Here is a 46,127-nt window from a genome sequence, read left to right as displayed (position 1 = left end):
GCGGAACGGGAACAGACAACGGAACTGGAGGAAACCCAGGAGGCGGAACGGGAACAGACAACGGAACTGGAGGAAACCCAGGAGGCGGAACGGGGACAGATAACGGAACCGGAGGAAATCCAGGAGGCGAAACGGGAACAGATAACGGTAAAGTTATTGAAAGTACAACGAATCAAGTTATACATCAAAAAACAGAAAAAATAACAGATATTACTTCTAGTGTATTAATAAAAGAAGCAGTAGATACAGTCGAAAGTTATCAAGGTTTAATGAGCCTTTACGAAATGTATTATGGGATTGATTTAAGAACGAAAGATGTAGGTCCTAAGTTAGAAGAAGGAAGTTTAGATGCAATTGCGACGGATCAATCTTTGTACTACGTATTAAATAAACAAAGCTTAATTGATTTAATTTCAAATCTTGTTTCATCAAGTATTACTACAGAAATAAAACAAGATATGTCAGGTTTAAAACAAAAAATAAACTCTTATCAACAATCTATTACTAGTGCGGATCAAAATTCTATGCTACTAGCGGAGAAATTAAATGGAACGACGCAACAAGCAACTAGTATGAATGAAAATTTAGGAGAGTATTTAAAAGGTTTAGCGAAATGGCGTGAGAATAGCTTAAAGCTAGTTGAAGAGCAGCAAGTATTAACAACAAATCATGCTGGTGAGCAAACAGCTATTTTATCGTTAGATTCTGGTATTAAATCATTAATGATGCAAAGTCAGTCATTGGTCGAAAGTTCGAAGCATAGTTTAGCAACTTCAGACGATGTATATAAAACATTTGATCAAATTAATGGACAAGCAAAAGAAATTCAAGACAGCGGAACGACAATTGTTTCAAAAGCTGATTTATTATTAAATGACTTTACGAAGAAAATGGAAGATGATAAATCATTCTCCAAAAACTTTACGAAAATTTTAGCCAATAGCCGTATTGGAGATCGTCAAAATGAGATGCTATATGACTTTTTAGCTAGTCCAGTTCAAAAGCAAAATGATGGAGTAATTGTAGCAGGAAATGCTTTTACACCATACTTAATTGTATTAACTTGTTTCATTGTTGCATTATTTACAGCATACGCAATTGCGAATCAAGAAAAGAAAAGAATGCAATCAGATCATTTTGAAGAGAAATTCTCATTAATTGATATGAATGTACCAACTACAGTAGTAGCTTTCGGTATATCAATTGTGGAAGGGATTAGTATAGGTATCATTTCTGGGCGTCTTTTAAAGTTTGGTCAGGATCAAAGTTTACTATGGATTGCGTTCATCACATTTATTATGATGGCGTTTGTATTAGTCTCAACCTACTTATTACGACAAATAAAAATGGTAGGAATGTTTATACTATTAGTATTTTTAAGCATGTACCTGTTTTTAACTGAGGCAGTTGGAAGTAAAGTAGATCAAATGTCGTCTGTCGGAAAGATACGTCAATTCTCACCGCTTCAGTATATAGAAAGTTTTCTAAATGATTTTATTAGTGGTAAAGATACTGGGAAAGTTATTTTTGTCGTATTGTTTGTAATTGCCATTATTGGATTGGTTAGTAATCTATTTGTATGGCATAAGAAATGGGAGGAAAAAGAAGTAAATGATCAAACAATGGAGCATAGTGGCTAAGTTATCATTTCTCTCTATCCTTTTACTGTTTGTCGCGCTACCGATAAGGAGCGCGGCTGACAGTTATCTTGGTGATGATGGGAAGATTAAGTTTAAAGTGGATCGACTTGAAGAAAGCGACCAAGAAAAAAATAAAAAGGAACATAAGGAAACAGAATTAGATAAAGCATCGATTGAGTTATTTAACAAAGATATAGAAGAAGAAATTGAGAAAAAGAAAAAGAAAGAACAAAAAGATATGGAAGCTTTGCGAGATTCTCTTTTTACAAAACCAAAAGAGAATAATAGTGTTAAAGATACGAAAAATAGTTTGTTTAGCAGTGAATACATTGTCAGAAAAAGTGCAGATGAAGTAGCGAGTAATGAAACAATGAATGAAGAGCCAATTAGTATAACAATAATATTATTATTTGGCGGCGGCATTCTACTTATTTGCATCGGTATTTATACGGTTCTTCGTAAAAGTTGGAGGTAAAGCGATGGCAATACAAACACATATCAATGTGACAGTAGATTTTAGTAAATGGAATGGAAATACATATGATTTGCGTATTCCGAATCATCAATCTATTAAATATTTATTAAAAAACTTATTAGATACGCTAAAGATTGATAATCATGAAGGTTCACATTTTGTAATTAAAGTGAAAAATAAGTCAATTGTTTTAACAGATAATGATCGTTTAATTGATCACCAAATAACAGATGGAGATATTTTGCAAGTTTTATAAAGAATATTTTTTACTTTTAGTTATTTGAAAATAAGTTATTACGGGTTATAAAGAAAAGGAGAAGAGGATAAACATGACGGAAAAAATAATTCAAATTGATGCAATGAACTATCAATTTCAAATAGAAAAAGAAAATTGGAAATTGGAGATGACCAAATCTCAAACACGTATAAAAGACTTCCGTCAATTCGATATAATTACGGGCGAATCATCTGAATTTGTACCATTAACAATAGAAGAAACGGATGATATGTTTACGTTTCTATATCAAGTAGATAAAAAATTACATAAGTGGGACGATCTTAGCCGTTTTGGAAGAAATGAGAAATTAAGACTACTTCGGAATGTTGCGCAGTTTCGTAAATATTTAAATAAACGAATCACGTTCTTTTTACATCCAGACAATATAGTTTTTAATGCTAATTTAATACCAAGTATTATACATAGAGGAATTCGAGATATTGTTCCGCCAACCCCGTTATTAGAAGAGCAATTTTTAACACAATATAAGTGTCTAATTATTGCTTTATTCTCCCAAAAACATAACTTTGATGATTTGTATGCTGGGTTACTAAAAGATGCAAAAGAAACAACATTTGAACAGACCGTTGCTCAAATGGAAAGCTTAGATGCATTACTGCAGTTTCTTGATGACAGCTTTGAGAAGGAACAAACAAAAACAGAAAAAAATATGCAGTTAGTACCTAAAAAAAGCTACAAATCATTTAAATACTTAGCTTTTTCCTTCATAGGGGCGACAGTTATTTTAGCTGCTCCTTTAATATATTTCACTTTTATAAAATTTCCTTATCAAAATAAATTGTTAGAAGCAAATGCAAGTTTCATAGCAACTGATTATGACAAAGTCATTACGCAATTGAATGAAGAGGAGTTTGAATCATTACCGATTGCATCTAAATATGAGTTAGCATTTGCATACATTACAGCTGAAAAACTAGGTGAAGCTCAAAAGAAATCGATTATGAAAAATATTAGTTTGAAAAGTGATGAAAAGTATTTGCTGTATTGGATGTATAATGGAAAAGGTAATTTTGATAAATCATTAGATTTAGCTAAGACACTTGATGATCCTCAGCTTATTATGTACGGCCTTGTTAAACAAATTGAATCACTGAAAAATAATCCGGATTTATCAGGGGAAGAACGTGATCAAAAGTTAAAAACATATGAGCAACAATTAGATGAATATAAAAAGAAATATGGCAATTCATCAAACGATAAAAATTTGTCGGACACAGAGAAAAAAGAGTAAGCACTTGATGAGACAGTTGAAAAGGAGCAGTGAACACGGATGGAGCAACTATTAGTATTGACTTATGGAGACAAGATATATAAGTGCACATTACATCCAAATGAGCAATCAATAGTGTCGATTGGAAAAGAGTGGACAAATGATATTACGAATCCAAGTTTAGAACAAGAAGTAGAGTTAAAGTGGAATAATGAAGTAAATGCTTGGATGGTACAGGATCAATTAATAGAATTCAATAAGGAAATTGAGATTGGGAAAACAAGAGATGTGAGCTTGAAAATCTTTATATCTATTGTTGGCACAACTAAAGTGTTTGATATTGGAACGAAACATTCTCTTACAGTGAGTCAAAACGATTACGATGATATTTCTATTACCGGGACTAGTGTAGATTTAATGCTATCTCGCGAAACGTTGTACGATTCTTTTAAAGTGAACGTGTATGGCGGGGATGTATTTCATAATTATACGAAGTTAAAAGATAGCGTTATGTTGGAATCAGGAGACGTATTATATTTTGATGGTATTTTATTGGAGATTGGTAGTGAAGACATTCAAGTACTTTCTTCAGAAGATAAAGTGAAATCTGCGTTACCTATTTTAGTAGAATCAGAAACGAATTATCAAAGTGGTTATCCAGACTATCATCGTTCACCACGTATTATTTACCGTGAACCAGAAGAGAAAATGACAATTGCAAAGCCTTCAAGTATGCCATCAAAACCAACGGAGCATTTAGCAAGAATCATTGCACCTTCACTTGTCATGATTGTCGTAACTGTATTACTTGCTATTTTCATGAAATATGGAATGTTTATTATCGCATCGATTGCGATGACATTAGTAACAATCATTGTTTCTGTCACATCGTATATTAAAAATTTGAAGCAATATAAAGTCGACATTGTTGAACGAGATAAAAGCTATAGAGAGTATATAAAACAAAAAACGAAAGATTTACATGCAGAAAGTGAAAAACAGCGTCACGCATTACATTATCACAATCCAAATGTAGAAGTAATACGTAATATGGCAGTTCAAGTAAATCCTAGAATTTATGAAAAAACAATGTTACATCATGATTTCTTAACATTTAGCGTTGGAACAGGACAAGCTAATACGAGTTTTGAAATTCAATTTAATGAAGAAGAATTTAGTCAAACGAAAGATGAATTAATCGATATAGCACGTGAACTAAGACAGCGTTATCTATCATTGGAAGATGTACCAGTTGTAACAGATTTAATGAATGGACCAGTCGGTTATATTGGCCAACGCTCTTTAGTGTTAGAGCAATTACAATTATTAGTTGCACAAACGGCTTTATTCCATAGTTATTATGACTTGCAGTTTATTACTATTTTTCCGGAAGAAGAAAAAGAAAAATGGGATTGGATGCGCTGGTTACCTCATGGAAGTGTTCGCGATATAAATGTACGTGGATTTGTATACCATGATCGTAGCCGTGATCAAGTGTTAAATAGTTTGTATCAAATATTGAAAGAACGAAAATTAAAACTAGATGAAAAAAGTTCTACTAATGAAAAAATGTACTTTGCACCGCACTATGTCGTTCTCATTACAGATGAAAAACTAATATTAGACCATGTTGTTATGGAATTCTTTAATGATGATCCGAGTCAATTAGGTGTATCACTTGTATTTGTACAAGATGTTATGCAAAGTTTACCGGAGCATGTGAAAACGGTAATAGATATAAGAGATGCAAAACAAGGGAACATCATCTTAGAGCAAGGAGAGCTTGTTAACCGTCAATTTAAACTAAATCACGTACCGAAAGGGTTTAATTTAGAAGATATTTCACGGGCATTAGCACCATTAAATCATTTGCAAAACTTAAAAAATAGTATTCCAGAAAGCGTAACATTTTTAGAAATGTACGGCGTTGAAAAAGTAAAAGAACTGAATATCACAAGTCGTTGGGAGAAAAATGCAGCGCATAAATCTTTAGCTGTACCACTTGGATTACGTGGTAAAGAAGATATCGTAAACTTAAATTTACACGAAAAAGCACACGGACCACACGGATTAATAGCAGGTACAACAGGTTCAGGTAAATCGGAAATTATACAATCGTACATTTTATCTCTAGCAGTTAATTTCCATCCGTACGAAGTAGCCTTTTTACTAATTGACTATAAAGGCGGCGGTATGGCGAATTTATTCAAAAACTTACCGCATTTATTAGGAACAATTACGAACTTAGATGGAGCACAAAGTATGAGAGCGCTCGCATCAATTAAAGCTGAGTTACAAAAAAGACAACGATTATTTGGGGAAAATGATGTAAACCATATTAATCAGTATCAAAAACTGTATAAAGAAGGCTTAGTAAGTGAACCGATGCCACATCTATTTTTAATTAGTGATGAATTCGCGGAACTGAAGTCAGAACAACCAGAGTTTATGAAAGAGTTAGTTTCAACAGCGCGTATCGGTCGTTCGCTCGGAATCCATTTAATATTAGCTACGCAAAAACCGAGTGGTGTTGTAGATGATCAAATTTGGAGTAACTCGAAATTCAAACTAGCATTAAAAGTTCAAAATACGTCAGATAGTAATGAAATTTTAAAAACACCGGATGCTGCTGAAATTACATTACCAGGACGTGCTTACTTACAAGTTGGGAATAATGAAATTTATGAACTATTCCAATCAGCTTGGAGCGGAGCAGACTATGTAGAAAATAAAGAGGATAAAGAACATTTAGATGCAACAATCTATGCAATAAATGATCTAGGACAATATGAAATATTAAGTGAAGACTTAAGTGGACTTGGTAGCAGTAAAGAAGTAATAAGCGTACCATCTGAACTGGATGCTGTTATTGACTACATTCACGATTACGCAGAAATAAATGAAATTGAAGCATTAGCAAGACCGTGGTTACCACCACTTCCAGAAAGCGTATATTTACAAGACTTACATGCTATTCAGTTCAAAGAAGCATGGACGAAAGAAAAGAAACCATTACAAGCAACAATTGGTCTACTAGATCAGCCTGAATTACAATCACAAACACCATTAACACTAGATATTAGTAAAGACGGACACGTAGCGGTCTTCTCAAGTCCAGGCTACGGAAAATCAACATTCTTACAATCAGTCATTATGGATGTAGCTCGTCAGCATAGTCCGGAGCATTTGCATGTGTATTTAGTGGACCTTGGAACAAATGGTCTTCTACCTTTAAAAGGATTACCTCATGTAGCGGATACGATTACGATTGACGAATCTGAAAAATGTTTAAAGTTTGTTGAAAGATTAACTCAGGAAATGAAAAATCGTAAACGATTATTAAGTGAATATGACGTTGCAAATATTGAAATGTATGAAAAGGCAAGTGGGAAAGAAATACCACATATTATTATTGCAATCGACAATTATGATGCAGTAAAAGAAGCGAAGTTCTATGAAAGCTTTGAAATGCTAATTATGCAAATTGTCCGAGATGGTGCAAGTTTAGGAATTCATACCTTAATTAGTGCAGGGCGACAAAATGCACTTAGAATTCAATTGTACAATAATATTAAAATCCAAACTTGCCTATATATGATTGATCAAAGTGAAGTAGCTAGTATTGTAGGGAGATCTGATATAAAAGTGGAAGAAACAGCAGGAAGAGCGTTAATAAAACTAGAATCTCCCACATTATTCCAGGTTGCATTACCTACGAAAGCAGAAGATGAATTACAGCAAATTCAATTATTACAACAAGAAGCAAATGATATGGACCGAGAATGGGATGGAGAACGTCCGAAGGCAATTCCAATGATGCCAGAAATTATTGATATTGCTACTTATCGTAAAAATAAAGACGTTACAAAAGCTCTACAAGCAGCAAGAATTCCAATGGGGCTTGATTTTGCAAACGTAGAAGTTGTAGCTCATGATATTGCAGTGAATGATCATTTAATGATTTATAGTGTAGATGATAGTATGAGAAAACAAATTGTATCTAGCATCCTATCTCAATTGAATAAAGATTATTTTGAAAGTGTGACGTTGGTGGATACAGCAGAGTATAGTTTCGTTCAATATAAAGACGATGTGACGCACTACATTGTAGACGAAAATGAAATCAATATGCATGCGAAGTATTGGATGGAAGTAATTCGCGAACGAGCTCTTGAATTAGCGCAAGCAAGACAAGAAGGTAGAGAAATTCCTGCATTCACAAAACAACTCATTATCATGACAAATGTTGAAGAGTTTAGTAAATTTGTTTATTTAGAAATGGAGGATGCAGCGACTTTAATTGATTTATCTCGTACAGTAGGTATTTACTTTGTATTAGCAGGTCACCACGACTACATGGACCGAAATCGTGAAGCTCTACCTATGAAAATGAGAAGTAAGCTAACAGCAGCAATTATCGCAATGCCATTAAATGATCAAAGTATCTTCAACATAAAATATATAAGCAACGAAGCGCCATTAGGTAAAGATGAAGTGTATTACTATCAAAAAGGGAACATAATGAAACTAAAAATGCCTAGAGTAACTAACGAGGTGACAGTATGAAATTAAAGAAGAAAGCTAAGGTGATGATAGTCGTGTCAATAGTGGCAAGTTTATTAAGTGGATGTGGTTTTGGGGAGACGAAGATAGAGTATGAGAGATTAGTAAAGGCGTTGGATGAAGGGGACATGAAGACTGTTATGTCTGCGAGTGATGATGGGTATGCGTATGTGAAAGAAGAGGTTAGCGATAGTACTTATGAAGAAAAAGAAGACGGTGAACATAGTAGGATAATATATCAAACAACTCATGGAGTATATAATGTGAAAGATAAAGATTTATATGGGGAAACAACTCAAAAGGTTGCTACTGATATAAAAAATGACAAAAACGTTGGTGACAATCAAAATTACAAAAAAGAAACTGTTTATAGTACAATTTTAAAAAATGAAAAATCCCGTTTAATACCCCAGAATCAAGGCATAGATATTTCATATGTAAAATTAATATTTGGAGGGTTAAACGGACTGAGTAAATTGAAGCCAAGTGAGGATAAAAAAAGATTTAGTGAACCGAGCATAATAAGCTATAATTTAACGGAATTACAGTTTAAAAGCATAATTAATGATAAGTTAAATTTAAAATATGATAAATTTGATTCTGCAGTATTAATGATTGAATTTAATACACCTAATGATGCAAAAGAAAATAATATGAGAATAATGGAAATTACTATTTCGGTAAATTATGAAGAAAAACAAGAGAATAAAATTATAAAGCGAAATCAAGAAATTTCGACATATTATCATGCTAGGGAAGAAAATAATCAAAATTCCAAAAAAGAATATATAGATTATGAAAAGGAGTATATAAATCAGCAATAATTTATATTAGGAGGAGTTTAATGTGGGGAGAGAAATGAAAAATGAAGAGGACTTTAAAATAGATAGCGATGTAGGTAAGCTGAGGTTAGCTGGTAGAGATATTTATCAATATAATGGGAAAGAGAAAATATATAGTAATTCAAATGAAAAGACAAATCAGAGGGAATTAGAGAAAAATTTTAATGCTGAGCTTATAGCTGATGATGATAACCATCCAACATCAGGGTTTGGAGCATATGCCTTACGAAGTAAAGATACGGATGAGATTTTCATAGTATACGTTGGAACTCAACCGAATCAGGTAGGCGATTTAGCAACCGATGGAGCAATTGGGCTACATAATTTAACTAATTCACCTATATTGGGGTCATTAGCGGAATTTCAGTATAGTCAAGCAGAAAAATTTTATGAAAAAGTCAAGGCGAAGAATAAAGGAAAGAAGATAACTTTACTAGGGCACTCCTTAGGTGGCGGAGCAGCGAATACAGTTGCATTAAGACATCAAGAAGATAATATAAACGTATTAGCTTTAAATCCTGCGCCTGTTTTAAATAAAGATGTGGTTAAGTACGGATACGGGACCAATATGAAAAATTGCCGCAGTCTTATAAATGAATATGATCCTTTGTATGGCGCCATTAAGGCCGCAGATTTTGTAATACCTGGACAGGTTTATAAAATGGAAAATGGGGAAGGGCATTCTTTTTTATATGATCCAAAATTTTATTCTAGGAATGGGAATGTAGCAATAGATAAATTGAAAAAGGTTAGCGAAACAGGATTTGATTGGAAATTTGGTTTTTTAGAAATATCAGAATCTGCTGGGGACCTATATAAAGGAATCACTGGAAAAAAAACATTAAGTACAACAGAAGAAGTTGTAGTGGATTTAGTGGTAAATGGAACCCCAGTCAGTGCAATTCTAGTTGCAATAACAGTAGTGGGAGATACTAGTGCTCTAGCAACAAAAATAGCAAGTATAGGTGTAGAAACAGGAAAAAAAGCTTTGAAATTTAGTAAGGAAGTTATACAAGAAGTTAGAAATCAGGTGAATGCGGCTGTGGATTGGATAGAGAATAAATTAGCAAAATGTAAGGAAAAGGTACTTGAAGTGTTAGAATCAGTATTTAACGCAGCTGTAGATTTTTTAGTAGGATGCATCATTCTTTATTTATCCCGTGATGAAATTATAGCAATTGCAAAAGAAGTAGCATCTTCTCTTGTTCAAGATATTTTAGATGTATTTAAAGGTGACTTTGAAATTGATACAAATATTGCTTCAATTGCTGGAGATTATGTAAGAAGCCATCGCCAATCATTATTAAACTATTTTATGAATGATGGTAGTAGAGGATTAAATCGTTCATTATTGGTAGAGATTTCCAGAGATGTGAACGAACTTTCAAATGATTTAAAAGAGTTAAGTCAAGATGTAACAGATGCGGTAATTTCTATGATAGCAAAAGATGAAGAGTTAGCTTCGGTTTCCTATTATTGATAAATGTTAAGGAAGGGGGTATGAGGATGGATTTACATATGATAATGTCGAGGGTTCATAGTACATTTCCGGACAGTGGTGGGCGAGATCAAATTATTAACGTTGTTATGCAACTTGAAAAAGCAGCTGTATCTTTGACAGGAGATATTAGAAGATTAGAAAGTAGTATTGATAATAGTTTGCAAGGTAAAACACGTGATGCTTTTATTGATCGTATCCGCCAATTAGAAAAAAGGCGACAAAAAATAGAAGAGAAAATTATCGTATTAAAAGGATCGGTGAATTAATATGAAAGATTATATGGAGAAAGTTTTGCCTTTAGGAAGTGTAGTGAGGTTGAGTACTGAGGAAGAAAAAGATGTAGAGTATGTAATTACTACAAGAGGAATACTTCTCGATGAAGACACTTTCTATGATTATGGTGGGGTATTACACCCAGTAGGATTGACGGCAGAGACATATAAATTATTCAATGACTTTGATATTTTAGAAGTAAAATTTGAAGGATATAAAAATTCTATTGAAGGAAAATTTGCTCATAATTTTAAAATATGGCGAAATGAATTTGTAAAAACGATAAAGAACAAGGCTGAAAATAATAAGTAACAATTATTAATAAAACAAGGGCTATAATATATTTAGAAATAAATAGACTTTCCTCTTCCAACATGGAAAGAGGAAAGTCTATTTTTGATTGAATAAGAATCTAAATATCTAGTATTACGTGGGAACAACATGAAAAAGAACGTCAAGAATTTATAGCGAATAGAAAAAGAATAAAATAAAAGTTGAAATAACATTTGTAAATAATAGTCATAGACTGTTTTTTATGGTGGAAATCTATTTGTGAAGAAATAAATCATTTTATCCTATACGATGAAAATGGGGATCTTTCGGTATTTTTATAGTTAGGAAAAAGTTATTCTAAAAGGAGTAAGTTGGGTGAATCATAGACGCAAGAAAAAGAAACCGAAACAAATAAGAAAAGAAGCTGTTCAGATAAAACCGATGGTAGAAGAAAAACCACTAAAGAAGAGTAGCAAAAAGTTAGTTGATATTCTTCTAGGTATTCTTCTTTTCCCAATTTTTATATGGGCTGTCTTGGAAGGTTCTACAACACAAGTAAGCAAAGGGAAGACTTTCCTTATTATCGTTTTCTTTATCTTATTGCAATAGGGTTATCTATGATAGGAAACAAATAAGGGGGAGTTCAGATGTTTAAGAAGAAGGAGAAAAAAAACATTTACGTTAGACTGGTAAACACACAAGGGGAAATCATTCGAGAGTTTAATTGTACAGAAAAAGACTTGCGAAAAGTAAAAGAAAATGGTGCTGAAATTCGTTTGGTTGGAGACAACTCATATGAGATGGTAGCAACCGATGAACAACTAGAACAACTAGCAAGAGCTGAAGCAGAAATCGAAGCGGAAATTAAGGCATGGGAAGATGCTTTAAATGAGAGTTTGGATGAACGCGAAGAAAGAGAAGCGAGACAGAAAGAATTGAAAGAAAAGAATAAATGGAGTACAAAGAAGAAAGTAATCGTATTTGGACTGATATTTTTTGTATTTATTGGATTACCTATTATCGAAGGGTATCAAAATAGTAAATTAGTTGAAGAAGGTACATCATTACATGCAGAAATTGTAGGTAGGCATGTAGAGAAGGAATTCATGTTTACACACCCCACATTAGTAGTTGAGGTAGATGGTAAAAAGCATAATGTATGGGTAAGTGAAGAGACATATAACGGAGCAGAGTGGTTAGGTAGACTAAAAGTCATCAAAACAAAAGATGGTAAAGTTGAGAAAGACCCTAGATATGAGGGGAAAGACTTAATTACGAGTTATTAAGCAGTATGTTTTTAGTATTCGCTTCTCTCAAATTAAATAACATTATTATTTGCAAAAATCGAATCCATTAAAATAAAAATCAAATTTTAAATAACTGTAATAACCTCCTAGCATATTGTCGATGGGAGGTGATCAACTTTCTGAAGATACAATTGTTATAACAGTAACGTTTTTACTAAGTGAGTGCAATTTCAGAGAAACAAAAATAGAGTATGAGGGATATGCTTAAGTGAAAGAGAGAAGAATATTTAGAGCTTTTGAGGAGAAAGAAGGCTATTTGTACTATCAAAAGCATTTGGATTATGTACGGTAATTAATGTAGTGATGATATACATAAAAGATTATCTAAATTTAGTTACACAAAGATGAATGTACTTAAAAAATTAGGAATGTAATGGGATTTTAGTGCCTGGAAATTATTTAAACTGTATAGAAGGTGAAAAACTGAATGTGGAACATAAAAGAAGAAGATTTAGATGGATTTCGAGTAACATGTAGCAGCCGTTTAAGTCCTGAGGGTACTTTAGGTTTTATGATAGGAACAATAGTGTACGTTTCAGTTATGATGTTTTTTCTTATTGGTACTTTAGTAACCTTTGGTTGGGATTACTATACTACTTTATTCGAAAAAACAATTGTTAAAATTGAACTTGTGCTATATAGCTTACAAATAATTTTTTTAATTCTATATTCATTTCCAAAAGCTCGATTTAAATTTCAAAAATTACAAACCATTGTCGTGTTATTATATGCATTTCAATTAGGTACAATATTATTCACAGCTCTGATTCTTCCTGGAATGTCTGATTATACAATCGACGGAATTACATTAGTATATGTAGGCTTCTTATTTATAGGAGCAGTGATTGTTCATATTGTGACAACGATTGATACGTTTAAACAGGCAAGTGAAGGTACATTTAGTATGAATGAAAGATCAGCTTCCTTTTTTAGTAAAACAAAAGGAACTATGATGAAAGTAACTTCAATATACGCATTAATCCTACTTATTTTGATTTATTTTCATAATGATTATGCGATTGATACTTTTATTGGATATGTAATAGGTACTGTTTTACTGTACACAGTAGCCATAGGTGCAGCAGAGTTCCAATTATTAGCCTATTGTAGATTTAAATTTCCATCATTTTATATTTCGTGGGAGGAGCATGAAAGGGAACGTCAGGAATTCTTAAAGCGTTATAAAGAGAGGGAGGAAAAGGAAGCGAAAGAAATAAAATAAGTTTTGGTTTCTGAAAATTCGAATAGAATATATAAGCAATTGAGGATTGTATATAAATCAATGCTATTAAAAATTAAAGCATCTTCAATATAATCTGTACGAGTAAGTAAATATCAGTAAGTAAAGGTGAGATGTATTACTTTCCAAAAAGGAACATAATGAACTTAAAAATGCCTAGAGAAATCAACGGGGTGTCAGTATGAAGTTAAAGAAGAAAGCCAAGATGATGATAGTTCTGTCAATAATAGCAAATTTATTAAGTGGATGTGGTTTTGGGGAGACGAAGATAGAGTATGAGAGATTAGTAAAGGCATTGGATGAAGGTGATATGAAGACGGTTATGTCTGCGAGTGATGATGGATATGCATATGTGAAAGAAGAGACTAGCGACAGTACTTATGAAGAAAAAGAAGATGGTGAACATAGCAGGATAATATATCAAACAACCCATGGAGTATATAATGTGAAAGAAGACGACTTATATGGGAAAACAACTCAAAAGGTTGTTACTGATATAAAAAATGATAAAAACGTTGGTAGTAATCAAAATTACAAAAAAGAAACGGTCTATAGTACAAATTTAAAAAATGAAAAATCCCGTTCAGTAGCCCAGGATCAAGCTATGAATGTTTCATATGTAAAATTAATGTTTAGAGGATTAAATGAACTTAGTAAATTGAAACCGAGTGAAGATACAAAAAGATCTAGTGAACCGAGCATAATAAGCTATGATTTAACTGAATTACAGTTTAAAAACATCATGAATGATAAGTTAAATTTAAAATATGATAAATTTGATTCTGCAATATTGATGATTGAATTTAATACGCCTAATGATACAAAAGAAAATCAAATGAGAATAACACAAATAACAATATCGGTAAATTATGAAGAAAAAAAAGAAGATAAGCTTATAAAACGCAATCAAGAGATTTCAACATATTATCATACCAGGGAAGATAATAATCAAAGTTCCAAAAAAGAATATGTAAATTATGAAAAAGAGTATATAAATCAAAAATAATATATTTTAATTGAATTTTGAGAACGATAAATGTTGTGAAGATATGAGTAAAGGGGTAGTGAAAAATAGTTACTGTGATAACAGTTATGTTTTACTGAGCACGTATAGTTTTGGTAAATCAAAATAGAGTATGAGAGTCTAATAAAGGCATTGGATGAAGGTGACAAGAAGACGGTTATACTTAATTGAAAGAAGAATATTTGGAACTTTTGAGGAAAAAAGACACTACTTGAACCATCAAAAAGCATTCTGATTAGATGATTATGGTAATTAATATGGTAATGATATACCTAAAAGATTATCTGAATTTAGTTGTACAAAAATCTATGTACTTAAAAATATTAAGAATGGAATAGAATTTTAGTGGATGAAAATTATTTAAACTGTATAGAAGGTGAAATGTCAGGGTGTGGAAAATAAAAGAAGAAGATTTAGATAAATTTCGAATAACATGTCAAGGCCGTTTAAGTCCTGAGGGTGCTACGGGATTTATGCTTGGAACAATATTTTATATTTCAATATTTATGTTTATTATTTTTGTAGGGGATTTGAATTACTACAACAATTTTTTTGATAGAACAATTGTTAAAACTGAGATTGTGTTATTTAGTATTCAAATTATATTTTTAATTATATATCTATTTCCGAAAGCGTGTTTTAAATTTCAAAAGTTACAAACGCTAATCGTATTACTATATGCGTTTCAACTTGGAACGATATTATTTGTAGTTTCGATTGTTTCTGAAATGGCTGACAATTCAATTGGTAGGATGTTTACCGGGCTACTAGTTGCAGGAGCAGTTATTATCCATATTGTAGCAACGCTAGATACATTTAAACAAGCAAGTGAAGGTGCATTTAGTGGTGATGAAAGATCCACCTCGTTTTTTAGTAAGACAAAAGGAGCTATGATAAAGGGGGCTATAATATATATATTAATACTACTTATTTTAATGTATTTTCAAAATGATTATTCAATTGATTTTTTTGTTATGTATGGAGTAGGAACTGTTTTAATGTATGCGGTTGCAATCGGATCGGCAGAATTCCAACTATTGGCGTACTGTAGATTCAAATTCAAGTCATTTCATATGACGTGGGAAGAGAATGAGAGAATGCGTGGGAGAATTCGAAAGCGAAATAAGAAATTCAAAACGAAAAATAAATAATATATTAATAGAATTTTAGTGCGCGCAAAATAATTGAAACATATAGAAGGTGAAGAGCCAGGATGTGGAATATAAAAGAAGAAGATTTAGATAAGTTTAGGATGACATGTAATGATCGTTTAAGTCCTGAGGGTGCTACAGGATTTATGTTTGGAGGAATACTTTATAGTTCAATAGCCGTTTTTTCTATTATTGTATCAGGTGGTTGGGAGTACTGTATGGTTCTCCTTAATATAGGAATCGTTAAGCTAGAAGTGTTGTTATATGCTCTGCAAGTAATTTTTTTCATTCTATATTTATTTCCAAAAGCTCAATTTAAATTTCAAAAGCTACAAACACTTGTTGTATTATTATACGCACTTCAAATGGCTACTATATTACTTACAGTTTTAGTTGTTTCTGAAATAGCTAATAATTCAATGGATCGTATTACATTGAATTATGTATGTTTGCTATATTTAGGAGCAGTAATTTTTCATATTGTAACAACAATAGATACATTTAAATTGGCAAGTGAAGGTGCATTTAGTATGGATGAAAGATCCGCTTCCTTTTTTAGTAAAGCAAAAGGAACTATGATGAAAGTTGCTTCAATATACGCATTAATCCTTCTTATTTTGATTTATTTTCATAATGATTATGCGTTTGATACTTTTATTGGATATGTAATAGGTACTGTTTTAATGTATACGATAGCCATAGGTGCAGCTGAATTTCAGCTATTAGCATATTGCAAGTTTAAATTTCCGTCATTTAATAAAACGTGGGAGCAACATAAAAGAGAGACTCCAAGATATCAAAAGAAAAATAAAAAAAGTAAATCGAAACGTAGGGCATAAAGAAATTACGTATTGTAAGTTTTGATGATAAAAAAGTAATAACTTACAGGAGAGTATTTGAACTATCAAAAGCATTCGGATTATGTACGGCAATTAATGTAGTGATGATATACATAAAAGATTATCTAAATTTAGTTATACAAAAGATGAAGATACTTAAAAAAGTTACGAATGTAATGGGATTTTAGTGAATGAAAATTATTTAAACTGCATAGAAGGTGAAAAACTGAATGTGGAACATAAAAGAAGAAGATTTAGATCAATTTAGGATTACATGTAGAAATCGTTTAAGTCCTGAAGGTGCGACGGGATTTATGATGGGAACAATCATTTTTGTTTCATTATTGATGTTTTTTATTTTCGTAGCACTAGTTACAGATGGTTGGGATTACTATTCAACTTTTTTCGACAAAATAATTGTTAGCATTGAATTAGTTTTATATAGTTTACAAATAATTTTTTTAATACTATATCTATTTCCGAAAGCTCGTTTTAAATTTCAAAAGTTACAAACGCTCGTTGTAATATTATATGCATTTCAATTAGGTACAATAACATTTACAGCGTTAGTTCTTCCTGGAATGACTGACTATTCAATTGATCGAATGACTTTAATTTGTGTAGGGTTATTATTTATAGGAGCCGTTATCGTTCATATTGTGACAACAATTGATACGTTTAAGCAAGCAAGTGAAGGTGCGTTTAGTATGGATGAGAGGTCTGCTTCTTTCTTTAGTAAAACAAAAGGAAAGATGATGAAGTGGGCTACACTATACGCAGTAACTATTCTTATTTTGATATATTTTCATAACGATTATGGGTTTGATGATTTATTTATGTATGTAGTAGGGACCTTTTTAATGTATACGATAGCAATCGGTGCAGCTGAATTTCAGCTATTAGCATATTGCAGATTTAAATTTCCATCATTTAATAAAACGTGGGAGCAACATAAAAGAGAGACTCCAAGATATCGAAAGAAAAATAAAAAAGGTAAATCGAAACGTAAGGCATAAAAAAGTGAGTATTGTAAGTTTTGATGATAGAAAAGTAATAATTTACAGGAGAGTATTTGAACTACAAAAAGAAAATTTACTAATGTAAGGTGATTAAAGTGATTAGAAGATAATCTGATCGAAAATATAGAGAGAGTAGTGTGATGATGAAATGAACAAAAAAAGGGTTTTTAAAATGATTAGTATCATAATAACAATCAGCCTACTACAAGCATGTAGTTTTTTTGAAGAAAAGATAGAGTATGAGCCATTTGTTAAGGCATTGGATGAAGGTGATATGAAGACGGTTATGTCTGCGAGTGATGATGGGTATGCTTTTGTGGAACAAAGAGGTATTTACAGTACGTTTGAGCAAAAAGAAGATGGAGAGCACAGTAAGACAATTCGTCAAACTACGGAAGGTGTATATAATACAAAAGATAAAAGTTTATATGGAGAGGCGATACAAACAGTTGCGACTGATATAGAAAAAGACAAGGGAAAAAGGACAAATGAGAATTATAAAAAAGAAACTATTTATAGTACTCATGTTAAGTATGAAAATGGACAGGTGAAAAGTTCGGATTCAAATCTAGATGTTTCATACGTAAACTTAATTGTAGATCGTTTAAAAGGGATAGGGAAACTAAAGATGAAGCCCGGGGATGATATAAAAAAGTTTGATCAGCCTAATTCAGTAGGATATCGACTAACTGAATCCGAATTCCAAAGTATTATTAATGATAAGTTAAAAATTAACTATGATGAATATGATGGATCAACAATTTCACTTAGTTTTGACTCTGCAAAAAATCCAAAACAGATATTACAATTAAGTATTGATATAGATTATAAGAAAAAGAATGGGGATGGAAAATTAGTAGAAAATATGTTCCAAATTATAACTTATTTTAATAGGAAACAGGATAATAACAAAGATGCGAAACAGGAATATATTGATTTTAAAGCACAGTATAATAAGACGCAGTAATATTTAGAAGGGCATTTGCACGTAAAGATAATAGCGACATAGGTGTGATAAATGTTTCATAAATATAGTGGAAAGAATTTGAGGGTAAACGCCCCAATTGCTGGAGTAGATGCAACAATTGGGGCGTTTATCTGTCTAAAATTAGCTTGAATACATGACATGTTTTAGTTAGTAGGGGCACGGCTTTACAAGTAGTTTCTCCATCTTCATAATAACGGTGTGAGTTATTTTGTAATTTGCTTGTATTACTAAGTTACGACTATTTCCTCTTATAGAGTTACTTCTTATTATCGATACATCGTCCACATCCCAATGTCTTTAAATCCTAGTCGTTTATAAATTCGTCCAGCAGCTGGATTGTTATAAAATAAACAAAGTGTTCGGCCTTCTTTCGTAAAGTCTTGAATCATTTTTTGTAATATGAGTGAAGCGTAGCCATTTCCACGATAATTCGGGTGTGTACATACACCAACTACCATAGCGGATAATGAATTTTCAGCGGAAGTAGAGGTGGATGCGATGATCACGCCGTCTTTTTCAATATAGTATGTGCGTCCTGTATTCGTTTCGATAGCCTGCCTTAATATTTTCTCTGATTCATTAGTAGTCGGAAATTCAGCAATGTCACTTCGTAATTTCATAATTCGTTCTATATCATCGAGTGACGCAAGTTTAATCGTTTCATGAATAGGCGTGTCAGGTAAGTTGTTGTCATTTAGACATTCACAAAAATACATTTCATTTTTGACGCCTAATTGTAGACTTGGAGCAGTTTCAAACTTTTCTACAATAGTTGACTTACCAGAGAGTTTAAGTGGCTTATATGCGGAAAGAAGTGCCTCAAAATCAGTGGTAACAAAGTCTTCTTTACTATATGGTATAAATGAATCGTGGAATCGGAGTAAAATTGATTTTAATGTTCCATTCTCTTTAAATACTCCCCATAGTTCTTGAAAATCTGTGTCATAACCGAAAGCTTCAATATCTCCAATAATAAACAAGTTAAGGGCTGCTTCTTCTTTTAGGTAAGCGAATACTTGTTCATGATCTTTCTTTGTTAATTTTCGCATCATAACGAATCGACCTCTTTTTTATTTTTCTAAATATTACAACTTAAGTTTTTTGAAATCAATATTAAATTTTATGTTTAGTTCACAAACTTTCGGAAAAACTAGGAAAGATATGACAAAGGAGGTTATGAACGGTGGATCATCCAATTCAAGGGTTAATGAAAGCAGCAATGGAAAATTTAAAAGAAATGGTTGATGTAAATACGATTGTTGGAGAGCCTGTTCAAACGGCTGACGGTGGTGTGGTGTTAACGGTTTCTAAAGTAGCGTTCGGTTTTGGAGCAGGAGGTTCTGATTTCCAAACGAATGATGGACAAAGAGCGAACGGTAACGCTGCATTTGGTGGCGGTAGCGCGGGTGGTGTTTCTATTACACCAGTAGCATTTCTTGTGGTGAATAAAGATGGAGTAAATATTCTTCATCTACAAAATGCGACACATTTAGCAGAAAAAATGATTGAATTAGCTCCACAAACAATTGATAAAATTCAATCGATGTTCCAAAAAGAAGAAAAGAAAGAGGGAAAACATCATCCTCAAAACCCTGATGAAATCCTTTAAAAACGCCTGCTTATGAGCAGGCGTTTTTTCTTGTAATCACTATGTAATAAAACACATGAAATTGTAAATAGTTTTTGAAGTTTTTTCTATGTTTCTAAAATTTTTCATGTTAAAATATGCTATAGAATTGAAACATATAAAACGAAGGTGGCTAGGTGCTTTGTCTGGAGGATCTGACCAAGTAAAGAATATGATATATATTAATGGTAATCGTCGAGGTCATTGTTTTATTACATCAGGAATTACGTTTAAAGAGTTTGCGAGTAACATCCCTTCACCGCTTCATCAAGTGTTGCTTTTGAAGCACAACTTTGAATGGACGGATTTTCATTATCATACTTTATTTGAATATGTTGAGGAAGAAAATATACATAAGTTAATTCAAGCAGAGATTGATGAATTTGATGAATTTTGTTGGGTAGATTTTGATGATGCAAGCGATTTAGATGAATTAGAGCCGAAAGAAATTGCAGAATTATTATATTTGGCTCACAAAAAAGAACCACTTGCAAGAACATTCTTTCCGCTGTTGAAAAATCGATTTGTTTATTTTTCACATGATGACGGATGGTACAACAAAGTGTATTATCGTAGAATTGCTGATTTTGTAGGAATGTTAAGTAAAGTCATTCCGTATAAACTCGGTGCTTTCGGTAAGAAACGTTTTTCTTTCTTCCAAAAATCAAAAATTTTCCCAGCGATTTCAAAAGAATTGATTATGGGACTTATTCCACTAATGGAAGATGGTCTTTACATAGATCTAGCAGGGAAAATTGAGTCAAGAAGAGGTCTTGAAATTCCGGTATATGTAGTTGGTTCGTATGAAAGTACGGATGAGGTGTTAGATAATATCGATGAATTGAAAGAGGAAGCAACAGAAACAGGTTGGCTCATTTTTGATAAGAAAGAACAAGAGTGGCAATGGGTTGTTGACTAAGAAAACTTGGCGTATGAAGTCAAGTTTTCTTGTCATTTGAAAGGAGTACAAATGAAGAAATATTATACAATTGTGGGTATTATAAGTATTATTCTCGTGGCAATATTACTTATAACTTGTCCGAAAGAATCAGATTTTAAAGTGTATGTAGAGGATAAGTATGCGTTGAATTGTAATGAGAGTAGTTTTGAATGCACGCAAAATGTAGATGGTAAAAAAGAAAAACTACAATTTGAAAGTACAGATGCACGAAATGGTGTATTCTTTATGACTGTAAAGCAAACATTTAAAACAGAAGCTGGTGTTTCAAAAGAATATAGCGGAGTAGGAATGTTTGGTACATTTCTTTTTGTTTCAGAGAAGACTTTCTAGTAATAGAAGGTCTTTTTTTTATGCTTATGTTCATATAGATGAAGTAAGACAAGCATAGGAGGGATAGCGATGAAGAACACATGTATCGTTTGCGGTGGTGAGGAGTTTTTTTCCTCAACGTTATATGCACGTACGAAACAAGATTGGGCATATGCACCAAACATGTATCGATTTGAAAAAGTATTTATTGAGCATCGAGATGAAGAAAATTATCCAGTGTTTCAAGAAATTACAGCGAAACATTGTTGTGGATGCGGTCATATTATGTTGTATCATGAATGAACACACCAAGTATAACTTGGTGTGTTTTTTTAAAACGCTGACAGAGCAAGCGGATAAAGTAAAGTAAATAAAACAGAAAAACTACCAAAACCAATTGCTGTATATCCAAGTGTTCTTGCTCCGAAATTGACAGCTAATAGGCCAACTAAAATTGCTAGGGAGCCGAGCGTAACGGGATAAAAAGCAATGGAGAATAACGAAAGAAATAAAGCGACATAGCCTACCATTGCGCCGGTATTTGTACCTTCTATCTCATTTGCAATTTCTTTACGCTTATGTCTAATTGGAATGCCAGCTGGTGATATTTCAGCAGCATACTCTTCGTTTTTTTCACCACTTTTAAAATGATGATTTCTCTTTCTTCGCATGTACATCCCTCTCTTTCAATTGGGTGTATCTATAGTATCTTTCAAAATGAGAAGAGCATGAGTATGAGTTAAACCCAAGTAAAGCAAAAATTGGAGAATACGCATTCCATCGTTAACATATCCATCTCCTATTGAAGATAAAGTGTGGGATTTTTTTCACTAGGACTGATTATCAGCCAGCAACAATTGGATTTTTATGAGCAGTTCTCTCCCATTAACTGATCCGCATCCATTGAATTTTGAGGAAGGTGTCTTACTGCAAGCGGGATAAAACAGGAATTTTGGAAAATGATGTAGAATGAAATGAATGATAATACGTGAAGGTAGGGGAATGTATGACGAAATTTAATTGGCACGAGTCAGCGGAGAAGAAATGGGATAGTAGCGCAGAGTTTTGGAATCAAAATAGTCAGGAAATGTGGGACAGTGGTAGCAGAAGTACAATTATTCCGTTTTTTGAACAATACGTGAAGAAAGAAGCACAAGTGCTCGATGTTGGTTGTGGTGATGGCTACGGTACATATAAATTAAGTCGCGCAGGCTATAAAGCAGTGGGAGTAGATTTATCGGAAGTGATGATTCAAAAAGGTAAGGAACGCGGAGAAGGACCAAATTTATCTTTTATAAAAGGAGATCTTTCTGCATTACCATTTGAAAATGAGCAATTTGAATCAATTATGGCAATTAATTCTTTAGAATGGACGGAAGAGCCATTACGAGCGTTAAATGAAATAAAGCGTGTGTTAAAGAAAGATGGATATGCATGTATTGCAATTTTAGGACCGACAGCAAAGCCACGAGAGAATAGTTATCCTCGCTTGTACGGAAAAGACGTTGTTTGTAATACAATGATGCCTTGGGAATTTGAACAGTTAGCGAAAGAACAAGGTTTTAAAGTTGTAGATGGCATCGGCGTATATAAGCGCGGAGTAAATGAGAAGATGTTAGGTCAACTACCTACAGAGTTGCAACAATCGTTAACATTCTTATGGGTATTTATGTTAAAAAACGTATAAAGAAATGAAAGAATTTTTAGGAGGTAAATAAGTGCAGAAAATACAAAAAACTGATACAATATCATCAGAACCAATTAAAGGGGGACTAGGGTATATGACAACTACTACAACAGTGAAATCCGATATTGAAATCGCACAAGAAGCGAGTATGAAGAAAATTCAAGAAATTGCAGCTGATTTAAATATTTTAGAAGATGAATTAGAGCCATACGGGCATTATAAAGGTAAGTTATCTCTTGATATTTTTAAGCGCTTACAAGATGAGAAAGACGGTAAAGTTGTTTTAGTAACAGCAATTAACCCAACTCCAGCTGGAGAAGGTAAATCAACAGTAACAGTTGGTTTAGGTCAAGCTTTTAACAAAATTGGTAAGAAAACAGTAATTGCACTTCGTGAACCATCTCTTGGACCGACGATGGGATTAAAAGGTGGAGCAGCAGGTGGCGGTTTTTCACAAGTCGTACCAATGGAAGACATTAACCTTCACTTTACTGGAGATATCCATGCGATCACAACTGCCAATAACGCATTAGCAGCGTTTATTGATAATCATATCCAACAAGGAAACACACTTGGAATTGATACGCGTAAAATCGTTTGGAAACGCTGCGTTGACTTAAATGATCGTGCCCTTCGTAACGTAGTAATTGGTCTTGGTGGACCTGTACAAGGTGTACCACGTGAAGACGGTTTTGACATTACAGTAGCATCTGAAATTATGGCCGTGTTCTGCCTTGCAACAGATATTCAAGACTTAAAAGCACGTTTATCTCGCATCGTAGTTGCCTATAACTTTGCAAATCAACCTGTAACGGTTAAAGATTTAGGTGTAGAAGGTGCGTTAACACTATTATTAAAAGACGCATTAAAGCCGAACTTAGTACAAACGTTAGAAAATACACCAGCTATCATTCATGGCGGACCATTTGCGAATATCGCTCACGGTTGTAACAGTGTTATCGCTACAACAATGGCAGCAAAATTAGGTGATTATGTTATTACAGAAGCTGGATTCGGTGCTGATTTAGGCGCTGAGAAGTTTTTAGATATTAAAGCTCGTGCAGCTGGCATTAAACCAGAAGCAGTTGTTATTGTTGCGACGATTCGTGCGCTTAAAATGCATGGCGGCGTTGCAAAAGATCAATTAAAAGAAGAAAATGTAGATGCATTAGCAAAAGGTATGGAAAACTTACAGAAGCATGTTGAAACAATTCAAAGCTTCGGTGTGCCTTTCGTAATTGCAATTAATAAATTCATTACAGATACAGATGCAGAAGTTACATACTTACAAGAGTGGTGTAATGAGCGTGGCTATGCAGTATCCTTAACAGAAGTTTGGGAGAAAGGTGGCCAAGGCGGAGTTGACCTTGCTGAAAAAGTACTAAAAGAAATCGAAAAAGGTGAAAACAACTACGCACCACTTTATGAATTAGAATTACCATTAGAAGAAAAAATTCGTACAATTGCTCAAAAAGTATATGGCGCAAAAGATATTGAATTTGCTCCGAAAGCACGTAAGCAATTAGCTCAATATGAAGGAGAAGGTTGGAGTAACCTACCAGTTTGTATGGCGAAAACACAATACTCTCTTTCTGACGATGCAACAAAATTAGGTCGTCCATCTGACTTTATCGTTACAATTCGTGAGTTAAAACCATCTATCGGTGCAGGCTTTATCGTTGCGTTAACAGGTACAATGTTAACAATGCCAGGTCTTCCAAAACAACCAGCAGCACTTCAAATGGATGTAAATGAAGATGGAAAAGCAGTAGGTTTATTCTAAAAGGTTGTAATTCATCTCGTTTATCTGTAAACTATATATACATCAAGTGGCGCCTTTCCATCGAAAGGCGCCTGTTTTTTGGAGGAAATTATGTTTGATCCAACTGCTTTTGACAATTTAAAAGTAATCGTAGAAGGTGCTGTGTATGATTTTGATCTACATGGAGATATTCTTGTAACAGATCGAAAAGATATGATGGATCTTGCTTCATTAAGTCGTATATATCATATCTCATTTCAATTAACAGAACCGTTTGAACCATTAGTAGAAGCAACATTTTCATTATCTGTGGATGCAAAGAACTTGTCTGGTGAAATACTAGAAGTGCCTCAATTTACACCAGGTTGTGAAATGAAGCTAGCATTTTCATTCCCGTTAGAACAACCAGAAGTAAAATGCGAAGAAATTGAAACATTAATGCGTTCTATATGGGGAAAAGAAAGAATGATTATGCAGAAAGTTTCATACGAATATAATAAGCAAGCGATTTCATATCATAATAAGGTAGAGGTTCTATTTCAAAAAGCGATTACAGAAGACCATGTTGATGATTTAATAGCTGTTATTTCACACATGATAGAAACGGTGCGAACAATACAGCATTTTCTTCAAAAATAGAGATAAAGGAGAAAAACAAATGATAAAAGATATGCAACCATTTTTACAACAAGCTTGGGAGAAGGCTGGTTTTAAAGAGTTAACTGAAATTCAAAAACAAGCGATTCCAACTATTTTAGAAGGACAAGACGTTATAGCTGAATCTCCAACTGGAACAGGAAAAACATTAGCGTACTTATTACCACTTTTACATAAAATTAATCCTGAAGTAAAACAGCCACAAGTTGTTGTTTTAGCGCCAACACGTGAACTTGTAATGCAAATTCATGAAGAGGTTCAAAAGTTTACAGCAGGAACTGAAATTTCAGGTGCATCTTTAATTGGTGGTGCAGATATTAAGCGCCAAGTTGAAAAATTAAAGAAACACCCAAGAGTAATTGTCGGTTCACCAGGCCGTATTTTAGAATTAATTCGTATGAAAAAGCTAAAAATGCATGAAGTAAAAACAATTGTATTTGATGAGTTTGATCAAATTGTAAAGCAAAAAATGATGGGCGCAGTGCAAGATGTAATTAAATCAACGATGCGCGATCGTCAATTAGTATTCTTCTCGGCGACAATGACAAAAGCGGCAGAAGATGCGGCACGTGATTTAGCAGTGGAACCACAATTAGTACGTGTAACACGTGCAGAATCAAAAAGCTTAGTTGAGCATACGTATATCATTTGTGAGCGACGCGAAAAAAATGATTACGTAAGAAGAATTATGCATATGGGCGATGTAAAAGCAGTTGCTTTCTTAAACGATCCATTCCGTTTAGATGAAATTACAGAGAAATTGAAATTCCGTAAAATGAAAGCGGCGGCTCTTCATGCAGAAGCAAGTAAACAAGAGCGCGAAGCGACAATGCGTGCTTTCCGCGGAGGGAAATTAGAAATTCTACTTGCTACTGATATTGCAGCGCGCGGTATCGATATTGACGATTTAACACATGTAATTCATCTAGAGTTACCAGACACAGTAGACCAATATATTCACCGCTCAGGACGTACTGGACGTATGGGTAAAGAAGGAACTGTCGTATCTCTTGTAACTCCACAAGAAGAGCGCAAATTACTGCAATTTGCGAAAAAACTAGGCATCGTATTTACGAAGCAAGAAATGTTCAAAGGATCATTCGTAGAAACGAAACCGAAAGCACCAAAGAAAAAGAAACCAGCATTTACTGGGAAGAAAAAGCCTAGATAAATGATGGAGAAGGCGTAACTATTTGTAGTTACGTCTTTTTTGTTTGTAAACAAGTGATAATGGGAATTGTATTAGTGTTTTTAATGTGCCTATCATATATATGCTTCTACTGGGAGTATCGAAAAAAGGGTAGTTTATTTATTTGGTTTATACGAGGAAATAATATAAAAAAGTCGAATATTAAAATGATGCGAAATAATAAAAAGAAGGTACATATATGGATAGGAAATTAGGAATGTTTTTGAATACGAAATATATTGAAGTAAACGAAGGAATAAAAAAGGCGAGAGAATGGGGGTTAGAATATATTCAATTATATGCTATGAATCCGACTTTCAACTTAGCTAACATCTCAAAGATACAATGGAATACATTAAAAGAAAACTTATCTTTTAATGAGATTCAAGTCCCGTCATTAGCAATTAGCTTCGGAGAAAATGGAATAATAGGAACTGAAGCTGAATGTGTAATAGAGAGTTTTAAATATATTACTGATAAAGGGTTAAGGTTAGGAGCTAACATAGTAACAGCCCATATTGGGGAAATCCCTGATGATGAAAATAGTGAGTACTATGATAAAATGCTACGTGTTTGTAATGAAATAGGGGACTTAGCGTTCAGATTTGGAGGATTCTTCGCCATTGAGACGGGATCTGAAAAAGCAATAGTATTAAAACGATTTTTAGAAACTGCAAACTCGAAAGGACTAGCTGTTAACTTTGACCCAGCAAATTTAATAAGTGATGTAAATGAAAATCCGGGAGAAGGTTTATTACTATTAAAAGATTATATAGTACAAACTCATATTAAAGATTGTAAAGAAGTGAAAAGTGATCGTTCAACTAAGTATATAGAAGTCGCAGCAGGGAATGGTGAAGTAGATTTCGATATATTCTTCAAAGTATTAGATAAAATTGGATTCGACGGATATAACATGATTGAAAGAAATGATTATTTTGATGAACTGGATGGGATGAGTCAGTCGATAAATTTTGCAAAGAAGTACATACCAACTCAAAAGGAATAACGATAGTATTTGTAGAAAGCTACATAGAATATAAAAACCATTAGGGGGAAATGTAATGATCCATAAAGTAGGACAAATTATGTTATATGTAAATAATCAAGATGAGGCAGTAAATTTTTGGACGGAGAAGGTAGGGTTTTATGTAGTTGCAGAGGAAGATAATAAGCAAGGAATGAGATGGATTGAAATCGCTCCGAAAAGCGGTGCGGAAACGAGCATTATATTACATAATAAAGAAGTTATTTCGAAAATGAGCCCAGAATTGAATCTTGGTACACCGTCTTTAATGTTCTTCTCAGAAAATCTTGATCAACTATATACAGATTTAACAAATAAAAATGTTACTGTTGGAGAAATGGTAACTATGCCTTCTGGTAAAGTGTTTAACTTTGCTGATAGCGAAGGGAATTATTTTGCGGTTATGGAGAAGAACCAATAATAATATTGCTATGTGAAAATCCCCCTCAAATATATTTGAGGGGGATTAAATTTTTGAAGTGGATTTTTCATTAGAGAGTTGTTTAATAAAAAATACTCCTTTTTCAATAGCTGTCTCAATATAGCCAACGATTTGATCAAACGTAAATACTTGTAAGTCTTCATGCAAATGTTGCTTTGGATACAACATATCTTCAAAAAGATACTTTCGAAAAGCTAAAACGTTTTCTTTAGAAACCTCTTCAATATCCACAATGTGAGCCTCTTGATTGAGAAGAGAGAAAAGCTGTTGTTCTTGATCGTAATGATGAAGCAACTTTGCATTTAACAATTTAAAATCGTTATAGTACAGGGGTGCGATAGTTTCGTCATTCTCTATTCTATTTTTTAGCCAAGGTAGAAAAAATCCACTTAGCCAATTATCATCGGCAATGAGGTGGGTATAATAGCCTAAAATAAATGGGGAATCTATATGTGATTCATATTTATGAAAAAATGAATCATAATCTATTCTTCTCGTATAGTTCTTCGTTGTACCGGCATAAAAATGTGAGGTTCCTTTTTCTTTTTTTGAATGAACAGCATCAGGGGCTACAGCTCCAAGTAAGAAAGAAGTCTTATCGTGAATTGATAGTTTCTCAGCAATACCACTAGCGATAATAACATGCATAATTCGTGATCCCATGAATGCCACCTCTGTTTCCAGTATTCATTTCAGGAAGAGGACTAAACAGTTAGTATTACTTTCCCTGTACTTTTTCTACTTTCGACCCATTCATGTGCTTTCCCTGCATTTTGAAGTGGAAAAGATTTCGTAGCCTTAATTTGTAAACGTCCGTCACGCAAATAACGGAAAACTTCATTTGCAGTTTCTTGGAGCAGTTCAGGACGCTTTTTTCGTGTGGTTCCAAAGCTAAAACCGAGTATAGAGCGGCAACTTGCATGTAAATCTTTCGTTTGAAAGTTACCAATTTCACCGCTAGCATTACCGAAATGAACGAGGCGACCGTAATAAGCAAGGCAGTTTAAACTTCTTTCAGAAACCGTTCCAGAAATAGAGTCTAAAATTACATCAACCCCTTCACCATTTGTCAGTTCATTGACTTTCTCTACAAAATCTTCATCTTGATGACAAATAACATAATCAGCTCCAGCATCTAAAGCAATTTCTTTTTTTGCTTCACTTCCGACAGTGCCTATAACTGTTCCAGCCTCTAATAGTTTAGCAAGTTGAATAGCAGTAGTGCCAATTCCGCCAGCAGCCGCATGAATGAGTACAGATTCACCTTGTTGAAGCCTTGCAACATTTGCGAGTAAATTATAGCTTGTAAAAGATACGATTGGACAAGCGGCTGCAGTTTGAAAGTCAACTTCATGGGGTAATACGAAAGTAAGATTTTCATTTGCAACAACGTATTCTGCGTAAGATCCATTTTGAGGAAAAGCAATGACACGTTGTCCAGGGTGAATATTTTTCACATGAGAACCGACACGTTCTACAATACCAGTGGCATCTATACCTGGAATAAAAGGTAGTGCTTTATTTCCTTTTTTACCATAACGTGATTTAATATCAGCGAAATTTACACTAGTAGCAACAACGCGAATTAAAACTTGATCTTCTGAAATAGACGGTATATCCAAATCTGTATATTTCATCACTTCAGGACCACCGAACGACGTTACAACGATAGCTTTCATCATATATCCTCCTAAATTTGACTATATAAATTATTTTAAATCTTTATCAGAAATTGGAAAAATATATAATAGTTATGTGTGGTTATAAGTGAAGCTTATAAACTCAATGAATCATAATATTAATTTATATAAAAAAACTTTAAAAAAATCGAACGAAATATGAATTACCTGCCAATATATAGTGTAAGACAAAGGAGGGCTGGAATATGAAGGGTGAAATAGATTACGTACATTTAATCCAATTAACTTTATCAGGAAATAAAGGAGCATATAGCAAGTTGTATGATAAAACGATTCAAGAAATATATAAAACAGCACATTTTTTAATAGAGGATAAAACGGATGTAGATGATGTCGTTCAAGAAATATACATACAACTATATGAATCGCTTCGTAAGTATGATAGCGAGAAGCCATTTCGTCCTTGGCTAATTGGACTTGCGATTAAACAAATTCACTCTTATAGAAGAAAGAGGTGGATGCGACTACGAATTATAAAAAAAGCAGAAGAGCAAAGAAAGTCAGTGCAAATTGATTTTTCTAACGATGTTGTAAGTAAAATATCAAACCAAAAACTAATTGAACTCATTCATAAATTACCGTATAAATTGAAACAAGTTATTATCTTAAGATACTTACATGATTATTCACAAGAAGAAGTAGCACAAATATTACATATTCCAATTGGTACTGTGAAATCTAGAATTCATGCGGCATTAAAGAAACTACGTCAAAAAGAGCAAGTAGAAGAAATCTTTTTAGGAGAGGTAGGGAATGTGAAATGAGTTTAGATTGTAGAGTTAGGGAATCTATACAAGAAGAAGCAAAAGGTATTGTTGCCCCGCCGGATTTAAAAGAAAAAGTAATCGTACAAATAAAAATGAAGCACGGGCGGAGTAAGAGGAAGAAACGCTTTATCGCAGGAGTACTTGCAGCAGCTCTTTTAATCCCGACGACTGGTTTTGCGTATCAATCTATTATGGCGGATGGTATATACGGATCTTTCGAGAATTTAAAAAAACATGCCGGAACGATGACATTAGAGGCGTATATGCGTTTTAGTGCAAAATTATCAGAGGCGAAAGATGAAATGGGTACGAAGGAATATGAAGAGTTTACAAAAGAACTAAAAAAATTAACAAATGCAAAACTTACGTACGGAGATTCGAACGGTAATATTGATTATGATCAATTATTACCGGCTAAAAAAGAGGAATTGAAAAAGGTGGTAATGGAGCTTCATCCGTATTTTGATAAATTAAATGGCCATAAGTCTAGTAAAGAGGTATTAACTCCTGAAGAGTATGAACAATATATGGAAGCATTAATGTCATATCAAACCGTTTTAGTAAAAACGAAATCGAGTGGGGGGATAACAATAGAAGAAGTACCTGAAGCGTACAAAGAAAGATTTATTAAAGCAGAGCAGTTTATGGAATATGTAAATGAAAAGGTGCAATAATTAGAAAAGCTCATAGCCTTAGCTTTGAGCTTTTTTATTGAAACAAAAAAGAGTGTTCAATTATACTTTTTCATATTTGCATTATCTTTTTGTATAAAACAATCTAAAAGGGAATAACCAGCTATTAAACTAATTATCGTAACAAAAGTTGTATTTATTAGAATAATATTAACTAAATAAGGTAGGTATTCTGCAAGTGGTGAAAAGAGTAGTGCTGGGGAAAAGGAAATGAATAGTGTAGGCACTGTAATAGCAATAAATTTATCCGGTTGAAAGCTCCAGTTTTGTTTACTTGTTTCGCGATTAATAGATTGAAGGAATCGTAATAAAATGCCAACTATAAGAGGGAAGAGTGTAAAGTAGAATAATCTTGGATAAACGTTAAAGTTCACTTGCGTGTCTGTATCTAAATAAAATTGAATTTTTACTCCTACAAATAATAATAAGACGATAAATAATGTAAAGCAGAGGTATAGCATCACTTTTTGCATTATATTCCACCATCCTTTACTCAAAATATATTCAAAAAAAGAAGAGATATACAATAACTACTGTTGTATATCTCTTCTTTTACTGTTAGTTAATAGTGGAGTTTGCTTTTTCTTGCTTCGTGAAATAATCAATAATGCCCATTGCGCTAATTTCTATATCTAGATGTAAAATGTTGTAAACGGAATGATCTGATGGAACGTTTAACTTTGTAAGATGAGAAGAGATTTTATCCATTAACAAAGTTTGTAAAGCTTTAGTTGCTTCATCGAAATCATTATACTTTTCAAAGACTTCCTTACCAGTATGAACGAAAATAGGTAGCCAATATTCCAGTTGATTATATACTTCTGTAACATGAGAGGATGCGCCGTAATGACCGAAATAAATAGTATCTACATTCATACTTTGAATGTGATTTTTAGAAGTAATCATCGCATCTGGTTGGAATTGTGAAGGGGACGTTGATGGTAGATACAGTTCTACACCAACGTTTGCGAGTTCTCTATAATAAATTCCAATTGTATCACCAGTGAAAATCCCGTTTGTTAATGAATCGTGAATGCTAATATGGTGCTTCGCATGTCCTGGTGTATCGTAAAATGTAAGGGTGCGGTCTTTTGCAATTTTTAACGTATCACCATGTTGTACAATATGAACACGTTCTTCTTCAATTGGAAGAATTGGATCGAAGAGTTTATCGAAATCTTCTTTGTAGACAGCTTTTGCACCTAAAATGAGTTTTGTTGGGTCAATCATATGACGAGCACCGCGAGAATGCACATATAACGTAGCATTTGGGCACTTCTCCATCATTAAACCAGCTGCGCCAGCGTGATCTAAATGCACATGTGTAACGATAATGTTTTTAACATCGTTTAAATCAATATGTAATTGTTGTAAGCCGTCTAAAATATACGGAAGAGAAGGGGCTGCACAAGTTTCAATTAAAGTAATATCGTCACCTAATAAAACGTACGTACCTGTTCGTTCATTATGCTGTAAATCGAAATCATCAATAAGATATAGGTGAGAAGATAATTGCTCTACTTTTTTCATATTTACCACTCCTTATATACTGCATGTTTCTATTATACGATAAAATAGAAAAAAGGCAGAAAACGAAGCTCGTCTTCTGCCTTTTTGTAATATTATTATTTCGTTTGTTGTTTATTAATAGACATAATGAACAGTCCAACAATCCCGCCTACTAATGGAAGCATAATCTCTCCTGCTAAATTAAAGTAGGAGCTTAAGAATAAACCATTTACATCGATTACCCAGCCAGTAACATACAATAACATCATATATAGTACGAAATAAAACTCGCGATTTGAAATCGTTTCATGTTGTGCAGTTTTCATAATGGACACCATCCTTTTCTTTTATAATGGAATATAAACTGTCACATTTTGTTCACATTTCAATTGTAAAACTTTCCAAAATAAAAGTCTAGTATTTTTTGTCGAATTTTCGAACAAAAATAAAGCGCTATCATTTCAGCGTGTAAGTACGTAATAAGAGCTGTATATTCACGAATGTAGTATAGTATAAACATAGAATGATAGTGAAGAGAGGGGCAAAGACAATGACAGTTTATGATTTTTCAGCTAAAACAATTACAGGTGAAGAAAAGTCGTTAAGAGATTATGAAGGAAAAGCACTTCTTATTGTAAATGTAGCTAGTAAATGTGGTTTCACACCTCAATATAAAGGATTAAAAGAGGTGTATGATAAATATAAGGACCAAGGACTAGAAATACTCGGTTTCCCTTGTAACCAATTTGGAGGACAAGAGCCAGGTACAGAAGCAGATATTACTAGTTTTTGTGAGTTAAACTACGGTGTAAACTTCCCGATGTTTGCAAAGGTTGATGTGAAAGGTGATAAGGCTCATCCTTTATATACCTACATGACAGAACAAGCACCAGGTTTACTCGGTATGAAAGCAGTGAAATGGAATTTTACGAAGTTTCTAATTGGAAAAGACGGGAAAGTAGTAGGGCGTTTTGCGCCGCAGACGAAGCCGGTAGATTTAGAGGTTGAGATTGAGAAGGTACTTGGAGAATAATTAGGAGTTTCACTTTATTAAAAAACGTCTCAAAGAACAATGTAGTTCTTTGAGACGTTTTCTTTAAACTCACATTTTCAAGATTAAATAACTGTATCAAAGTCATCTGATTTAGGTAGAGAAGCTGCTTTTTTCATAAGCACTTCCCATAAGTGTACAGATTTCTTCCATTCTTCTGCAGTCTGCCTCTGTTTATACATAGCGTTCTCATAACTGGCAGTAAGTTGTTGCATATCGGCCGAGTTGTAAAGTGTATCGATATGGAGAGCGTATTCTCGGAATGTTTGACTTTCACTCCGTGGTATGCCAATTCTCGCAAATTGTTTTAAAAGTGCACCGTAAGCTTTTTGATAAACACCATCATCTTTTCGGTATTTATAGAAATGAATAATAAGAAATGTCCTCCATATCATTCTAGTGGTGAAGAGAATGTATCCCATAATACTAATTAGTATCGTAGAGAGGAATACGTACCACCAAGAAAAACTAGTTTGAGAATTTGTAACCTTTTTAGTAGAAGCTTCTTCTGTATTTTCTATTAAACTTTTAAGTTTTGCTTCATTATTTCGTTGTTGTATTTGCGTGTTATTAGAATTATTTGCTTCGCTATTTTGTGAAATAGGAGCAGGCGTATTATTTATAAAATTATAGGGATTAGTAAATCCTTTTGTTGGTTCGAATGGAATCCATCCGTATCCTGGGAAATATACTTCGACCCAAGAGTGTGCGTTATCGTTCGTGATTGTATAAACATCCTCACCTTCTGCAGAGGCAAGTGTATTGTCAAGAGTTCCTTCTGTATAGCCTTTTACCCAGCGAGCAGGAATCCCGGCAGAACGAAGTAGTACAATCATAGACGTCGAAAAATTATTACAGTAGCCGCTTTTTGTATCGAAAAGGAATTGATCTACATAATCTTGGCTTTTGGCAGGGAATAAGACATTTGTTGATTCGTATGTAAAAGAGTTGTCTGTAAAGTAATTTTCAATAGCTAATACTTTATCATATCGGTTGTCTTTATCATTTGTAAGATTGACAGCCAAGTCTTTTACGCGCTGTGGTAATGACTTGGGAAGTTGTGTGTACTTTGTCATAAAATAAGGATTTGTTTCTTGACCTTCATTTGTTTTTACAGCTTTCAAGTTTTCTATGGAAAACTCAGGGATCTCATATGTTACTTTATACGAATGTAAAGTAGTAGAAGAGTCTCCATTCATTGTATAAATTTTTTCTGAAAACGGGTCAACACTGTATGATACATCAGAAGCAGCCTCAACTGATACTAATCCTGCTGGATAGGTAAGGTGAGGGTAACTTTTTTGCATGGTAATTGTTGCCTCAGTCGTTTTCGTTTTTGTATTTTGTTCGTACCAGCTTACGACGTCGTTTTTATTTTTAAAAGAAATCTTTTTCGGATTTTCAGAAATTTCCCAGCCTCTTCCTGTATAAAAATCTTTTGTTTCTACTCTCCAATATTGTTTGTTTTGCGTTCGTGCTGTGAAAACAATTGTAGGATCCGCCTTAAAAGGACCGCCTAATCGCGAGTCATCTAAACCATACCCAATTGTAGAAACTTTTTGTTCTTTACTTGCTTCAGATGTGTTGAATTTTAAAAAATCCATTGTGTTTGGCCATTGAGGGCCAAATTTTGGAGCAAAGTATGCAATGGTTGCTAATAATACGATAAATATTGTAAGTGGTCTAAGTAATTTTGAGATTTCTCTAGCATAATTTTGTAAGTGTTCACGTTCTTTTATTCGTTCTACTTGAAGAAGACTAAGCATAAAAAAGCCGATGACAACAGTACGAATAATAGCGTAGTTTGCATTGTATAAATGTAAGTTATGAAAAGTTGCGATATAAATAATAGTCAATACAAGGAATAGAAACCCACGTTTTTTATGAATAATCCAAAATGAAGTGAAAGAACTCAAAAACCAAAATGAGAGAAAAAATAAAACCGTCGGAAAAACTGGAGAAATATCTAGTAAATTCCCTTGGAAAAACAGGGAGGAATTTCGAAACATATCAGAAAAGAATGTTGTTAGCCAAGATGGATTTATAAAAGCATTTTTATAATATAGGGAATGAATGATAAATAAGACTGTGACAATTTTTATAGGAATCTGCCACCTCGTTTGAAAAAAAGAGAGAGCGAAGCAAATTCCTATAAATGTTACGAAAATATCTAATCTACCTACATTTGTAATACCTATAAGAGGTCTTAGCCATTCTAGTAAAAGAAGAAATACACATGCATGCATGAAGAATCTGTTCGTATCCCACTTGTATTTTGCTTGTAATATCATCATTTGCTCACCTCAAAAAACACGTTTGTATACCGGTTTTCATAAACCGTGTTTACAAATATTTGTCGTTTTTTTAGAGTTTCTAGTATACTGAGTTCTCGGTGTGAAAGTTGATTCGCTTTTTCTTTCACGACAAAAACCATACATTTTCTATTTCTTATAGCAGCACAATCAGCCGCCTTTTGAATATCGGGAGAAAGATTACTGGTCACGAGTATAACCGTGACGGGTTCATAAATTTTTCTTAGTTCCATGTCTACACTCTGGGAGAGCGGAAATACACTGTCTGCTTGTACTTTTGCTAAATGACAAAGGATTTGTTGTAACTGCGTATCTCCATTGTCTAAAGGGAAAATGGTTTGTTCTTTTCCGATAGACACGAATGATGCTGGTGAATTTTGTTTCAAGACAGCCCTTACGATAGAGGCAGTAAATGTGACGACTGATTCGAATAGAGGAGACTCGGTTCTGTCTATGAATATCATGATATTATGGCTGCGCTGTTGTTCAAACTCTTTTGTCATAATATTGTTTGTTCGTGCAGTTGCTTTCCAATCGATCCATGAAAAGCGATCGCCAGGTTTATAGTCTCTGACACCGACCGAGATTGTAGAGTCTTTTGCTGAATTTATATTTGCTGAAAGCGCTCCTTGTTCGAAATGATTTTCCAATTGTCGATACGCTATATCTACATACTGGGGATAGACTAAAAATGTATTTGGAACTGAAAAAGTTACTTCTTTCTCCATCATGCCGAATAAATCGCCAGTTTTGACACGAACGCTTGAAAAAGTGTGCTCGCCTCTAGGGATTGTGTCAATAACATATTGAAACGAAATATTTCGTTTCAATCCTGGGAAGAGTACTACCTTATTCATCTTTATTTGTTTACAACTTATAAATTGTGGTGGCAGTTCATCTTCTATAACTAAATAAAGTAAGGGAAAAGGAAATTTTCTTTTTATTGTAATCGTGCTTACAAATTGTTCTCCTACTACATATCCATTTTGGTTTGTTATTCGCTTTACTTCAGCGTCCCGTAAAGCGTAGAAGGGGAGTAGTAGTGAATAAAGAGCAATGGGAATTATGCTGTAAAATAAAAACCAACTGACAAACCCTCCTTGAAACATAGCGTACACAAATGTTAAGACTAGGCATAAAGGGAGTAGCAATAACTTCATAACGTGATATAGCGCTCGCAGCATTCGTTTCATCAAGGGTTCATCGCCCTTTGAGTAGGCACGGTAGTTCGTGCAACGATTTTTGCGATAACTTGTTCGCCAGTTATTCCTTCAAATTTTGCTTCCATTTTTAGAATGAGCCTATGCGCTAAAACGTAAGGAGCTAAAAGTTTAACATCGTCTGGAATAACATAATTTCTGCCATGGATAAATGCATAAGCTTGTGAAGCTTTCATTAAAGCAATTGAGCCACGTGGACTTGCACCTAGCTGTATAGAACTGTACGTACGAGTCTGATTAACAAGCTTTACAATGTAATGCTTAATTGCTTTGTCCATACTTACTACCCGTACGCTTTGTTGTAAATAAAGTAATTCTTCTATTGTAGTAATGGTCTGTAATTGAGAGAGTGGATTTGTTTTTTCCATCCGGTTTAAAATTTCAAATTCTTCTTCTGGTGTAGGATATCCCATTTTTAGTTTCAATAAGAAACGATCGAGCTGAGCTTCTGGTAGAGAATATGTTCCTTCATATTCGACCGGATTTTGTGTAGCCATGACAAAGAACGGCTTTGGTAAAGGTCTTGTAATACCATCTATTGTAATATTGCCTTCTTCCATACATTCAAGTAAAGCAGATTGTGTCTTTGGAGATGTACGATTAATTTCATCAGCAAGTACAAAATTCCCCATAATTGGTCCAGGCTTGAACTCAAATTGGAGCTCTTTCGGATTATAAATAGAAACTCCTGTTACATCTGACGGCAATAAATCAGGTGTAAATTGAATTCGCTTATAATCAGCATCAATGGATTTAGAAAGAGCACGTACTAGCATTGTTTTCCCGACACCAGGAACATCTTCTAATAGCACATGACCTTCAGCTAAGAGAGCTGTCAAAACTAAGATGGTTTCTTTTCGTTTTCCGACCATTATTTTTTCAATATTATTGATTATTTTTTCTACAGTGGGATGTAATGAATCAAGCTGGGGCATCGTAATCCTCCTAATGTTATTATCGTTTTCTAATCCATTTAGTTGACATATTTCTAATTCTATATATAGATAGTAAAACTTCCACCTTTAATTCTGAGAATATTCAGATTATTTATTTTGATTATATCTAGTATAATTGTTTCCGTAACTAAGGGCAATACAGTAAATAATGATTTGTAGTTTTATGTAAAATGAGACTTGATATTAAAAATGACATTGAAGAAAAAATTCCTTACATACAATTTATATTCTTTTCTTTATGGCATTTTTGAAATAATATCAAAATTCTTTTTCTTTTGCAAAATAGTCGATACCTCAAAATACTATTCTCCTAATAATCACGATTAACCATAACCTTCACAACGGAACAAAAGGTTTTCTCACAAACTTATTTTCTACTGAATTTTTGACAATCTCTTGAACTGTGCGAAATGTCACATCTGTATTTTACAACCTCTCTTATAGTAAGGGTATGTAAGAGAGACGTATTAAAGGAGTGAACAGTATGAAGAAAAAAACTTCAGCACTAATGAGACGTTTAAAATATTTTTCGCCAATAGATCGTTATAACGATAATCATACACAAGAAACATATGAAGATCGCGAATGGGAAAATGTGTACAGAAAGCGTTGGCAGCATGATAAAGTAATTCGTTCTACACACGGCGTGAACTGTACTGGTTCATGTAGCTGGAATATATATGTGAAAGATGGAATTGTGACGTGGGAAGGGCAGGAGCTTAACTATCCAACGACAGGTCCTGATATGCCAGATTTTGAACCGCGAGGATGCCCACGTGGAGCAAGTTTTTCTTGGTACATTTATAGTCCACTTCGTGTGAAATATCCGTATGTACGTGGTGTTCTTTGGAGTATGTGGCAAGAGGAACTACAAAATAACGAGTCACCATTAGATGCTTGGAAAAGCATTGTGGAAAACCCTGAAAAAGCACGAAAGTATAAGCAGGCACGTGGTAAAGGAGGATTCATTCGTGCGAATTGGGATGAAGTGTTACAACTCGTTTCAGCTTCATTACTGTATACAGTAATGAAATACGGTCCAGACCGAAATGTTGGTTTCTCACCAATTCCAGCTATGTCGATGTTAAGTCATGCAGCTGGTAGTCGCTTTATGCAACTTATGGGTGGACCGATGCTTAGTTTTTATGATTGGTACGCAGATTTACCACCAGCTTCTCCGCAAATTTGGGGTGATCAAACAGATGTACCAGAAAGTAGTGACTGGTATAACTCTGGTTACATTATGACATGGGGTTCAAATGTACCGATGACGAGAACACCAGATGCACACTTTTTAGCGGAGGTTCGATATAAAGGAACGAAGGTAGTTTCAGTAAGTCCTGATTTCGCTGAGTCAACAAAGTTTGCGGATGATTGGATTAGTGTGAAACAAGGTACAGATGGTGCACTTGCGATGGCAATGGGGCATGTGATCTTACAAGAATTTTACGTAGATAATCAAGTGGAATATTTCACAAAGTATGCGAAGCAATATACTGATTTTCCTTTCTTTGTCACATTGAAACAAAAAGGAGATCAATTCGTTGCTGATCGTTTCTTAAACGCTGCTGATATTGGACGCGAAACGAAGTTAGGAGAATGGAAACCTGTTCTTTGGAACGAGAACACGAATGATTTTGCAACACCTCAAGGCACAATGGGCTCACGTTGGGATAACGAAAAGAAATGGAACTTGCGTTTAGAAGATGAAGAAACAGGTGAAAAGATTGATCCACGTCTTTCTTTACTTGGAATGGAAGAAACGATTGGAACGGTACAAATTCCGTACTTCTCTGATGATGGAAACAAAGTATTAGAACGTACAATTCCAGTGAAAAAGGTTATGACAGAAGAAGGCGAAGTGTTCGTTACAACTGTATACGACTTAACGTTAGCAAATTACGGGGTGAACCGAGGGTTTGGCGGACAAGAGCCGAAAGACTTCAATGATGATGTACCGTTTACACCTGCATGGCAAGAGAAAATGACAGGAGTGAAACGAGAACTAATTATTCAAATCGCTCGTGAGTTCGCACAAAATGCCGCTGATACAAATGGTCGCTCGATGATTATTGTTGGAGCTGGTATTAACCATTGGTTTAATTCTGATACGATTTATCGCGCAGTTTTAAATCTTGTTCTTCTCGTCGGGGCACAAGGAGTAAACGGCGGGGGATGGGCGCATTATGTTGGTCAAGAAAAGTTACGACCTGCAGAAGGATGGCAAACAATCGCGATGGCAAAAGATTGGCAAGGGCCACCAAAATTACAAAATGGTACGTCTTTCTTCTATTTCGTAACAGATCAATGGCGCTATGAAGATACACCTGTTGGACATTTAGCATCACCAATTGAAGGTAACTCACGTTATCAACATCACGGTGATTACAATGTATTAGCAGCACGACTCGGCTGGTTACCTTCTTATCCAACATTCGAGAAAAATGGAATTGAATTATATAAAGAAGCTGTTGCTGCTGGTGCAACAACGCAAGAAGAAATCGGAAAATATGTTGCACAAAAATTAAAAGAAAAAGAACTGAAATTTGCGATTGAAGATCCTGATAATAAAAACAACTTCCCGCGCAACTTATTCGTTTGGCGTGCGAATTTAATTTCAAGTTCTGGTAAAGGGCATGAATATTTCTTAAAACATTTATTAGGTACAACAAACGGATTAATGAATGACGATAGTGATTCATTACGACCAGAAGAAATTAAGTGGCATGAAGAAGCACCAGAAGGGAAGCTTGATTTACTCATTAATTTAGATTTCCGTATGGCTGGAACAGCGCTGTATTCTGATATCGTCTTACCTGCTTCAACTTGGTACGAAAAACATGATTTAAGTAGTACAGATATGCATCCATTTGTGCATCCATTTAATCCAGCAATCGGTTCACCGTGGGAAGCACGCTCTGACTGGGATATTTTCACTTCACTTTCTAAAGCTGTGTCAGATTTAGCGAAGAAAATAGATCTTGAGCCAATGAAAGAAGTTGTTGCAACACCACTTCTTCATGATACACCGCAAGAATTAGCGCAACCACTTGGCAAGATTAAAGATTGGAGTAAAGGTGAATGTGAACCAATCCCGGGTAAAACGATGCCACAAATTCATGTTGTTGAAAGGGATTATAAAACGATTTATGACAAAATGACAGCACTTGGACCAAATGCCGGAAAACAACCGATTGGTACGAAAGGGATCTCTTGGTCAGCAGAAAAAGAGTATGAGCAATTAAAGAGCAAATTAGGAGTTGTTCGAACGGATACTATTGCGAAAGGTTGCCCAGACATAAAAGAAGCAATCAATGCTGCTGAAGCGGTATTAACGCTTTCTTCTACAACAAACGGTCATATGGCAGTAAAAGCATGGGAAGCACTTGAAAAACAAACAGATCTAAAATTACGTGATTTAGCAGAAGAACGTGAAGAAGAATGCTTTACATTCGAACAAATTACAGCACAACCGAAAACAGTAATTACTTCTCCGGCCTTTACAGGTTCAGAAAAAGGTGGACGACGTTACTCACCGTTTACAACAAATGTGGAACGTCTTATTCCTTGGAGAACGATAACTGGTCGACAATCTTTCTACTTAGACCATGACATGATGAAAGAATTTGGTGAAATGATGGCAACATTTAAACCAATTCTGCAACATAAACCGTTCCGTAAGTCACGCCCTGAAGTAGAAGGGAAAGAGATTACACTAAACTATTTAACACCGCATAATAAGTGGTCGATTCATAGTATGTATTTCGATTCATTACCGATGTTAACGCTGTTTAGAGGTGGTCCAACTGTTTGGATGAATAAAGAGGACGCTGCAGAAGCTGGCGTTGCTGATAATGATTGGATCGAGTGCTTTAACCGTAACGGTGTTGTCGTAGCGCGTGCTGTTGTAACGCACCGTATACCGAGGGGAATGGCATTTATGCACCATGCGCAAGATCGCCACATTAACGTGCCTGGTACGAAATTAATAAGCACCCGTGGGGGAACGCATAATAGTCCAACCCGTATTCATGTTAAACCAACACATATGATTGGTGGATATGGCCAATTAAGCTATGGATTTAACTATTATGGTCCGACTGGGAACCAGCGTGATTTAAATGTTGTAATCCGTAAACTGAAGGAGGTAGATTGGCTTGAAGATTAAAGCGCAAGTCGGAATGGTAATGAACCTAGATAAATGCATCGGCTGTCATACTTGTAGTGTAACGTGCAAAAACACCTGGACAAATCGTCCAGGTGCGGAATATATGTATTTCAATAACGTAGAAACGAAGCCTGGTATTGGTTATCCGAAGCAATGGGAAGATCAGGAGAAATATAAAGGCGGCTGGGAATTGAAAAATGGTGAAATTCAGCTGAAATCCGGTTCGAAAATGAAGCGCCTTATGAATATTTTCCACAACCCAGATCAACCAACGATTGATGATTACTTTGAACCTTGGAACTATGATTATGAAACGTTAACAAATAGTCCGCAGCGTAAGCATCAGCCAGTTGCTCGTCCGAAATCAGCAATTACAGGTGAATTTATCGATAAAATTGAATGGGGTCCAAACTGGGAAGATGATTTAGCTGGTGGACATATAACAGGATTACAAGATCCGAACGTAAAGAAAATGGAAGAAGAAATTAAAACTGATTTTGAAAATGTCTTTATGATGTATTTACCACGCATATGCGAACATTGTATGAATCCATCGTGCGTATCATCTTGTCCATCTGGTGCAATGTATAAACGTGAAGAAGACGGCATTGTTCTTGTGGATCAAAATGCATGTCGTGCTTGGAGATTCTGCGTATCATCTTGTCCATATAAAAAAGTGTATTTTAACTGGCAAACGAATAAAGCTGAAAAATGTACAATGTGTTTCCCACGTATTGAGGCTGGTATGCCAACAATTTGTTCAGAAACATGTGTAGGACGTATCAGATATATTGGGGTAATGCTATATGACGCTGACAAAGTAAAAGAAGCAGCTTCTGTTGAAGACGAAAAAGATTTATATGAATCTCAGCTTACTGTTTTCCTAGATCCAAATGATCCTGAAGTAGCAGCTGAAGCGAAAAAACAAGGAATTCCTGAAGAATGGATTAAAGCGGCGCAACAATCGCCAATTTATAAAATGATTATCGATTGGAAAATTGCTCTACCTCTTCACCCAGAGTATCGTACAATGCCAATGGTTTGGTATATCCCGCCGCTTAGCCCAATTATGAATATGGTGGAAGGAAAAGGTAGTAACTGGCAAGCAGAAGAGATTTTCCCTGCTATTGATAATATGCGTATTCCAATTCAATATTTAGCGAATTTACTCACTGCAGGAGATGAATCACATATTCGTCTTACATTGAAGAAAATGGCTGTTATGCGAACGCATATGAGAGCACTTCAAATTAATAAAGTACCAAATGAAGCTGTATTAAAAGAACTTGGCTTAACGAAACAGGATGTAGAAGATATGTATCGTCTTCTTGCTATCGCAAAATATAAAGATCGTTTTGTTATCCCGACATCTCACCGTGAACAAGTTGCAGATTTATATAACGAACAAGGAAGCTGTGGTTTATCATTTGCAGGTGGTCCAGGCTCTTGTATGACAATTTCTTAAATAATGGGGGCGGAAAAATATGAAACAAAGTTTACAAACTGCTTTTTCATGTTCTTCATTTCTTCTCTCCTACCCAGAAATCGGGTGGAGAGAAGCTTTAGCTGAATTACAAGAAGAGATGGAAGCGATTGAACAGGACGATGTTAAAGCTTCACTTACAGCATTTATAAAACAAGCGCTAAATAAAACGAACGATCAACTCATTGATGGTTACGTATATACATTTGATTTTGGTAAAAAGACGAATATGTATTTAACGTATATGAACACTGGTGAACAAAGAGAAAGAGGGATTGAATTACTAGAGTTAAAACAGCATTATAAAAAATCTGGTTTTGAAGTAACAGATAAAGAACTACCTGATTATTTACCACTCTTGCTTGAGTTCTTTGCAAATGCAAATGAGAGAGACAGTGGACCAATTATGAGCAAATACACGGAGAATATACAAGCGTTACACGCTCAATTAAAAGAAGCAGACAGTATGTATGAACCAATTCTTGCGGCTGTTCTACTCGCTATCGAAGCATGGGGTGTACAGGCAAATTAGAAAGGAGAGTTGTCAAAATGATGGATCAATTTCTATGGGTGTTGTTTCCCTATATCATTTTTGCAATCTTTATCGGTGGACATATTTTTAGATACAACTATGATCAATTTGGATGGACATCAAAATCTAGTGAACTATTAGAAAAGAAAATGCTTCGAATCGGAAGTCTATTATTCCACTTTGGAATCATGTTCGTAATTGGCGGTCACGTTATGGGGATTTTAATTCCAGAAGCTGTATACCGTTCAATAGGAATTTCTGAGCATACGTATCACATAATGGCAATTAGTTTCGGGCTTCCGGCAGGTGTTGCTTCTATTATCGGTTTAATTATATTAACGTACCGCCGCGTAACTGTAAAACGTATCATTGCAACGAGCACAAAGGGAGATTATATTGCGCTTATTTTATTACTTATCGTAATGTTAGCAGGACTTTCTGCAACATTTTTAAATATCGATTCAAAAGGATTTGATTATCGTACAACAATTGGCCCTTGGTTCCGAAGTCTCTTTATTTTCCAACCGAAAGTTGAATATATGACGGAAGTACCAGTATGGTTTAAAATTCATATTCTTGCAGGGATGGGTTTATTCGCAGTGTGGCCATTTACAAGACTAGTACATGTATTTAGTGCCCCAATTAAATATGTAAGCCGTAGTTATGTAATTTACAGAAGACGTATTCCTAATGAGTTGAAAAAATAATACTGCTGTAAACGGATAGGAGCTAATGGTTAAAACGAAACGAGGTCTAATATGGAAGGCCTCGTTTTTGTTTACATAGGGAATAACCGTTAATAAGTAGTTTAAATTGAAAAAAGATTAGCATCTAAATAAGATGCTAATCAATACTACAAACAGAAGCAGAGCAATCTTCACAAGCAATTTCACATTTTAAAAATTGTAAATCGTGAATGGTAATCTTTCCTTTATGAATAGAAATTGTACCTTGCTTTTTTAATTCATTTAACATTCGATTTACGCTTTCACGTGAAGTTGCACAGAAATTAGCTAGTTCTTGATTAGTTAACGGTAAATCGATGAGAATACCATTTTCTTTTAATACACCGTAACTATTTGTCATTCGAATGAGAGTAGAATATAAGGCACCTTTTTTGCCGTGTAACACTAAATCTCGGAACTTCGTTTGCATTCTTCTTAAATGTTCACTAATCCATTTCATAAATTCAAATACAAGAGCGGGTTTTTGGAGTAATGCTTTTTCTAACGCTTCACGCTTTATTACACCTACTTCAACATCTTCAAGACATTTTGAGTTTAATAAATATTTTGCATTATCCGTGAACAACGTTAATTCTCCAATAATGTCATATTCCGAACAAATTCGAAGTGTTAATTCTTGTCCGTCAGCACTAAGTTTACTAATTTGTACTTTTCCTGAGTGGATAATATAGAGTTCGGTTGCCTCCA

At 34.3% G+C, this 46,127-nt stretch carries 43 protein-coding genes and 4 pseudogenes (1 of these 47 only partly in view); 36 read left to right on the top strand and 11 right to left on the bottom strand.

Going from position 1 to position 46,127, the window contains the following annotated elements:
* The 19 genes and pseudogenes from F3I02_RS26965 to F3I02_RS26880 all read left to right on the top strand — a co-directional run.
* Nucleotides 1–1,640: pseudogene (locus F3I02_RS26965) on the top strand (type VII secretion protein EsaA); the annotation flags it as partial.
* Nucleotides 1,612–2,115, top strand: a complete 504-nt coding sequence (essA, locus tag F3I02_RS26960; RefSeq protein ID WP_000595655.1) for a type VII secretion protein EssA — start codon at nt 1,612–1,614, stop codon at nt 2,113–2,115. The pseudogene F3I02_RS26965 and the gene essA, both read left to right, overlap by 29 nt.
* A 4-nt stretch (nt 2,116–2,119) precedes the next feature.
* Nucleotides 2,120–2,371 (top strand): EsaB/YukD family protein, encoded by a 252-nt coding sequence (locus F3I02_RS26955; RefSeq protein WP_001007571.1) that lies wholly within the window; start codon nt 2,120–2,122, stop codon nt 2,369–2,371.
* Nucleotides 2,372–2,444: 73 nt separating this feature from the next.
* The gene (essB, locus tag F3I02_RS26950; RefSeq protein ID WP_196478598.1) at nt 2,445–3,644 is read left to right on the top strand and encodes a type VII secretion protein EssB; all 1,200 of its coding nucleotides are present in this window, start codon (nt 2,445–2,447) and stop codon (nt 3,642–3,644) included.
* A gap of 39 nt (nt 3,645–3,683) precedes the next feature.
* Nucleotides 3,684–3,965, top strand: a pseudogene (locus F3I02_RS35180) (FtsK/SpoIIIE N-terminal domain-containing protein); the annotation flags it as partial.
* Nucleotides 3,960–8,189 (top strand): annotated as a pseudogene (essC, locus tag F3I02_RS26945) (type VII secretion protein EssC); the annotation flags it as partial. The pseudogenes F3I02_RS35180 and essC, both read left to right, overlap by 6 nt.
* Nucleotides 8,186–9,010, top strand: a complete 825-nt coding sequence (locus F3I02_RS26940) for a DUF3952 domain-containing protein (RefSeq protein WP_000768475.1) — start codon at nt 8,186–8,188, stop codon at nt 9,008–9,010. The pseudogene essC and the gene F3I02_RS26940, both read left to right, overlap by 4 nt.
* 34 nt (nt 9,011–9,044) lie before the next feature.
* On the top strand, nt 9,045–10,508 hold the full coding sequence (locus F3I02_RS26935; protein WP_033689279.1) for a lipase family protein: 1,464 nt from the start codon (nt 9,045–9,047) through the stop codon (nt 10,506–10,508).
* A gap of 26 nt (nt 10,509–10,534) precedes the next feature.
* On the top strand, nt 10,535–10,795 hold the full coding sequence (locus F3I02_RS26930; RefSeq protein ID WP_000363091.1) for a hypothetical protein: 261 nt from the start codon (nt 10,535–10,537) through the stop codon (nt 10,793–10,795).
* A 1-nt stretch (nt 10,796) separates the two neighbouring features.
* Entirely contained in the window at nt 10,797–11,114 is a 318-nt protein-coding gene (locus F3I02_RS26925; RefSeq protein WP_000656387.1) for a DUF4176 domain-containing protein, read from the top strand.
* 336 nt (nt 11,115–11,450) lie between these two features.
* Nucleotides 11,451–11,710 (top strand): annotated as a pseudogene (locus F3I02_RS26920) (hypothetical protein).
* 12 nt (nt 11,711–11,722) lie between these two features.
* On the top strand, nt 11,723–12,361 hold the full coding sequence (locus F3I02_RS26915) for a hypothetical protein (RefSeq protein WP_196478596.1): 639 nt from the start codon (nt 11,723–11,725) through the stop codon (nt 12,359–12,361).
* Between the two features lie 448 nt (nt 12,362–12,809).
* Entirely contained in the window at nt 12,810–13,604 is a 795-nt protein-coding gene (locus F3I02_RS26910) for a hypothetical protein (RefSeq protein ID WP_196478595.1), read from the top strand.
* A gap of 199 nt (nt 13,605–13,803) precedes the next feature.
* Nucleotides 13,804–14,628, top strand: coding sequence for a DUF3952 domain-containing protein (locus tag F3I02_RS26905; RefSeq protein ID WP_088859477.1), 825 nt, complete (start codon nt 13,804–13,806; stop codon nt 14,626–14,628).
* A 117-nt stretch (nt 14,629–14,745) separates the two neighbouring features.
* The gene (locus F3I02_RS34725; protein WP_117616460.1) at nt 14,746–14,817 is read left to right on the top strand and encodes a DUF3952 domain-containing protein; all 72 of its coding nucleotides are present in this window, start codon (nt 14,746–14,748) and stop codon (nt 14,815–14,817) included.
* Between the two features lie 218 nt (nt 14,818–15,035).
* Nucleotides 15,036–15,797 carry a hypothetical protein gene (locus F3I02_RS26895; protein WP_196478594.1) on the top strand — a complete coding sequence of 254 codons (762 nt, stop codon included), beginning with the start codon at nt 15,036–15,038 and terminating at the stop codon, nt 15,795–15,797.
* 62 nt (nt 15,798–15,859) lie between these two features.
* On the top strand, nt 15,860–16,636 hold the full coding sequence (locus F3I02_RS26890) for a hypothetical protein (RefSeq protein ID WP_062921608.1): 777 nt from the start codon (nt 15,860–15,862) through the stop codon (nt 16,634–16,636).
* 230 nt (nt 16,637–16,866) lie between these two features.
* On the top strand, nt 16,867–17,652 hold the full coding sequence (locus F3I02_RS26885; RefSeq protein WP_196478593.1) for a hypothetical protein: 786 nt from the start codon (nt 16,867–16,869) through the stop codon (nt 17,650–17,652).
* Between the two features lie 175 nt (nt 17,653–17,827).
* Nucleotides 17,828–18,622, top strand: coding sequence for a DUF3952 domain-containing protein (locus F3I02_RS26880; RefSeq protein ID WP_000623464.1), 795 nt, complete (start codon nt 17,828–17,830; stop codon nt 18,620–18,622).
* Nucleotides 18,623–18,909: 287 nt separating this feature from the next.
* On the opposite strand, the gene F3I02_RS26875 is transcribed toward F3I02_RS26880, so the two are convergent.
* Nucleotides 18,910–19,695 carry a GNAT family N-acetyltransferase gene (locus F3I02_RS26875; RefSeq protein WP_000984748.1) on the bottom strand — a complete coding sequence of 262 codons (786 nt, stop codon included), beginning with the start codon at nt 19,693–19,695 and terminating at the stop codon, nt 18,910–18,912.
* Between the two features lie 131 nt (nt 19,696–19,826).
* On the opposite strand from F3I02_RS26875, the gene ytfJ reads away from it, so the two are divergent.
* The 4 genes from ytfJ (at nt 19,827) to F3I02_RS26855 (ending at nt 21,843) form a co-directional block, all read left to right on the top strand.
* Nucleotides 19,827–20,252 carry a GerW family sporulation protein gene (ytfJ, locus tag F3I02_RS26870; protein ID WP_196478592.1) on the top strand — a complete coding sequence of 142 codons (426 nt, stop codon included), beginning with the start codon at nt 19,827–19,829 and terminating at the stop codon, nt 20,250–20,252.
* A gap of 160 nt (nt 20,253–20,412) precedes the next feature.
* Nucleotides 20,413–21,189: an oxalate:formate antiporter gene (locus F3I02_RS26865; protein ID WP_000014087.1), complete on the top strand. Its 777-nt coding sequence runs from the start codon at nt 20,413–20,415 to the stop codon at nt 21,187–21,189.
* 51 nt (nt 21,190–21,240) lie between these two features.
* Nucleotides 21,241–21,561, top strand: a complete 321-nt coding sequence (locus F3I02_RS26860) for a hypothetical protein (protein ID WP_000761171.1) — start codon at nt 21,241–21,243, stop codon at nt 21,559–21,561.
* Nucleotides 21,562–21,630: 69 nt separating this feature from the next.
* Complete coding sequence (locus tag F3I02_RS26855; RefSeq protein WP_000798747.1) at nt 21,631–21,843, top strand: hypothetical protein; 213 nt, start codon at nt 21,631–21,633, stop codon at nt 21,841–21,843.
* Between the two features lie 29 nt (nt 21,844–21,872).
* Here F3I02_RS26855 and F3I02_RS26850 read toward each other — a convergent pair whose 3' ends face one another.
* On the bottom strand, nt 21,873–22,211 hold the full coding sequence (locus tag F3I02_RS26850) for a hypothetical protein (protein WP_001253201.1): 339 nt from the start codon (nt 22,209–22,211) through the stop codon (nt 21,873–21,875).
* Between the two features lie 335 nt (nt 22,212–22,546).
* On the opposite strand from F3I02_RS26850, the gene F3I02_RS26845 reads away from it, so the two are divergent.
* The 6 genes from F3I02_RS26845 to F3I02_RS26820 all read left to right on the top strand — a co-directional run bounded on the left by F3I02_RS26845 (nt 22,547) and on the right by F3I02_RS26820 (nt 28,283).
* Nucleotides 22,547–23,227, top strand: a complete 681-nt coding sequence (locus F3I02_RS26845) for a class I SAM-dependent methyltransferase (RefSeq protein WP_000160044.1) — start codon at nt 22,547–22,549, stop codon at nt 23,225–23,227.
* A gap of 94 nt (nt 23,228–23,321) precedes the next feature.
* Nucleotides 23,322–25,010, top strand: a complete 1,689-nt coding sequence (locus tag F3I02_RS26840; RefSeq protein WP_014482011.1) for a formate--tetrahydrofolate ligase — start codon at nt 23,322–23,324, stop codon at nt 25,008–25,010.
* 90 nt (nt 25,011–25,100) lie between these two features.
* Nucleotides 25,101–25,628: a hypothetical protein gene (locus F3I02_RS26835; protein WP_000460219.1), complete on the top strand. Its 528-nt coding sequence runs from the start codon at nt 25,101–25,103 to the stop codon at nt 25,626–25,628.
* Between the two features lie 19 nt (nt 25,629–25,647).
* Entirely contained in the window at nt 25,648–26,817 is a 1,170-nt protein-coding gene (locus F3I02_RS26830; RefSeq protein ID WP_000588613.1) for a DEAD/DEAH box helicase, read from the top strand.
* Nucleotides 26,818–27,034: 217 nt separating this feature from the next.
* On the top strand, nt 27,035–27,844 hold the full coding sequence (locus F3I02_RS26825) for a sugar phosphate isomerase/epimerase family protein (RefSeq protein WP_000375215.1): 810 nt from the start codon (nt 27,035–27,037) through the stop codon (nt 27,842–27,844).
* A 55-nt stretch (nt 27,845–27,899) separates the two neighbouring features.
* A complete protein-coding gene (locus F3I02_RS26820) occupies nt 27,900–28,283 on the top strand; it encodes a VOC family protein (protein ID WP_086391319.1) in 384 nt (127 codons plus the stop codon).
* A gap of 45 nt (nt 28,284–28,328) precedes the next feature.
* Here the strand turns inward: F3I02_RS26820 and F3I02_RS26815 are convergent, their stop codons facing one another.
* Together F3I02_RS26815 and F3I02_RS26810 are read right to left on the bottom strand one after the other, a co-directional pair.
* A complete protein-coding gene (locus tag F3I02_RS26815) occupies nt 28,329–28,967 on the bottom strand; it encodes a zinc dependent phospholipase C family protein (RefSeq protein WP_000535630.1) in 639 nt (212 codons plus the stop codon).
* Nucleotides 28,968–29,008: 41 nt separating this feature from the next.
* Nucleotides 29,009–29,983 carry a quinone oxidoreductase family protein gene (locus tag F3I02_RS26810; RefSeq protein WP_097856343.1) on the bottom strand — a complete coding sequence of 325 codons (975 nt, stop codon included), beginning with the start codon at nt 29,981–29,983 and terminating at the stop codon, nt 29,009–29,011.
* 206 nt (nt 29,984–30,189) lie between these two features.
* Here F3I02_RS26810 and F3I02_RS26805 point away from each other — a divergent pair, with 206 nt between their 5' ends.
* Entirely contained in the window at nt 30,190–30,768 is a 579-nt protein-coding gene (locus F3I02_RS26805) for a sigma-70 family RNA polymerase sigma factor (RefSeq protein ID WP_053512311.1), read from the top strand.
* Nucleotides 30,765–31,445, top strand: a complete 681-nt coding sequence (locus F3I02_RS26800; RefSeq protein ID WP_196478591.1) for a DUF3600 domain-containing protein — start codon at nt 30,765–30,767, stop codon at nt 31,443–31,445. Before F3I02_RS26805 ends, F3I02_RS26800 begins: the two co-directional genes overlap by 4 nt.
* A gap of 56 nt (nt 31,446–31,501) precedes the next feature.
* On the opposite strand, the gene F3I02_RS26795 is transcribed toward F3I02_RS26800, so the two are convergent.
* From F3I02_RS26795 to F3I02_RS26785, 3 genes are all read right to left on the bottom strand, one after another.
* Nucleotides 31,502–31,936 carry a hypothetical protein gene (locus F3I02_RS26795; protein ID WP_001174543.1) on the bottom strand — a complete coding sequence of 145 codons (435 nt, stop codon included), beginning with the start codon at nt 31,934–31,936 and terminating at the stop codon, nt 31,502–31,504.
* An 85-nt stretch (nt 31,937–32,021) separates the two neighbouring features.
* Nucleotides 32,022–32,993, bottom strand: coding sequence for an MBL fold metallo-hydrolase (locus tag F3I02_RS26790; protein ID WP_196478590.1), 972 nt, complete (start codon nt 32,991–32,993; stop codon nt 32,022–32,024).
* 95 nt (nt 32,994–33,088) lie between these two features.
* The gene (locus F3I02_RS26785) at nt 33,089–33,298 is read right to left on the bottom strand and encodes a DUF3925 domain-containing protein (RefSeq protein ID WP_000844984.1); all 210 of its coding nucleotides are present in this window, start codon (nt 33,296–33,298) and stop codon (nt 33,089–33,091) included.
* 224 nt (nt 33,299–33,522) lie between these two features.
* Here F3I02_RS26785 and bsaA point away from each other — a divergent pair, with 224 nt between their 5' ends.
* Nucleotides 33,523–34,005: a glutathione peroxidase gene (gene bsaA, locus F3I02_RS26780; protein WP_074594367.1), complete on the top strand. Its 483-nt coding sequence runs from the start codon at nt 33,523–33,525 to the stop codon at nt 34,003–34,005.
* Between the two features lie 83 nt (nt 34,006–34,088).
* Here the strand turns inward: bsaA and F3I02_RS26775 are convergent, their stop codons facing one another.
* The 3 genes from F3I02_RS26775 to F3I02_RS26765 are packed head-to-tail and all read right to left on the bottom strand — an operon-like array spanning nt 34,089 to nt 38,490.
* On the bottom strand, nt 34,089–36,317 hold the full coding sequence (locus tag F3I02_RS26775) for a transglutaminase TgpA family protein (RefSeq protein ID WP_196478589.1): 2,229 nt from the start codon (nt 36,315–36,317) through the stop codon (nt 34,089–34,091).
* The gene (locus tag F3I02_RS26770) at nt 36,314–37,528 is read right to left on the bottom strand and encodes a DUF58 domain-containing protein (RefSeq protein ID WP_070180071.1); all 1,215 of its coding nucleotides are present in this window, start codon (nt 37,526–37,528) and stop codon (nt 36,314–36,316) included. The genes F3I02_RS26775 and F3I02_RS26770 overlap by 4 nt, the downstream gene beginning before the upstream one ends.
* Nucleotides 37,528–38,490, bottom strand: a complete 963-nt coding sequence (locus F3I02_RS26765) for an AAA family ATPase (RefSeq protein WP_047386026.1) — start codon at nt 38,488–38,490, stop codon at nt 37,528–37,530. The genes F3I02_RS26770 and F3I02_RS26765 overlap by 1 nt, the downstream gene beginning before the upstream one ends.
* A 505-nt stretch (nt 38,491–38,995) precedes the next feature.
* Here F3I02_RS26765 and F3I02_RS26760 point away from each other — a divergent pair.
* The 4 genes from F3I02_RS26760 to narI are packed head-to-tail and all read left to right on the top strand — an operon-like array spanning nt 38,996 to nt 45,401.
* Complete coding sequence (locus F3I02_RS26760; protein WP_196478588.1) at nt 38,996–42,679, top strand: nitrate reductase subunit alpha; 3,684 nt, start codon at nt 38,996–38,998, stop codon at nt 42,677–42,679.
* Nucleotides 42,669–44,144: a nitrate reductase subunit beta gene (gene narH / locus F3I02_RS26755; RefSeq protein ID WP_074594368.1), complete on the top strand. Its 1,476-nt coding sequence runs from the start codon at nt 42,669–42,671 to the stop codon at nt 44,142–44,144. Before F3I02_RS26760 ends, narH begins: the two co-directional genes overlap by 11 nt.
* A gap of 19 nt (nt 44,145–44,163) precedes the next feature.
* On the top strand, nt 44,164–44,694 hold the full coding sequence (narJ, locus tag F3I02_RS26750; RefSeq protein WP_196478587.1) for a nitrate reductase molybdenum cofactor assembly chaperone: 531 nt from the start codon (nt 44,164–44,166) through the stop codon (nt 44,692–44,694).
* A gap of 17 nt (nt 44,695–44,711) precedes the next feature.
* Entirely contained in the window at nt 44,712–45,401 is a 690-nt protein-coding gene (gene narI, locus F3I02_RS26745) for a respiratory nitrate reductase subunit gamma (RefSeq protein ID WP_196478586.1), read from the top strand.
* Nucleotides 45,402–45,537: 136 nt separating this feature from the next.
* Here the strand turns inward: narI and F3I02_RS26740 are convergent, their stop codons facing one another.
* Nucleotides 45,538–46,127 carry the 3' portion of a Crp/Fnr family transcriptional regulator gene (locus tag F3I02_RS26740; protein WP_000185188.1) on the bottom strand. The gene runs 103 nt beyond the window's last position, so the window shows 590 of its 693 coding nt (coding positions 104–693); the start codon falls outside the window, past its right edge; it ends in the stop codon at nt 45,538–45,540.

The organism is Bacillus sp. SRB3LM (genome assembly GCF_015712745.1).
Taxonomy (GTDB): Bacteria; Bacillota; Bacilli; order Bacillales; family Bacillaceae_G; genus Bacillus_A; species Bacillus_A thuringiensis_K.
The sequence above is the reverse complement of the archived record's forward strand: the minus strand, read 5'-3'. Positions and strand labels throughout refer to the sequence as shown.

Excerpts from the sequence above, each read along its gene's own strand:
- essA (WP_000595655.1), top strand. The coding sequence starts at position 1,612 with ATGATCAAACAATGGAGCATAGTGGCTAAGTTATCATTTCTCTCTATC.
- F3I02_RS26815 (WP_000535630.1), bottom strand. The coding sequence starts at position 28,967 with ATGGGATCACGAATTATGCATGTTATTATCGCTAGTGGTATTGCTGAG.
- narI (WP_196478586.1), top strand. The coding sequence starts at position 44,712 with ATGATGGATCAATTTCTATGGGTGTTGTTTCCCTATATCATTTTTGCA.
- F3I02_RS26840 (WP_014482011.1), top strand. The coding sequence starts at position 23,322 with ATGACAACTACTACAACAGTGAAATCCGATATTGAAATCGCACAAGAA.
- F3I02_RS26915 (WP_196478596.1), top strand. The coding sequence starts at position 11,723 with ATGTTTAAGAAGAAGGAGAAAAAAAACATTTACGTTAGACTGGTAAAC.
- F3I02_RS26790 (WP_196478590.1), bottom strand. The coding sequence starts at position 32,993 with ATGAAAAAAGTAGAGCAATTATCTTCTCACCTATATCTTATTGATGAT.
- F3I02_RS26910 (WP_196478595.1), top strand. The coding sequence starts at position 12,810 with ATGTGGAACATAAAAGAAGAAGATTTAGATGGATTTCGAGTAACATGT.
- F3I02_RS26810 (WP_097856343.1), bottom strand. The coding sequence starts at position 29,983 with ATGAAAGCTATCGTTGTAACGTCGTTCGGTGGTCCTGAAGTGATGAAA.
- F3I02_RS26905 (WP_088859477.1), top strand. The coding sequence starts at position 13,804 with ATGAAGTTAAAGAAGAAAGCCAAGATGATGATAGTTCTGTCAATAATA.
- essB (WP_196478598.1), top strand. The coding sequence starts at position 2,445 with ATGACGGAAAAAATAATTCAAATTGATGCAATGAACTATCAATTTCAA.
- F3I02_RS26890 (WP_062921608.1), top strand. The coding sequence starts at position 15,860 with ATGTGGAATATAAAAGAAGAAGATTTAGATAAGTTTAGGATGACATGT.
- F3I02_RS26795 (WP_001174543.1), bottom strand. The coding sequence starts at position 31,936 with ATGCAAAAAGTGATGCTATACCTCTGCTTTACATTATTTATCGTCTTA.
- narJ (WP_196478587.1), top strand. The coding sequence starts at position 44,164 with ATGAAACAAAGTTTACAAACTGCTTTTTCATGTTCTTCATTTCTTCTC.
- F3I02_RS26775 (WP_196478589.1), bottom strand. The coding sequence starts at position 36,317 with ATGATGATATTACAAGCAAAATACAAGTGGGATACGAACAGATTCTTC.
- F3I02_RS26875 (WP_000984748.1), bottom strand. The coding sequence starts at position 19,695 with ATGATGCGAAAATTAACAAAGAAAGATCATGAACAAGTATTCGCTTAC.
- F3I02_RS26850 (WP_001253201.1), bottom strand. The coding sequence starts at position 22,211 with ATGCGAAGAAAGAGAAATCATCATTTTAAAAGTGGTGAAAAAAACGAA.
- F3I02_RS26930 (WP_000363091.1), top strand. The coding sequence starts at position 10,535 with ATGGATTTACATATGATAATGTCGAGGGTTCATAGTACATTTCCGGAC.
- F3I02_RS26925 (WP_000656387.1), top strand. The coding sequence starts at position 10,797 with ATGAAAGATTATATGGAGAAAGTTTTGCCTTTAGGAAGTGTAGTGAGG.
- F3I02_RS26835 (WP_000460219.1), top strand. The coding sequence starts at position 25,101 with ATGTTTGATCCAACTGCTTTTGACAATTTAAAAGTAATCGTAGAAGGT.
- F3I02_RS26820 (WP_086391319.1), top strand. The coding sequence starts at position 27,900 with ATGATCCATAAAGTAGGACAAATTATGTTATATGTAAATAATCAAGAT.
- F3I02_RS26885 (WP_196478593.1), top strand. The coding sequence starts at position 16,867 with ATGTGGAACATAAAAGAAGAAGATTTAGATCAATTTAGGATTACATGT.
- F3I02_RS26845 (WP_000160044.1), top strand. The coding sequence starts at position 22,547 with ATGACGAAATTTAATTGGCACGAGTCAGCGGAGAAGAAATGGGATAGT.
- F3I02_RS26760 (WP_196478588.1), top strand. The coding sequence starts at position 38,996 with ATGAAGAAAAAAACTTCAGCACTAATGAGACGTTTAAAATATTTTTCG.
- F3I02_RS26880 (WP_000623464.1), top strand. The coding sequence starts at position 17,828 with ATGATTAGTATCATAATAACAATCAGCCTACTACAAGCATGTAGTTTT.
- F3I02_RS26825 (WP_000375215.1), top strand. The coding sequence starts at position 27,035 with ATGGATAGGAAATTAGGAATGTTTTTGAATACGAAATATATTGAAGTA.
- F3I02_RS26940 (WP_000768475.1), top strand. The coding sequence starts at position 8,186 with ATGAAATTAAAGAAGAAAGCTAAGGTGATGATAGTCGTGTCAATAGTG.
- F3I02_RS26805 (WP_053512311.1), top strand. The coding sequence starts at position 30,190 with ATGAAGGGTGAAATAGATTACGTACATTTAATCCAATTAACTTTATCA.
- F3I02_RS26955 (WP_001007571.1), top strand. The coding sequence starts at position 2,120 with ATGGCAATACAAACACATATCAATGTGACAGTAGATTTTAGTAAATGG.
- F3I02_RS26765 (WP_047386026.1), bottom strand. The coding sequence starts at position 38,490 with ATGCCCCAGCTTGATTCATTACATCCCACTGTAGAAAAAATAATCAAT.
- F3I02_RS26935 (WP_033689279.1), top strand. The coding sequence starts at position 9,045 with ATGAAAAATGAAGAGGACTTTAAAATAGATAGCGATGTAGGTAAGCTG.
- F3I02_RS26770 (WP_070180071.1), bottom strand. The coding sequence starts at position 37,528 with ATGAAACGAATGCTGCGAGCGCTATATCACGTTATGAAGTTATTGCTA.
- F3I02_RS26800 (WP_196478591.1), top strand. The coding sequence starts at position 30,765 with ATGAGTTTAGATTGTAGAGTTAGGGAATCTATACAAGAAGAAGCAAAA.
- F3I02_RS26830 (WP_000588613.1), top strand. The coding sequence starts at position 25,648 with ATGATAAAAGATATGCAACCATTTTTACAACAAGCTTGGGAGAAGGCT.
- F3I02_RS26860 (WP_000761171.1), top strand. The coding sequence starts at position 21,241 with ATGAAGAAATATTATACAATTGTGGGTATTATAAGTATTATTCTCGTG.
- bsaA (WP_074594367.1), top strand. The coding sequence starts at position 33,523 with ATGACAGTTTATGATTTTTCAGCTAAAACAATTACAGGTGAAGAAAAG.
- F3I02_RS26785 (WP_000844984.1), bottom strand. The coding sequence starts at position 33,298 with ATGAAAACTGCACAACATGAAACGATTTCAAATCGCGAGTTTTATTTC.
- F3I02_RS26855 (WP_000798747.1), top strand. The coding sequence starts at position 21,631 with ATGAAGAACACATGTATCGTTTGCGGTGGTGAGGAGTTTTTTTCCTCA.